Annotated in this window: 58 protein-coding genes (2 of these 58 running past the window's edge); 48 read left to right on the plus strand and 10 right to left on the minus strand. The window is 72.1% G+C overall.

Features of this window, described 5'->3' with window-relative positions; translation table 11 throughout:
* Both M1D56_RS00260 and M1D56_RS00265 read left to right on the plus strand, forming a co-directional pair.
* Window positions 1-1434 carry the final stretch of an FtsK/SpoIIIE domain-containing protein gene (locus tag M1D56_RS00260; RefSeq protein ID WP_456284279.1) on the plus strand. The gene continues 2871 nt to the left of window position 1, outside the view, so only the last 1434 of its 4305 coding nucleotides appear in the window; its start codon lies off the left edge, out of view; the stop codon is at window positions 1432-1434.
* A gap of 9 nt (window positions 1435-1443) precedes the next feature.
* Complete coding sequence (locus M1D56_RS00265; protein ID WP_456284280.1) at window positions 1444-2052, plus strand: hypothetical protein; 609 nt, start codon at window positions 1444-1446, stop codon at window positions 2050-2052.
* Window positions 2053-2423: 371 nt separating this feature from the next.
* Here the strand turns inward: M1D56_RS00265 and M1D56_RS00270 are convergent, their stop codons facing one another.
* Window positions 2424-3404: a hypothetical protein gene (locus tag M1D56_RS00270; protein WP_456284282.1), complete on the minus strand. Its 981-nt coding sequence runs from the start codon at window positions 3402-3404 to the stop codon at window positions 2424-2426.
* Between the two features lie 436 nt (window positions 3405-3840).
* Here M1D56_RS00270 and M1D56_RS00275 point away from each other — a divergent pair, with 436 nt between their 5' ends.
* From M1D56_RS00275 to M1D56_RS00305, 7 genes are read left to right on the plus strand one after another with little or no spacing between them, the layout of a single operon-like run.
* Window positions 3841-4134, plus strand: coding sequence for a WXG100 family type VII secretion target (locus M1D56_RS00275; RefSeq protein ID WP_271172613.1), 294 nt, complete (start codon window positions 3841-3843; stop codon window positions 4132-4134).
* 54 nt (window positions 4135-4188) lie between these two features.
* On the plus strand, window positions 4189-5220 hold the full coding sequence (locus tag M1D56_RS00280; protein ID WP_456284283.1) for a WXG100 family type VII secretion target: 1032 nt from the start codon (window positions 4189-4191) through the stop codon (window positions 5218-5220).
* Window positions 5217-5525, plus strand: a complete 309-nt coding sequence (locus tag M1D56_RS00285; protein WP_456284284.1) for a hypothetical protein — start codon at window positions 5217-5219, stop codon at window positions 5523-5525. The genes M1D56_RS00280 and M1D56_RS00285 overlap by 4 nt, the downstream gene beginning before the upstream one ends.
* A gap of 5 nt (window positions 5526-5530) precedes the next feature.
* Complete coding sequence (locus tag M1D56_RS00290) at window positions 5531-10402, plus strand: DNA/RNA non-specific endonuclease (protein ID WP_456284285.1); 4872 nt, start codon at window positions 5531-5533, stop codon at window positions 10400-10402.
* Window positions 10389-10841, plus strand: coding sequence for a hypothetical protein (locus M1D56_RS00295; protein WP_456284286.1), 453 nt, complete (start codon window positions 10389-10391; stop codon window positions 10839-10841). Before M1D56_RS00290 ends, M1D56_RS00295 begins: the two co-directional genes overlap by 14 nt.
* A complete protein-coding gene (locus M1D56_RS00300; protein WP_271172618.1) occupies window positions 10838-11128 on the plus strand; it encodes a hypothetical protein in 291 nt (96 codons plus the stop codon). The genes M1D56_RS00295 and M1D56_RS00300 overlap by 4 nt, the downstream gene beginning before the upstream one ends.
* On the plus strand, window positions 11125-11748 hold the full coding sequence (locus M1D56_RS00305; RefSeq protein ID WP_456284287.1) for a hypothetical protein: 624 nt from the start codon (window positions 11125-11127) through the stop codon (window positions 11746-11748). Before M1D56_RS00300 ends, M1D56_RS00305 begins: the two co-directional genes overlap by 4 nt.
* Before the next feature lie 7 nt (window positions 11749-11755).
* Here the strand turns inward: M1D56_RS00305 and M1D56_RS00310 are convergent, their stop codons facing one another.
* Window positions 11756-12385 carry a TNT domain-containing protein gene (locus M1D56_RS00310; RefSeq protein WP_456284288.1) on the minus strand — a complete coding sequence of 210 codons (630 nt, stop codon included), beginning with the start codon at window positions 12383-12385 and terminating at the stop codon, window positions 11756-11758.
* Between the two features lie 162 nt (window positions 12386-12547).
* On the opposite strand from M1D56_RS00310, the gene M1D56_RS00315 reads away from it, so the two are divergent.
* The 5 genes from M1D56_RS00315 to M1D56_RS00335 are packed head-to-tail and all read left to right on the plus strand — an operon-like array spanning window position 12548 to window position 16188.
* Window positions 12548-12940 carry a hypothetical protein gene (locus M1D56_RS00315; protein ID WP_324013188.1) on the plus strand — a complete coding sequence of 131 codons (393 nt, stop codon included), beginning with the start codon at window positions 12548-12550 and terminating at the stop codon, window positions 12938-12940.
* A gap of 2 nt (window positions 12941-12942) precedes the next feature.
* On the plus strand, window positions 12943-13533 hold the full coding sequence (locus M1D56_RS00320) for a hypothetical protein (protein ID WP_456284289.1): 591 nt from the start codon (window positions 12943-12945) through the stop codon (window positions 13531-13533).
* Between the two features lies 1 nt (window position 13534).
* Window positions 13535-14536 (plus strand): RDD family protein, encoded by a 1002-nt coding sequence (locus M1D56_RS00325; RefSeq protein WP_456284290.1) that lies wholly within the window; start codon window positions 13535-13537, stop codon window positions 14534-14536.
* A gap of 7 nt (window positions 14537-14543) precedes the next feature.
* Entirely contained in the window at window positions 14544-15305 is a 762-nt protein-coding gene (locus tag M1D56_RS00330) for an FHA domain-containing protein (RefSeq protein WP_271172683.1), read from the plus strand.
* Window positions 15306-15330: 25 nt separating this feature from the next.
* Window positions 15331-16188: a carbohydrate kinase family protein gene (locus M1D56_RS00335; RefSeq protein ID WP_456284291.1), complete on the plus strand. Its 858-nt coding sequence runs from the start codon at window positions 15331-15333 to the stop codon at window positions 16186-16188.
* 8 nt (window positions 16189-16196) lie between these two features.
* Here the strand turns inward: M1D56_RS00335 and M1D56_RS00340 are convergent, their stop codons facing one another.
* Complete coding sequence (locus M1D56_RS00340) at window positions 16197-17108, minus strand: NAD(P)/FAD-dependent oxidoreductase (RefSeq protein WP_456284292.1); 912 nt, start codon at window positions 17106-17108, stop codon at window positions 16197-16199.
* Between the two features lie 62 nt (window positions 17109-17170).
* Between M1D56_RS00340 and M1D56_RS00345 the strand changes: the two genes are divergently transcribed.
* Window positions 17171-17662: a MerR family transcriptional regulator gene (locus M1D56_RS00345; RefSeq protein WP_456284293.1), complete on the plus strand. Its 492-nt coding sequence runs from the start codon at window positions 17171-17173 to the stop codon at window positions 17660-17662.
* 51 nt (window positions 17663-17713) lie between these two features.
* Here M1D56_RS00345 and purB read toward each other — a convergent pair whose 3' ends face one another.
* Window positions 17714-19096 (minus strand): adenylosuccinate lyase, encoded by a 1383-nt coding sequence (purB, locus tag M1D56_RS00350; protein WP_271172627.1) that lies wholly within the window; start codon window positions 19094-19096, stop codon window positions 17714-17716.
* Window positions 19097-19303: 207 nt separating this feature from the next.
* Here purB and M1D56_RS00355 point away from each other — a divergent pair, with 207 nt between their 5' ends.
* Both M1D56_RS00355 and M1D56_RS00360 read left to right on the plus strand, forming a co-directional pair.
* On the plus strand, window positions 19304-19564 hold the full coding sequence (locus M1D56_RS00355; RefSeq protein WP_271172628.1) for a hypothetical protein: 261 nt from the start codon (window positions 19304-19306) through the stop codon (window positions 19562-19564).
* Window positions 19561-20886 carry a hypothetical protein gene (locus M1D56_RS00360; RefSeq protein ID WP_456284294.1) on the plus strand — a complete coding sequence of 442 codons (1326 nt, stop codon included), beginning with the start codon at window positions 19561-19563 and terminating at the stop codon, window positions 20884-20886. The genes M1D56_RS00355 and M1D56_RS00360 overlap by 4 nt, the downstream gene beginning before the upstream one ends.
* 6 nt (window positions 20887-20892) lie before the next feature.
* Here the strand turns inward: M1D56_RS00360 and M1D56_RS00365 are convergent, their stop codons facing one another.
* Complete coding sequence (locus tag M1D56_RS00365; protein ID WP_271172630.1) at window positions 20893-21291, minus strand: phage holin family protein; 399 nt, start codon at window positions 21289-21291, stop codon at window positions 20893-20895.
* Window positions 21292-21358: 67 nt separating this feature from the next.
* Here M1D56_RS00365 and M1D56_RS00370 point away from each other — a divergent pair, with 67 nt between their 5' ends.
* The 4 genes from M1D56_RS00370 to M1D56_RS00385 all read left to right on the plus strand — a co-directional run bounded on the left by M1D56_RS00370 (window position 21359) and on the right by M1D56_RS00385 (window position 25999).
* A complete protein-coding gene (locus M1D56_RS00370) occupies window positions 21359-22432 on the plus strand; it encodes a histidinol-phosphate transaminase (RefSeq protein WP_455969275.1) in 1074 nt (357 codons plus the stop codon).
* A 115-nt stretch (window positions 22433-22547) separates the two neighbouring features.
* Entirely contained in the window at window positions 22548-23687 is a 1140-nt protein-coding gene (locus M1D56_RS00375) for a thiamine pyrophosphate-dependent enzyme (RefSeq protein WP_456284295.1), read from the plus strand.
* A complete protein-coding gene (locus M1D56_RS00380; protein WP_271172633.1) occupies window positions 23684-24664 on the plus strand; it encodes an alpha-ketoacid dehydrogenase subunit beta in 981 nt (326 codons plus the stop codon). The genes M1D56_RS00375 and M1D56_RS00380 overlap by 4 nt, the downstream gene beginning before the upstream one ends.
* A gap of 12 nt (window positions 24665-24676) precedes the next feature.
* Complete coding sequence (locus tag M1D56_RS00385; RefSeq protein WP_456284296.1) at window positions 24677-25999, plus strand: dihydrolipoamide acetyltransferase family protein; 1323 nt, start codon at window positions 24677-24679, stop codon at window positions 25997-25999.
* 11 nt (window positions 26000-26010) lie between these two features.
* On the opposite strand, the gene M1D56_RS00390 is transcribed toward M1D56_RS00385, so the two are convergent.
* Window positions 26011-27030, minus strand: coding sequence for a GTP-binding protein (locus tag M1D56_RS00390; protein WP_324013170.1), 1020 nt, complete (start codon window positions 27028-27030; stop codon window positions 26011-26013).
* A 77-nt stretch (window positions 27031-27107) separates the two neighbouring features.
* Between M1D56_RS00390 and ykgO the strand changes: the two genes are divergently transcribed.
* The 12 genes from ykgO to M1D56_RS00450 all read left to right on the plus strand — a co-directional run bounded on the left by ykgO (window position 27108) and on the right by M1D56_RS00450 (window position 37593).
* Complete coding sequence (gene ykgO, locus M1D56_RS00395; protein ID WP_067949122.1) at window positions 27108-27230, plus strand: type B 50S ribosomal protein L36; 123 nt, start codon at window positions 27108-27110, stop codon at window positions 27228-27230.
* Window positions 27227-28261, plus strand: coding sequence for a FecCD family ABC transporter permease (locus M1D56_RS00400; protein ID WP_456284297.1), 1035 nt, complete (start codon window positions 27227-27229; stop codon window positions 28259-28261). Before ykgO ends, M1D56_RS00400 begins: the two co-directional genes overlap by 4 nt.
* Window positions 28258-29088, plus strand: coding sequence for an ABC transporter ATP-binding protein (locus M1D56_RS00405; protein ID WP_456284298.1), 831 nt, complete (start codon window positions 28258-28260; stop codon window positions 29086-29088). The genes M1D56_RS00400 and M1D56_RS00405 overlap by 4 nt, the downstream gene beginning before the upstream one ends.
* Window positions 29088-30077 carry an ABC transporter substrate-binding protein gene (locus M1D56_RS00410; RefSeq protein ID WP_456284299.1) on the plus strand — a complete coding sequence of 330 codons (990 nt, stop codon included), beginning with the start codon at window positions 29088-29090 and terminating at the stop codon, window positions 30075-30077. Before M1D56_RS00405 ends, M1D56_RS00410 begins: the two co-directional genes overlap by 1 nt.
* Before the next feature lie 52 nt (window positions 30078-30129).
* The gene (locus M1D56_RS00415) at window positions 30130-31140 is read left to right on the plus strand and encodes a metal ABC transporter solute-binding protein, Zn/Mn family (protein ID WP_456284300.1); all 1011 of its coding nucleotides are present in this window, start codon (window positions 30130-30132) and stop codon (window positions 31138-31140) included.
* Window positions 31141-31205: 65 nt separating this feature from the next.
* Window positions 31206-32036 carry a metal ABC transporter ATP-binding protein gene (locus M1D56_RS00420; RefSeq protein WP_456284301.1) on the plus strand — a complete coding sequence of 277 codons (831 nt, stop codon included), beginning with the start codon at window positions 31206-31208 and terminating at the stop codon, window positions 32034-32036.
* On the plus strand, window positions 32033-32941 hold the full coding sequence (locus M1D56_RS00425) for a metal ABC transporter permease (protein ID WP_456284302.1): 909 nt from the start codon (window positions 32033-32035) through the stop codon (window positions 32939-32941). Before M1D56_RS00420 ends, M1D56_RS00425 begins: the two co-directional genes overlap by 4 nt.
* 23 nt (window positions 32942-32964) lie before the next feature.
* Window positions 32965-33369 (plus strand): Fur family transcriptional regulator, encoded by a 405-nt coding sequence (locus M1D56_RS00430; protein ID WP_271172639.1) that lies wholly within the window; start codon window positions 32965-32967, stop codon window positions 33367-33369.
* Window positions 33366-34394 (plus strand): permease, encoded by a 1029-nt coding sequence (locus M1D56_RS00435; protein ID WP_456284303.1) that lies wholly within the window; start codon window positions 33366-33368, stop codon window positions 34392-34394. The genes M1D56_RS00430 and M1D56_RS00435 overlap by 4 nt, the downstream gene beginning before the upstream one ends.
* Window positions 34395-34401: 7 nt before the next feature.
* On the plus strand, window positions 34402-35352 hold the full coding sequence (locus tag M1D56_RS00440; protein WP_456284304.1) for a TIGR03943 family putative permease subunit: 951 nt from the start codon (window positions 34402-34404) through the stop codon (window positions 35350-35352).
* A complete protein-coding gene (locus M1D56_RS00445; RefSeq protein WP_456284305.1) occupies window positions 35342-36925 on the plus strand; it encodes a hypothetical protein in 1584 nt (527 codons plus the stop codon). The genes M1D56_RS00440 and M1D56_RS00445 overlap by 11 nt, the downstream gene beginning before the upstream one ends.
* On the plus strand, window positions 36922-37593 hold the full coding sequence (locus tag M1D56_RS00450; protein WP_421074758.1) for a DNA-3-methyladenine glycosylase: 672 nt from the start codon (window positions 36922-36924) through the stop codon (window positions 37591-37593). The genes M1D56_RS00445 and M1D56_RS00450 overlap by 4 nt, the downstream gene beginning before the upstream one ends.
* 42 nt (window positions 37594-37635) lie before the next feature.
* Here the strand turns inward: M1D56_RS00450 and M1D56_RS00455 are convergent, their stop codons facing one another.
* Window positions 37636-38634 carry an arabinan endo-1,5-alpha-L-arabinosidase gene (locus tag M1D56_RS00455; RefSeq protein WP_456284306.1) on the minus strand — a complete coding sequence of 333 codons (999 nt, stop codon included), beginning with the start codon at window positions 38632-38634 and terminating at the stop codon, window positions 37636-37638.
* Window positions 38635-38924: 290 nt separating this feature from the next.
* Here M1D56_RS00455 and rpmB point away from each other — a divergent pair, with 290 nt between their 5' ends.
* From rpmB to M1D56_RS00485, 6 genes are all read left to right on the plus strand, one after another.
* Window positions 38925-39161: a 50S ribosomal protein L28 gene (gene rpmB, locus M1D56_RS00460; RefSeq protein ID WP_271172651.1), complete on the plus strand. Its 237-nt coding sequence runs from the start codon at window positions 38925-38927 to the stop codon at window positions 39159-39161.
* Complete coding sequence (rpmG, locus tag M1D56_RS00465; RefSeq protein WP_155049151.1) at window positions 39161-39331, plus strand: 50S ribosomal protein L33; 171 nt, start codon at window positions 39161-39163, stop codon at window positions 39329-39331. Before rpmB ends, rpmG begins: the two co-directional genes overlap by 1 nt.
* A 2-nt stretch (window positions 39332-39333) precedes the next feature.
* Window positions 39334-39639: a 30S ribosomal protein S14 gene (gene rpsN / locus M1D56_RS00470; RefSeq protein ID WP_271172652.1), complete on the plus strand. Its 306-nt coding sequence runs from the start codon at window positions 39334-39336 to the stop codon at window positions 39637-39639.
* Window positions 39640-39893: 254 nt separating this feature from the next.
* Window positions 39894-40181 carry an HU family DNA-binding protein gene (locus tag M1D56_RS00475; protein WP_271172653.1) on the plus strand — a complete coding sequence of 96 codons (288 nt, stop codon included), beginning with the start codon at window positions 39894-39896 and terminating at the stop codon, window positions 40179-40181.
* 128 nt (window positions 40182-40309) lie between these two features.
* Window positions 40310-42280, plus strand: coding sequence for a cytochrome c oxidase assembly protein (locus tag M1D56_RS00480; protein WP_456284307.1), 1971 nt, complete (start codon window positions 40310-40312; stop codon window positions 42278-42280).
* A 115-nt stretch (window positions 42281-42395) separates the two neighbouring features.
* On the plus strand, window positions 42396-43382 hold the full coding sequence (locus M1D56_RS00485; protein WP_456284308.1) for an intradiol ring-cleavage dioxygenase: 987 nt from the start codon (window positions 42396-42398) through the stop codon (window positions 43380-43382).
* A gap of 115 nt (window positions 43383-43497) precedes the next feature.
* Here M1D56_RS00485 and M1D56_RS00490 read toward each other — a convergent pair whose 3' ends face one another.
* On the minus strand, window positions 43498-44274 hold the full coding sequence (locus M1D56_RS00490) for a DeoR/GlpR family DNA-binding transcription regulator (protein ID WP_456284309.1): 777 nt from the start codon (window positions 44272-44274) through the stop codon (window positions 43498-43500).
* 230 nt (window positions 44275-44504) lie between these two features.
* On the opposite strand from M1D56_RS00490, the gene M1D56_RS00495 reads away from it, so the two are divergent.
* The 7 genes from M1D56_RS00495 (at window position 44505) to M1D56_RS00525 (ending at window position 51615) form a co-directional block, all read left to right on the plus strand.
* Window positions 44505-45458 (plus strand): aldo/keto reductase, encoded by a 954-nt coding sequence (locus M1D56_RS00495; protein WP_456284310.1) that lies wholly within the window; start codon window positions 44505-44507, stop codon window positions 45456-45458.
* 32 nt (window positions 45459-45490) lie between these two features.
* The gene (locus M1D56_RS00500; RefSeq protein WP_456284311.1) at window positions 45491-46255 is read left to right on the plus strand and encodes an HpcH/HpaI aldolase family protein; all 765 of its coding nucleotides are present in this window, start codon (window positions 45491-45493) and stop codon (window positions 46253-46255) included.
* Window positions 46252-47526: a sialidase family protein gene (locus M1D56_RS00505; RefSeq protein ID WP_456284312.1), complete on the plus strand. Its 1275-nt coding sequence runs from the start codon at window positions 46252-46254 to the stop codon at window positions 47524-47526. Before M1D56_RS00500 ends, M1D56_RS00505 begins: the two co-directional genes overlap by 4 nt.
* On the plus strand, window positions 47523-48695 hold the full coding sequence (locus M1D56_RS00510; protein WP_456284313.1) for a four-carbon acid sugar kinase family protein: 1173 nt from the start codon (window positions 47523-47525) through the stop codon (window positions 48693-48695). The genes M1D56_RS00505 and M1D56_RS00510 overlap by 4 nt, the downstream gene beginning before the upstream one ends.
* Window positions 48692-49747, plus strand: a complete 1056-nt coding sequence (gene pdxA / locus M1D56_RS00515; protein ID WP_456284314.1) for a 4-hydroxythreonine-4-phosphate dehydrogenase PdxA — start codon at window positions 48692-48694, stop codon at window positions 49745-49747. The genes M1D56_RS00510 and pdxA overlap by 4 nt, the downstream gene beginning before the upstream one ends.
* 136 nt (window positions 49748-49883) lie before the next feature.
* Window positions 49884-51227, plus strand: a complete 1344-nt coding sequence (locus tag M1D56_RS00520; protein WP_456284315.1) for an SLC13 family permease — start codon at window positions 49884-49886, stop codon at window positions 51225-51227.
* A gap of 40 nt (window positions 51228-51267) precedes the next feature.
* Window positions 51268-51615: a hypothetical protein gene (locus M1D56_RS00525; protein WP_456284316.1), complete on the plus strand. Its 348-nt coding sequence runs from the start codon at window positions 51268-51270 to the stop codon at window positions 51613-51615.
* Window positions 51616-51648: 33 nt separating this feature from the next.
* On the opposite strand, the gene M1D56_RS00530 is transcribed toward M1D56_RS00525, so the two are convergent.
* A complete protein-coding gene (locus M1D56_RS00530; RefSeq protein ID WP_455969286.1) occupies window positions 51649-52764 on the minus strand; it encodes a hypothetical protein in 1116 nt (371 codons plus the stop codon).
* Between the two features lie 92 nt (window positions 52765-52856).
* Between M1D56_RS00530 and M1D56_RS00535 the strand changes: the two genes are divergently transcribed.
* Both M1D56_RS00535 and M1D56_RS00540 read left to right on the plus strand, forming a co-directional pair.
* Complete coding sequence (locus M1D56_RS00535; protein ID WP_282978492.1) at window positions 52857-54233, plus strand: ATP-dependent DNA helicase; 1377 nt, start codon at window positions 52857-52859, stop codon at window positions 54231-54233.
* Window positions 54234-54324: 91 nt separating this feature from the next.
* Window positions 54325-55590 carry a serine hydrolase domain-containing protein gene (locus M1D56_RS00540; protein WP_282978493.1) on the plus strand — a complete coding sequence of 422 codons (1266 nt, stop codon included), beginning with the start codon at window positions 54325-54327 and terminating at the stop codon, window positions 55588-55590.
* 12 nt (window positions 55591-55602) lie between these two features.
* Here the strand turns inward: M1D56_RS00540 and M1D56_RS00545 are convergent, their stop codons facing one another.
* Window positions 55603-55641, minus strand: partial view of an FUSC family protein gene (locus tag M1D56_RS00545; RefSeq protein ID WP_456284317.1) — the end only. Its footprint extends 1026 nt past the window's final position; only the last 39 of its 1065 coding nucleotides appear in the window; its start codon lies off the right edge, out of view — the gene reads right to left on this strand; it ends in the stop codon at window positions 55603-55605.

Consider the following 55641-nt stretch of genomic DNA (forward strand, 5'->3'; position numbering starts at 1 on the left):
GACATCGCGACCGGCTCGCACCTGCTCTTCGCGGGCGGGGCCCTGTCGGGGCGCACGACGGCGCTGCGCACCGTGCTCGCGCAGGTGGTCGAGCGGGTCGACCCGGGCGACGTGCACCTCTACATCGCCGACTTCGGCAACGGCGCCCTCCTGCCGCTCGCGGACGCCCCGCACTGCGGCGCGGTCGTCACCCAGCTCGACAGCGACCGGCTGCCGCGCCTCATGCAGCGCCTCCTCGAGGACCTCCAGCGCCGCCAGACGGTGCTCTCCAGCGCGGGCGTCGGGCACATCTCCGAGCAGCGGCGGAACGCGCCGGATGCCGCGCTGCCGTTCGCGATCGTCGCGGTCGACGGCTGGGAGCGCCTGCTCTCGTCGATGGGCCCCGACCAGCTCCTCGCCTTCCGCGAGCAGTTCATCCGACTCCTGCGCGAGGGCCCCGCCGTGGGCGTGCGCGTCGTGATGACGGGCGACCGCGGCGTGTTCGGCGACAAGGTCACGAACTTCGTCGACACGCAGTACGTGCTGCCGGTGCGCGACATCGCGGACTATCGCGCGGCGGGCATCCACGCGAAGGATGTGCCGACCGATCTCCCCCAGGGACGCGTGCTCTTCGGCGCCGAGGCGGCGGAGGCGCAGCTGGCCGTGCTCGGGCGCGACACGAGCGGCGAGGCCCAGACGACCGCGCTGCGGCGCGTCGTCGAGCGCGTGCGCGACGCGTTCGACGAGCGCGGGGGAGCGACCGGCCCCGAGCCGTTCCGCGTCGACCCGCTGCCGAAGTACATCGCGCTGTCGGCCGTGCGCGACCTCCCCGTGGCGGAGGGCGACGACCCCGACGGCATCGTCGTCGCGGTCGGGGGCGACCGGCTCGCGCGCTGCACGCTCACGTGGCCGGGCGACGGCGGCTTCGTCGTCTCGGGCACGCGGCGCTCGGGGCGCTCGTCGACGCTCGCCGTCATCCTGCGCCAGCTCGCCGAGCGCGGCGACCACGCGGTCGTCGTGGCGCCCCGGCCCTCGCCGCTCAGCGAGCTCGCGCGCGACATGGGTGTGCCGGTCATCGAGAACACGGCACTCACCCCGCTCGAGCTCGACGAGGTGCTCGCGCCCTTCCCCGGGGTCGTGACGTTCGTGGTCGACGACGTCGAGCAGCTCAAGAACGCCCCGCTCGACCACGCCCTCACGGGCGTGCGGCACCGTGCCGTCTTCATCGTGGCCGTCGACGCCGAGTCGACGTCGACCCTCTTCGGCGGTCCGTTCGTCGAGGCCAAGCGCTCGCGGCGCGCGATCGTGCTCCGCCCGGAGGCCGCGCTCTACGGCACCCAGGCCGCGGGCGCGGCCATCCCGAAGTTCATGCTCGGGCAGGTGCCGATCGGCGGCGGGGTGCTCTCCACACCCCGCGGCTGGCTGCCCGTCCGCGTTCCCGACATCCGCCAGTGAGGAGCTGACATGGCATCGGCACGCTGCGCGTACTGCGCTGCGACACTCGAACCCAGCAGCATGTACTGCCTCGCGTGCGGGCAGCTCGTCCTCACGACGCGCGCCGACCGCGCCGCCGACGACGGGTGGGAGCCGACGGAGCGCTCGGCGGCGCCGGCACCCGTGCCGTCCGCGGAGCCGGCCGCGGCTTCGAGGGCCGCCACCGCGCCATCCGCCCCCGCGTGGACGCCGCCCGACATCGCACCGCCCGCGACCCGTGCCGCGGCCCGGGCGCGCGAGGCGTGGGGCGAGCGGGTCCGACTCGTCTTCTCGACGGGGGAGGACGTCATCGTCTCGGGCAGCGCGGTCATCGGGCGGCGACCCGAGCAGACCGCGGCGACCCTCGGCGCGCAGGCCGTGGAGGTCGCCGACACGACGCGGTCGATGTCGCGCGTGCACCTGTACCTCGAACTCGAGCGGGGCGTCCTGCGGGCGGGCGACGCCGGTTCCGGAAACGGCTCATCGCTGCGCCGCGGCGACCGGACCATTCCGCTCCCCGTGGGCGAGGAGCGGGTCGAGGTGCGCCCGGGCGACGCCCTCCGCGTCGGCGACGTCGACATCGCGCTGTCGCCGGCCTGAGTCGGGGGTGGGGGTGCGGCTGTTGGGGTCGCAGTTCGCGGCCGTATTCGGCGGTTTGGGGCCGGGAAGTGCGACCGGAGTGGTGGGCGCGGTTGTTGGGGTCGCAGTTCGCGGCCGTGTTCGGCGGTTCAGGGCCGGGAAGTGCGACCCGAGTGGTGGGCGCGGCTGCCGGGGTCGCAGTTCGCGGCCGTATTCGGCGGATCAGGGCCGGGAAGTGCGACCGGAGTGGCTGTGCGGCTGCCGGGGTCGCACTTTGCGGCCGTGTTCGGCTGTTTGGGGCCGGGAAGTGCGACCGGAGTGGTGGGCGCGGCTGTCGGGGTCGCAGTTCGCGGCTGTATTCGGCTGTTTGGGGCCGGGAAGTGCGACCGGGATCAGGCGCGACGGCTGCCGAGCGCGTCACGCACGCGTCGGACGAGCTCGCGCGGATTCGCCAGCAGCGGTGCGGTGACCTCGACGACCGTCCACCCCGCTGCGCGCAGTGACGCGATGCGCTCCACGTCGCGGGCCCACGAGGCGCCGTGCAGCATCCCGAGGTACTCGATAGCCACGCGCTCGCGGCGGTAGAGCATGTCGACGCAGGCGAGGAATCGTCCGGAATCGTCGAACACGTCGCCGTTGAGCTCCGGCTCCGGCAATCCGCCGCAGACGAGCTCGAACCGGACGCGCGATTCCTTGGGCGACCAGGCGTCGGGACGGATCCATCCGACCGCCTCGCGCAGCCTGACGATTCCCTGCCACCGGCCGGTCGCGAGCGCGGCCTCGAGCTGCGCGACGGTGGCGAGGGGAGGCCGTCCGGGCGTCGGCCGGCCGACGCCTTCGCGCCAGACTCGGCAGAAGAAGTCGCCGAGAGCGATGAGATCCGGCAGTGGAAGAGTTCCGAGGCCGGCCCAGGTTGTCGCCGGCGAGGTCATGAGCAGGCCGGCGTGCTCGCGGAGCGACGTCATCTTCGCCTGCGCGCGGTGCCGGATGACGCCTCGAGCGCGAGGAAGCGCCGTCGGTCCGATCACACCCACGTGGACGCCGAGGTGCGTCTCGTCCGCGACAGCTCCGTCCGGCGTGAACACGAGGGGCAGCGGCGCGCCCCAGACCGACGCTGCCGTCTCGCGGCAGAAGAAATGCCCCGGGTGCAGGCGATGCGCGTACGCCCTGGCGAGTCGGAGCCGCTGCTGCCGCTGCCGTTCGTAAGGGTCCTCGACCTCGCACGGAGCCAGGTCGACCGTGCGGATGCCGCGAAACGGGCGCCCGAGATCGGCCGCGCGCAGGCGCTTCTCCCCGACGCCCAGCGCGCGTGCGTCGCGCACGGCGAAGGTGTCGCCGAGATCCTGCGGGAGGTTCATCCGGTGCTGGCCCATCTCCTCACCGTCGCACCAGCGCGCCGAGGCGCGTCCGCGCTCTCCACAGCCACCGCGAGCTCTGGCTGGCGGTTCACGCGCGTTCCGGTCGCAGTTCGCGGCCCCCATCGTCGATTTGGGGCCGCAAACTGCGACCTGGGCGGTGGTGGCGCTCGTGCCGGGGGCGGATCCCGGCGGATCCCGGCGGGTCCCGGCGGATCCCGGCGGATGTCGGCGCGTCGACGGCGGCGCTGTGCAGAGGGCGTCGAGAGCGTCCGGGAGACGCCCTCGGCGTCGACGCCGGCGACATCCCCTGCCGCCGGTCCGCCGGCTGCGCCTGGGCACTCCTCCCCACAGACGGATTTCGGGCCCGCGGCTAGCGTGGAGGCGACCCCGATCATCTGGGGTCAGGGGGCACGACTTCACCGCGCAGCGCGGTCACACCACGGAGGAAGAAATGGCAGAGATCAAGGTCACATCCGAGTCGCTCGCCAGCGTCGCGGGACAGCTCTCGAGCGGATCGCAGTCGATCGAGTCGCAGCTGTCGAACCTCAAGTCCCTCGTCGAGGGCCTCATCGCGGGCGACTGGAACGGCCAGGCGTCGCAGAGCTTCAACGAGCTCTACTCGCAGTGGGACCAGGCGGGCATCCAGCTCAAGGAGTCGCTGCAGGGGATCAGCGACCTCCTCAACCAGGCCGCGCTCTCGTACGAGGACAGCGAGTCGGCGATCGCCGCGACGTTCAACGGCTGATCCGTCGCGGTCGTCGGCGTCCGCGCCGACGACCGCGCTGCGTAGGGGGCTTCCATGGTGCAGTTCAGGGTGCGGGCCGAGTCGCTCGCCGAGGTCGCGGGCCTTCTCGGCTCGGTGATCGCGACGTTCGACGGCAACATCTCGTCGGTCGACTCGCAGGTCCAGAACGCGCTTCAGAACTGGAAGGGCGACGACGCCGAGTCGTTCCGGCAGAACTGGTCGCGGTTCGTCGCCCTCTCCGAGCAGGTGCGCCTGTCGCTGACCGGACTGCAGAACGGCCTCATCTCCGCCGGCGTGAGCTACGACACGACCGAGAGCGGGCTCCGCCAGGGGATGGCGCAGACGGTGCCGAGCGTGCAGGGCCTGCGCAAGCACGCCGTGCAGTTCGAGGAGGGCGTCGCCCGAGGCGAGGCCCGCGCCGAGGACATGGCCGAGTTCTTCGGCCGCGACTACGCGGGCGACGACGAGGTCGAGCGCTTCGGGGGAGGCGCTCTCGGCGGTTCGAAGGGCCGCTACACGGGCGGCGGCTCGGGCGACACCGACGGCGACGGCGACGACGACTCGATCGGCACGACGCCGTTCCTGTCGGACGGGTCGGTCGAGGAGCTGCACGGCGACGACAGCGAGCTCGAGGCGGGCTTCGTCGAGACCGAGGACGGCGTCGTGCAGAAGCCCGAGGACGCCGTCGACGCCGGCGACGACGCCTCGGACGGCGGCGCAGCAGCGGATGGCGGCGCGCCAGCGGATGGCGGTGCGGACGCGGGCGAGGACGCCGCCGGGCTCGACGCCCAGGGGCACCCGGCTCCCGCCGATCTGCCGCCGGCTGCGGACTCGTCGATCCACGGCGACGCCGTGCCCGCCGAGTTCGAGCGGCCCGCACCGGAGCAGCGCGCCGAGGCGCCATCGCTCGATGCGCCGTCCTTCGAGGCCTTCGTCGGCGAGCAGCGGGTCGAGGCCCCGTCGCTGCAGGCCGAGTCGCTCCGGGCCGAGATGGGCGCAGTGAGCTTCGAGAGCCCGTCCCTGCAGGCCGAGTCGCTGCAGGCCGACGTCGAGCTCTCGTTCGATGACACGCAGGGGGAGCGATGACCGATCAGCAGGCCGATTCCGCCGAGCTCAAGGCGCTCGAGCAGGCGATGACCGAGCTCGTGGGCTACTGCGACGCGCTCCGGAGCGGGGCGTCCGGGTTCGCGTACATGCTCCCGAACGAGTGGCAGGGGCCCGCCATGCAGGCGTTCCTCGGCGCGTTCAACTCCTGGGCGCTCGGCGCCGAGGCCATGCGCCTGAGTGCGGAGGGCCTGCAGAAGCAGGTGCACGCCTCTCAGGTCGCGTACGAGACCTCGGTCGACGCGATGGAGGACTACTGGTCGACCCTCGCGGCGGCTCTGGGATAGGCACGATGTCGAAAGAAGTGAAGATCACCGCGGCCACGATCGAGGCCGATGCCGCCACGTATCGGAACGCCGCGCAGCAGCTCGAATCGGCCGTCTCGGTCGCGAAGGGATCGCTGAGCGGCGTCGCGGGCATGGCCGGCGACGACAACGCCGCCGAGGACTTCGCCGGCGGCGGCGACGACGGCTACGACGCGACCGCCACGGCCGTTCTCCAGTCGGTCCAGAGCATCGCGAACGGCTACTGGATCATGGCCGCCGCGCTCGAGAACACCGCGCGGATGTACCGCGCCGCGCAGTCTCCCGGTGCGGGTCAGACTCCGACGATCGAGAAGGCGACGGCGACCGAGGTCAAGGACGAGAAGGGCATCGACGCCCCCTCGGCGCTCGGCCCGGGGCTCCCCGGCGTGCTCGGCGAGTTCCAGGAGATCATCGAGTGGGGCCTCCAGCAGGTCGGCGTCGTGATCCCCACGGGCGACGAGGACAAGCTCGCGCGCGGATCGACCGCGTGGATCACCCTCGCGACGACGGTGCGCACCTGCGGCACGACCGCCGACGGCGCGCTCTCGTGGATCGGCGGCATGAGCCTGCCGCAGCAGGCGATGGTCCAGACGTCGCATGACGGCCTCCGCGCCTCCACGACCGCGATCGCCGGCAACGCCGAGAGCCTCGCGACGCGCATCGACGACTTCGTCGAGCAGCTCAAGATCATGCGCGAGCAGCTGAAGGACTTCCTGCAGCAGATGGCGCTCGAGCTCGCCGTGGATCTCGCGATCACGGGCATCCTCGGCGCCCTCACCTTCGGGCTCGGCGCGATCGCGGGCTCCGCCAAGGCCGCCGCGACCGTCGTGCGCTGGGCCATCAAGATCAAGAACCTCATCGACAAGCTGAAGAACGCCCTCCGCGCGATGCGCGGGGCGCGCGGGGTGACGGCACGCGCCGCGCTCGCCGCGGGCCGTGAGGGCCTCCAGTCGGCGATCTCGAGTTCCGTCTCGACGGCGATCATGAACGCCGCGCACGACGAGAACGACCCGTCCTATCAGCAGCAGGATGTCGGCACGGCCTTCATCTCGGCGTTCGCGGGCGGCGCGGTCGCCTCCCCGGTCTCGCGCGGGCTCGGCGGATCGGGCGGCCCCGGCTTCCGGAGCGGGCTGCGCGAGGTCGGCGGCGAGACGGCGGGCGGTGCGCTCGACGGCCTCGCGAGCGGCGCGGTGGATGCCGCGATGAACGGCACCGAGTTCAACCCGCTGAGCGCGGCGGTGGGTGGCATGATCATCGGCGGCGTCATGTCCACCGGCATGCGCGGCGGCACGAGCGCGGTGAACGCGGGCCGGAACGCCCTCGGGCTCAACAACGGGCGCACGGTGACGCCGAACCCGGCGGGCGACACGAGCGGCAACGCCTCGCCGAGCCAGAACGCGAGCACGACGACGAACCTGCCCGACAGCCCGGCCACGGGCGGAAGCGTCGGCGGCGGATCGTCGAACGGCGGCGGCGGCGGGACGGGCCGCACCGACTACGACGGTCCGACCCCCGGCGGCGTGGGCAGCGGCGGCTCGACGACCGCCGGCGGCGGCGGAGCGGGCACGTCGGACTACGACGGCCCGACCCCGGGCGGCGGAGCGGATGGCGGCGGCGCGGGAGGCGACGGCGGTCACGTCGACGTGCCCACCGATGCGAGCCCCGACGCGCCGGCCGAGCTCCCCGGCGACGGCCCCTCGGCCGAGACCCCGGAGAACGGCTCTGCCCCGGAGAACGGTGCAGGCGACAGCGGCACGGATGGCACGACGCCCGACGCGACGCAGAGCACCCCGGAGACCACGTCGCCCGACGGCACCACCCCGGAGAGCACGACGCCGGATGGCACGACCCCGGAGAGCGTGACCCCGGACAGCACGACTCCCGAGGGCACCACGCCGGATGGCACGACCCCGGAGAGCGTGACCCCGGACGGCACCACGCCGGATGGCACGACTCCGGACAGCGTGACCCCGGACGGCACCACGCCGGATGGCGCGACGCCGGATGGCGCGACCCCCGAGGGCGCGACGTCGGATGGCGCGACCCCGGAGAGCGCGACGTCGGACAGCACCACGCCGGATGGCACGGCCCCGGACAGCACCGCGCCGGACAGCACGACTCCCGAGGCCACCACACCGGAGACCACGGCCCCGGACGGTACAGCCCCCGAGGCCACCTCGCCGGAGGCCACCTCCCCGGAGGCCACCTCCCCGGAGTCGGGCGCGCAGACGGATTCTCCGTCGGACGGCTCGGCGGAATCCCCTGCGGCTGACGATTCGGGCGCATCGCCCGAGAGCTCGACAGACCCCGCCTCGAACGCAGACGCGGCCTCGCCGCAGGAGAGCTCGACGAGCACCGAGTCGCCCGACTCGAGCACGGACGCCGCTGCGGACAGCGATCAGACGCCCGCTGCCGCGGCCGCCGGTCGTGCATCGACGCGCGAGACGGACGCGGCGCCGGCCGATGCGGATGCCGGGCAGAGCGCGGGCGACGGCGCCGGAACCGAGGCCGCGACCTCGGCCGAGTCTGACGCCGACGCGTCGTCCGACGCCGATGAGTCAAGCCACACCGACGACTCCGGTGACACCGAGGAGTCCCGCGACGGCGAGAGCGACCAGCAGGACGCGGACCAGCAGGACGCGGAGCAGCAGGATGCCGAGGAGGCTGCCGCGGCCGGAGCGGCTTCCGCCACCGCGGCGGCGGGCGTTCTGGCCGCCCCGCGCGCGATGCCGTTCCGTGGGGCGGGAGCCGGAACCGGCAGCGCCGCCGGCGGTCATGGCGCGGGTGCCGGCAACGGCTCTTCGTCGTCGAGCGACTCGTCGTCCAGCGACCCGATGAGCTCGCCGGATCAGTTCGGGAACGGGTGGGATCGCGCGCAGAGCCCCGTCGGGTCGAACCCGATCGATCCGGCCTACGGCGACCCGCGCGGGCCGGGCAACAGCGGGCAGCTCGATCCGCGGTACACCCACCCGGGCGCGGTCCGCCCGGACGTGCAGCACCTCGTCACGGACCCCGCTGCCCCGTACGGGCGCGACGACGCCGGCAACCCGCTCTCGCAGGCGGACTGGGAGTCGCGGTACACCGACGCGAACAACCGGCCGGTGTATCCCGGCAACGACGGCGGCGACCCGGGGTCGTATCGGCACATCACCGACCTGGACGTGTTCCACCAGAACTACGGCGGGCAGCTCGATCGCATGGGCGGTCCCCAGGGCGACTACTTCTCGCTTCCCGGGACGCCGTTCGAGGCGCGCGCCCTTCCGCCGGGCAACCTCCGCGCGGACTACACGATCCGCGATCTCGTGAGCCTCCCTCCGGGCGGGCGGATCGAGGTCTCCCGGATCGCGCCGGCCTTCGGGCAGCCGGGCGGCGGCCTGCAGGTGCGCATCCTCGACGGCAGCGGCCGGCCGATGTCGCAGGAGGCTCTCGAGCGCGGCGGCCACCTCCGCGATCCCGATGCCCCGGACGCGTCCGACGGATCGAGCACGCGGAACGGCGCCGCGACCGGACACGACGCGGACGCCTCGGATGGCCCTGCGGGCGCCCCGGATGGCGCTGCGGACGCCTCGGATGGCGGTGCGGACGCGGACGAGACGAGTGCGGCCTCCGACGACCAGCCCGCGGCCCAGGAGGGCGAGCGCGACCCGCGGTCGCCCTCGCCCGAGGACAGCCCCGAGCAGATCCGCGACAAGATCGACGAGGCGCTGGGGCAGTCGAACACGGGCTATGACCCGTACGACCTCTCGAACGGGTACGCCGAGAACTGCGGGAACGTCGCGGCGAACATGCACGACTTCCTGGGCGGCCAGCCGATCCGGGATGCCGACACCGGCACGCTCGACATCGACGAGATGGAGGCGCGCACGGGGCTGCCGCAGACCCCGATGACGCCGGATCAGATCGAGGCCACGCTGCGCGCTCAGGGACCCGGCTCCCACTGCGTCGTCGGCGTCGACCGCGGCGACGACCTCGACGGGCACTGGTTCAACGCGGTGTTCGACGGCGAGCAGGTCTGGGTCGTCGACGGCCAGGACGGCACGCGGTCGCCGTGGCCGCCGGACGAGCCCGACGCGACGAACTGGGACGCGTCGATCGACCCGTCCGACGTCGTCGACGGAGGCGACGGCGCGGATGCCGGTGCCGACGGGGACGGCTCGGACGGGGACCGGACGGGCGGGCGGCGGATGCAGCCCGTGCACACGGGACAGGACGCCGCGGGCCGGCACACGTACACGGTCGACTGGGATCGTCCGAGGACGCCGTTCGCGAAGCAGAGGGGGCTGGAGCCGAACGCCGTCTACGAGGTGAAGGGCCGGGGGACGTTCTACACCGACGCTTCCGGCACGGTGACCCGCGTTGAGACCTCGTACAGCTCGGACGGACTGAATCCGGACCTCCACAATCCGCAGCCGAGCACGACCTACGTCGTGACCACGGAGAACGGCAACAGCACCCACACGTTCGAGACGGACCATCGGGGCCGGACGATCGAAGCGCACACCGACAGCCTCGACTTCGACGACGCGCGTCGATCGGAGAGCGTGCAGAGCCGTGTCGGTCGGCAGGGCGGAGCCGACTACGACGGCGGGCACCTGTTCGGCAATCAGTTCGGCGGCGGCGGCGAGAGCGTCAACCTCGTCGCGATGCTCCGCGACGTCAACCAGAACAGCGGAGCGGACAGCTTCTACGCGCTCGAGCAGCACTGGGCCGACCTCCGCCGCGCCCACCCGCAGACGCCGATCGAGGTGCGGATCTCGCCGATCTACGATGGGAACGCCAAGACGCCGGATGTCATCCAAGTCCGCTGGACGGAGAACGGACAGGTGAAGATGAGGGAGTTCTTCAATGACGACATCTGATGACGCGGCGGTCGAACCCCCCTTCCTCGTCGAAGCGCGGGTCCGAGAGGAGATCGCGAGGACCCTGGCGAGCGCCGCACCCGACGACTGGGAGGCCATCCGCTACCGCGCCGCGACCGTCGCCGGCGTCGCGGATGTCACGATCTCCCTCGTGCGGGAGGGACGCGAGGAGCCCTTCCTCGACGCTCCGTCGGTCGCGCTGCCTCGGAGGCGACTCCGCGCGGCGATGTACCGGCCGGGCGAGGGGACCTGGTTCTCGCTCGAGCTCGAGGTGTCGCGGAGCGGATCGGTCGAAGCCCGGTACGACTACGACGGCGAGCCGGCCTTCCACGTCGCCCCGGCGGCGAGCGCATGGGCGCAGGACCAGGAGCGGTTCCCCCGCGATCCGGAGAACCAGCCGGACTGGCTGAAGCGCAAGCTCGAGGAGGCCTCGTCGTGAGCGGCGCATCACCCTCCCCGGCGCAGCAGCGTCTCATCGACGTCGGTGTGGCGTACTGGCGGCGGATGGTGTCGGAGGAGGCTCCGCTCGGCGTCGAGCTGCTGCCGGACGACGATGCGGTCGTCGTCTCGCACGCCGTGCGCGGCGGAGGGCGGATCTACGTCGCCGCCGATGAATCCGTCCTGTTCGCGGGGTCGGGGGCGCCCCCGCACGAGGCCATCGAGGTCTTCCGGTCGGGGCGGCGCACGCCGCCGGAGCAGTTCCGGCCGCGCGACGGCCGCCGGTGACGATGCGCACGAGCTTCTCGGCGCCTCCGCCCCACGGCCCGGACGCGCCCCTCGTCGACGAGGCCGAGCTCGACATCTGGGGTGCGCGTGCGGTCCGACACGCGTCCTGGGCGAGAGAGCTCCTCGGCCGGCTCGCGGCGCAGCGCGGGGAGCATCTCGATCGGGAGAGCCTCCGCTACGCGGTGACGGCGGGTCCGGAAGAGCTCGCGGTCGTGTGGGCAGCGGGGCACGCCGTCGTGTACGTCGCGCCCGACGGCTCCGTGTGGCATGCGGACGCGGAGACCGTGCGCCGAGAGGACTACGAGGACTTCGCACGGGGGGAGCGGACGCCGATCGAGCGGTTCGGCGCGCCGGCTGCCACGGGCGACCTCGCGCGGTCCGCGGTCCCGGGCCTCGCAGAGGATCTGGCCGCGCGCGCGGGACTCGACATGCTCCCTCGTCGAGCAGGGGTGCTGCTCGCGGTGGGCGACATGGAGCTGGAATGGCTCATCGCGGAGGAGGACGGCGTGCTCGTCGCCTATCGCGTCGAGCGGGGTTCCGCGCGAGAGCTCGCGCGATCGTCCGACGCGTCCGTCGCGGTGCGCGCTGTCGAGTCCTCGCTCGGTCTCCTGCGCGACTGAACGGCCGTCAGCCGTCGACGCGGATCCGCTCGAGCGCTCCGCCGACGACGAGGTCGCGGATGCCGACGAAGTCCTGAGCGAGCGTGCAGCGGAGGCCTCCGCCGCGCTGGCCGAACCAGGGCTGGGCGATCTCGACGCGCACGAGCACGTTCGACCGGGTGAGGAACGTATGCCGTTCCGAGCCCTTGGGCAGCACGCCGACCGGCGGGAGCGAGCGTGCTTCGTAGGCCGTCCCGTAGGGGAAGAGCATCGTGCCGTCGAGAGCGCCGATCCGGTCCAGCGCAACGCCCGACGGCAGCTCGATGAGGAGCGAGCCGCTCGCCGCGCGGTCCTGCAGATCGGCGAAATGCGCCGTCGCATCCTGCACGGCGCGCTCGACCTCCGCCTCCGGCAGCGTCGTCTCCTCCGGGATCGGGCGGTCCAGGTACGCGAGCAGGAGCGTGGCGGCGGCGTCCTCGTCCGGCGCCGACCCGAGCGCGAAGGCGCGCCCGTAGTCGACAGTGTCCAGCAGCCATCCGTCGGCGTCGGGGGAGAGGCGCAGTGCACCCTCCAGCGCGGGGCCGTCGTCTCCGGGCAGGATCACCGCCCGAGGGTGCAGGGATCGGCGCGCGAGTTCCTGCCGCAGCGTGTCGAACATGCCTCGAGCCTAGCCAGCGCGTCCGCCGGGCGCGGGTCTCCGACATGGGCAGGACGACCCGCTGGCGCGCACGTCCCGGGTGCCGCGCAAGCGCATGGGCTGAACTCCCCATGCCGCGGACGGGGAGCGGATGGCCCGCGCCTCTAGCATGGAGGATCGCGAATGCCGTCGCGCCCGCGCGACGGCGAGGCAGGACCCACGGAGCGGAGCAGGACTGTGTCGACGACCGCGGACACCCTCGCGCAGCGCTGCGAGCGGCTGCGCGAGCCGGTGACCCAGCTGACCGCCGTGAGCATCGGCGCCGCGGTGAGCCCGACGGGCATCGCGGAGGCGCTCGTCGCGGCGCGCGAGGTGCAGGCCATCCTCGAGGATGACAGCTCGGGCATCGAGCCCGGAGCCTTCGCCGACTGGCTCCCGACGGCCCGTTCGACCGTGCGCGGCATGGTCGAGGCGCTCGAGCGCGGCGACGCCGCGGAGTCCTACCGGCTCTTCACCGACCAGTCCACGGGCTTCTACCGTCTCGCGCTCGGCTGCGCGGGATTCCCGGGGTGGTGAGGATGGCCCTGCAGGAGATCGAGCGCGGGCTCCTCCGCGCGCAGCCCGAGCGGTTCGCGCAGGAGCGCTCGCGACAGAAGCTCGTCGGGTACGGCATCGCCGCGGGCGTGCTGCTGCTCGCCGCGATCATCGGCACGGCGAGCCTGCCCGCGTTCTGGGCGCACTTCAGCGGGATGGCGCAGGCCGGGTACGACCCCGTGCGCCCGTTCCGCGGCGCGGGGATGGGGTTCGTGGGGGTCGTGATCGCCCTCGTGTTCCTGTGGCTCTTCGGCCTCCTCTTCGCCCATGCCGCGATCTTTCGCGCACGCAACTGGGTCGAGCGCGCGTCGGGTCACCGCATCCGCACGGGCCGGACCGCCCGGTTCGGGGACGTCGGCGCGTATGACCGCTGGCTCGCGCAGATCCAGTCCGGCGGCCTCGCGTCGTTCCCCGACGCGGCCGGCGGCGCCGGCGTGGGGAAGGCCATCCTGCAGACCGTCGAGGATCGCGAGGGCGGCCGTGTCTTCGTGTGGCTCGAGGCGGCCGACGGGCGCCACGCATCGTTCGAGTTCGAAGGCGCGCCCGCCCGGGCGCTGATGACGCCCGCGGGGTGACATGAGCGGCTGGGCGATCATCGACGCACGGGAGGCGGCGCCGGAGCCGACCCCCGTGAGCGTCGACCGCGCCGCTCAGCTCGGCCTCCGGGCCGCGCCGCTCGGGCGCCGCATCGGCGCGGCGGCGATCGACGCCCTCCCGGCCGCCGTGTTCGCGGCGCCGGTCGCGCTTGCTCCCCGCGCCATCCTCACCGGCGAGCTCCTCTGGATCCTCATCGCCGCGACGGGTGCGCTCCTCCTCGTCGTCTACGGGCTCGTGCAGCTCGCCTCGCACGGTTCGCGCGGTCAGACGTTCGGCAAGCAGCTGCTGCAGCTGCGCACCGTCCGCGCCGACACGCTCCGTCCGATCGGATTCTGGCGGGCGGTCCTCAAGGCCGGCATCCCCGTCTCTGCGGGCGTCGTGCCCGTGGTGGGAACCGCCGTCGTGCTGCTGTCGCCCCTGTGGGATCGCGAGGGACGCCGCCGCGGCTGGCACGATCATGCGGCGCGCGCGTGGCTCATCGACCTGCGCGCGGTCGACCCGACCGACCCGATCGCGTTCGAGGCCGCGCGCGGCCGGGCCAGGGCGCGCGTCGACGCCGCGCCCGCGCCATCCGCTGCCGCGCCATCCGCCGCGTCGGCACCATCCGCCGCGCCCGTGCCGTCCGCGCCGGCCGAGCCCGCGCCATCCGCACCGGCACAGGCGCGCGTGCGCCTCGACACGGGCGAGGAGTACCTCGTCTCGGGGCTCTGCCTCGTCGGCCGGATGCCCGCACCCGAGCCCGACGAGCGCGTCGCCTACGCGCTGCCCGTCCGCGACGACGCCCGCTCGGTGTCCAAGACCCATTTCGCCCTCGACGTGCGGGCCGAAGGGATGGCGGTCCTCGATCGCGGTTCCGGCAATGGCACGCGCGTCATCCGAACCGGCGTCGAGTACCCTGTCGCCGTCGGTGTCCCTGTTCCGATCCGCCCAGGCGACCGCATCCGCTTCGGCGATCGCACGATGGAGGTCCTCCATGTCTGACAACCTCATGAGCGCTCCCGACAGCGCTCCCACCGACACCGTCCCGGGGGCCGAGCGCCCGCTCCGCGTCGAGTTCGCCGGCGAGTGGTTCACGGTGAGCCCGAGAGCGCGCTTCTCGATCGGCCGCGAGGGCGACCTCGAGGTCGACGACAACCAGTACCTCCACCGGCACTTCCTCGAGCTGTCGTTCAACGACGGCCTCTGGTGGCTCGCGAACGTCGGGTCGCGCCTCGCGGCGACCGTCTCGAGCGCGGGCGGAGCGGTGCAGTCGTGGCTCTCGCCCGGCGCCCGCATGCCCGTCGTCTTCGCGCAGAGCGTGATCGTCTTCACCGCCGGCCCCACGACGTACGAGATCGGGCTGCACACGGAGGAGGCCCACTACGCGGTCTCGAGTCAGGTGCAGACGTCGATGAGCGGCGAGACGACCGTGATGCCGGTGAGCTTCACGCCCCTCCAGCGCGTGCTCATCGTCGCGCTCGCCGAGCCCATGCTGCGTCGCGAGGGCGTGAGCGTGAGCGAGCTGCCGTCGTCGAGCGCCGCGGCCGCGCGGCTCGGGTGGACGATGAGCAAGTTCAACCGCAAGCTCGACAACGTCTGCGACAAGCTCGACCGGATGGGCGTGCAGGGCCTGCGCGGAGGACCCGGCAAGCTCGCGACGAACCGCCGCGCGCGCCTCGTCGAGTACGCGGTGTCGTCGCAGCTCGTGACGCGCGCCGACCTGCCGCTCCTCGACGACGAGGCGCTGCGGAACTCGACCGAGGAGGACTGACCCGCCATCCGGTTGGATGGGGGGCATGCCCTCTCCTCGCGTCGTCGTGTGCGGCCCCTCCGCCTGGAACCACCTCATCGTGCTCGACCGGCTCCCCGAGCCCGTTCCGCACATGCAGTTCGCCGAGCGCGCGTGGCACACGGCGGGCGGCACATCGGCCGGCAAGGCGCTGCACCTCGCCGACCTGGGCGTCGACGTGCGCCTGCGGACGCCCGTCGGCGACGACGCCGACGGCGCGCGTCTTCTCGCGGCGCTCGAGGCGGCAGGGGTCACGGTCGACCGGGTCGCGTCGGAGCGCACCGAGCGCCACGTCAACCTCATGACGGACGCCGGCGCGCGCGTATCGCTGTACGTCTCGACGCCCACCACGCCGCCGTCGGCGGATGTCGACGCGGCCGCGCTCGCCGTGGCGGAGGCCGACATCGCCGTCGTCGACCTGAGCGAGCTCGGGATGCTGCTCGTCGAGCGGTCGCCCGCGACCCCGCTGTGGATCGACCTGCACGACTACGACGGCTCGTCGGCCTTCCACGAGCCGTTCGTCCGCGCGGCCGACGTCGTCTTCATGAACGACGACCGCACCGACGACCCCTGGGCCCTCATGCGGTCGTGCCTCGACCGCGGCCCGCGCCTGGCCGTCTGCACGCGCGGAGCGGAGGGCGCGGTGGCCCTGTCGGCGTCGGGCGAGCGGTTCGAGGTCCCGGCCGCACCCGCGACCGTGGTCGACACGAACGGCGCGGGCGACGCCTTCATGGCGGGCTTCCTCGCGGCGACGGCGCGCGGGGCGGCGGTCGACGAGGCCCTGCGCGCCGCCGCCGAGCAGGCCCGCATCGCGATCGGATCGCGGCACCTGCACCCCGCGCTCGAGAGCGCCGTCGGCGACTGAGCCCGCCCCTACCTCCCCAGCGCCTCCGCCACGAGATCCTGCACGCACGCGGCGCCGGCGAGCTGCCCCGACGCGACGGCGGCCGCGACCGCGTGCAGCGGCATCGGCAGGCCGGGCGGCTGCGCGATGTCGCCGGCGGCGTACACGCCCGCGCGGCTCGTGCGGCCGAAGCCGTCGACGACGATCGCTCCGCCGTCGCTCATGGCGAGCCCGAGGTCCGCGGCGAACGGCGCGGCCTGCCGCCACGCGGTCGACGTGAACATCCCCGCGAAGCGCTCGCTCGAGCCATCCGAGAACCGCGCGGCGACGCCATCGCCTTCCTGCGCGATCTCGGCGATCCGGCCCGATCGGATGGCGGCGCCCAGCCGCGTGAGCACGCCGGCCACCTCCGGGGCGACGGGCTCGTCACCGGGCAGGATGACCGTCTCGGCGGCGATCGGAGCGAGCATGGCGACGAGGCGCGGCGTGTGCTCGCTGGCCCCGATGATGCCGACGCGTCCGCCCGAGAACTCGTGCCCATGGCAGAACGGGCAGTGCGCGACGGCGTCGCCGAACGCGTCGGCGAGCCCCGGGATGGCCGGCAGCGCGTCGGCCACGCCCGTCGCGAGGATCACGCGGCCGGCGTCGATGCGATCGCCGTTCTCGAGCTCGAGGGCGAACGCTCCGAGGTCGCCCGTGACCGACACGACCTTCCCCTCGACCGACGTGATCGTCGGGTAGGCGGCGATCTCCTCGCGTGCCGCAGCCCGGAACGCGGCGGGCGGGCGTCCGTCGTTCGTGACGATGTTGTGCATCGCGCTCGTGGGGGCGTTGCGGTAGATGCCCGAGTCGATGAGCGCGGCCGAGCGGTGCATCCGGCCCAGTGTGAGGGCGGCCTGGAGGCCGGCCGGGCCTCCTCCGATGATCGCGACGTCGTGCATGTGCGGCTCCTTCCGGATGGTGCGGGTTGCGGGAGGAGGCCAGTGTGTGACTTCATGTCGACATGAAGTCAAGTGCGTGGACGGTCGGCGAGCTGGCGGAGCGTTTCGGGCTGGCGACGCACGTGCTGCGCCACTGGGAGGACCGCGGGCTCCTCGCGCCCGAGCGCGACAGCGCGGGGCGGCGCCGCTACGGCGAGGCCGACGCGTATCGCGTCGCGGTCATCATCGCGAGCAAGGCCGCCGGGATGAGCCTCGATCAGATCCGCGCGCTCGTCGACACGGGCGCGGCCGGGCGGCATGAGATCCTCGAGCGCCACCTCGCCGAGATCGACGAGAGCATGGCCGCGCTCGAGCGGGCGCGCGCGATGGCGCTGCACGCGCTCGAGTGCCGCGCGCACGACATCTCGACCTGCCCGAACTTCCGCGCGAACGTGGCCGACATCGTCGCGGGCACGCGTCGCGGCATGGGGTTCCCCGGCGTGCGAGCGCAGGAGAATCCGCCGAGAGCAGGACGGCAGGGGCCGATCGGTCCTGTCGCGGCGCGATCGTCCTGATCCCGCGCGGGCGCTGCGGCCATCCGCCGACGACGGATGGCCGGACCCGGCTCAGAGGTAGGTGCGCGTGAGCTGCTCGGCCAGGCCCGAGTAGGTCGCGGGCGTGAGCGCGAGCAGGCGCTGCTTCGCCTCGTCGCCGATGTCGAGGCCCTTCACGAACTCGGCCAGCTCGGCCGCGCCGACGCGGCGACCGCGCGTGAGCTCCTTGAGGAGCGCGTAGGGGTCGCTGATCTGCGAGCGGCCCGCGACGACCTCGGCGCGCACGACGGTCTGGATGGCCTCGCCGAGAACCTCCCAGTTGACGTCGAGGTCGGCGAGGAGCACGTCGCGCGAGAGCGAGATCTCGCCGAGACCCCGGCGCAGGTTGTCGAGCGCGAGCAGCGAGTGCCCGAACGCGACGCCGATGTTGCGCTGCGTCGTGGAGTCGGTGAGGTCGCGCTGGAGGCGCGACGTGACGAGCGTCTGCGCGAGCGTCGTGAAGATGCCGCCCGCGATCTCGAGGTTCGCCTCGGCGTTCTCGAAGCGGATCGGGTTGATCTTGTGCGGCATGGTCGAAGATCCGGTCGCGCCCGCGACGGGGATCTGCGCGAAGTAGCCGAGCGAGATGTACGTCCAGATGTCGCTCGCGAGGTTGTGCAGGATGCCGCCGGCGTGCTTCGCGCGGTCGTACAGCTCGACCTGCCAGTCGTGCGACTCGATCTGCGTCGTGACCGGGTTGAACGTGAGGCCGAGCGACTCGACGAAGTCGCGCGCGAGGTTCGGCCAGGCCACCTGCGGGTCGGCCGCGAGGTGGGCCGACCACGTGCCGGTCGCACCCGAGAACTTGCCGAGGTACTCGGTGCCCTCGATCTGCCGGATGACCCGCTCGAGGCGCCACACGAAGACGCCCAGCTCCTTGCCCATGGTGGTCGGCGTCGCGGGCTGTCCGTGCGTGCGCGAGAGCATGGGCGCGTCGGCGTGCTCGTGGGCGAGCGCGCGCAGGCGCTCGACGACCGCGCGCAGGGCCGGCAGCCAGACGCCGATGACGGCGCGCTTCACCGTGAGGGCGTACGAGAGGGAGTTGATGTCCTCGCTCGTGCAGCCGAAGTGCGTGAGCTCGGCGATCGCGTCGAGGCCGAGCTCGGACAGGCGGTCGCGCACGAGGTACTCGACGGCCTTGACGTCGTGGCGCGTGACGGCCTCGCGCTCGGCGAGCCAGTCGATCTCGGCCTGGCCGAAGGTGAGGTAGAGGGCCCGCAGCCGGTCCTTGTCCTCGCCCGACAGGGGCGCGGTGCCGAAGAGGGCGTTGTCGGTGAGGGCGATGATCCACTCGACCTCGACCTCGACGCGGGCGCGGTTGAGACCCGCCTCCGACAGATAGTCGCCGAGCGGCGAGACGACACCCTGGTAGCGGCCGTCGAGCGGGCTCAGGGGCTGGGTGGGGAATGCGGTCACGATGAGCCTCCGGTGACGGGCTGGCGCGCGCTCGCGTGCGGATGGCGGAAGGGAGCGGCGGGACAGCGGCGTGGCTGGCCCTCCCGATCATACTCAGCGCGGCATCGCGGCCCCTCACCGCGTGCACAGGCGGGCGACACGCGCGCGGGCCATCCACGCGCCCGCTCCGTCGTCTTCCCGGGCCGCCGTCCGCACGATCCTGGACGCATGATGACGCAAGACGAGCTGGCCGCGATGATCGAGATCGCCCAGCGCAGGATGGACGAGATCGCCGGCGAGCTGCGCGAGGTGGCGGCGTCGGTCGAGGGCGTGTCGCTGCTCACGACGTGGCGGTCGGAGGCGGCCGACCGGTTCCGCGCGTCCGCCAGGGACCTCCTCACCGCCCTGCACAGCGCGGCGTTCCGGTGCGAGGCCGAGGCGCGGGCGCTGCCGTCCGCCGCGGCGACGGTGCTCTTCCCCGCGGCATGATCGACGTCGGCTCGGGCGGCGCCGTGGCCGTCGATCCCTCGGAGCTGCGCACCCTCGCGGCGCAGCTGGATGGCGACGCCGCTCGGCTGGGCGACCTCGCGCGCGAGATCGGCGGCGTCGCGCACCTGCTCGGCGACGTGCTCGCGGCGGTCGAGGGGCTGCACGCGTGCGCCTCGACCGTCGCGGCGGACGCGGCATCCGCCGGAGACATCGCGCGGGCGATGCGCTTCGCCGCCGACACCTACGAGATGGTCGAGCTGCAGGCGCGCGCGCTCATGGAGCAGCAGGACGCAGACGCGCGAGGCCCGCTCGCCGAGCTCCTGCGGATGCGCCAGGAGCAGCTCGAGCAGCGGAGCCCCGGTGCGGGTGAGGAGGCGGAGCGCCTGCTGAGCGCGTGGCGCGCCGAGCACGGCGGCGAGTTCCTGCGGCAGATCGACCGGGGCCCTGGCTGGCTGCTCGGGATGTTCGGCCTCTCTGCTCCGCTCATGTTCGCGCCCGTGCCGTTCATCATCCAGGGGCTGCGCCGCGCGCGCACGGGGCGGATCCCCGACGGCACCTCCCTGCGCGGGCGCGCCCCCGAGCCGGTGATGCGGCCGGGGGCACGCGGGGAGCCGGGGCGCGCTCCGCTGTCGTTCGGCGATCTCGCGTCCCGCGTGCCCGACGGCGATGACGCGACGATCCGCGTCGAGCGGTACACGCTCGCGGATGGCCGCCGCGAGTTCGCCGTGTACGTCGCGGGCACGCAGGGCGAGAGCGGCACGGTGCTCGACTGGGACTCGAACGTGCGCCTCTACAGCGGCGAGCGGTCGCAGGCGTACGAGGCCGTCGAGCGCGCCCTCGAGGAGGCGGGGGCGCGGCCGGGCGACGTGCTGCACGCGGCCGGGTTCTCGCAGGGCGGCATGATCGCGGGCTGGCTGGCGGCCGAGGGGCGCTACGACGTGCAGACGCTCGTGACCCTCGGCGCGCCCATGGAGCTCGACACCCGCTCCGACACGGTCGTGGTCACGGTGCGCCACGACGACGACCCGTTCCCGCTGCTCGTGGGCGGCGGGGCGCCGCATGCGCCCGGCTCCGACCGGAGCGTGCTCATCGAGCGCACGCTCGACCCGGCGAGCACGCCGTTCGACGTCGCGATCCCCGCGCATCGCCTCGAGGCGTACATCGAGACGATGCGCTCGTTCGACGCCTCGGGGGATCCGAGGGTCGCCGCGCTCGGCGAGCGCCTCGCGCACCTGCAGGAGGCGCCGACCGTCGAGGTGTTCGACTTCCGGCCCGAGAAGTCGCCCGAGCGGTCGGCGCGGGAGGGAGGCGGTGCGTTCTGACCCGCGTCAGCGGGCGCGCTTCTGCTGCGGGCGCAGGATGACGCCGAACAGCCAGTTGATGATGCTGATGAGGATGCCGGCGAGCACGGCTGGCCAGAACCCGTCGAGGCCGAGACCCCATCCCCACGACGACATCACCCAGGCCGTGACCCACAGCAGCACGCCGTTGAGCAGGAGGGAGATGAGGCCTAGCGTCAGGATGAACAGCGGGAAGGCGACGATCTTGATCGCCGTGCCCACGATCGTGTTCACGATCGCGAAGACCGCCGCGATCGCGAGCAGCGTGAGCACGAGCTGCAGGTCGCCGCCCGGCGCGAACGGCGTCACGGTGACATGCAGGAACGGGATGAGGCTCACGATCCAGATCGCGAACGCGTTGACGACGACGCGGATGACGAAGCGCATGCCCGCAGTCTTCCACCGCCGTCTGCATCCGCGCTGGCCATCCGGCGGCGGTCCCTAGAATCGACCCGTGACCACGCCAGAGCCCGTCCTCCCGCGCATCCGTCCCGAGATCGCGGCCCTCCCGCCGTATCGCCAGGGCAAGGCCGCGGGCGTCGGCGGGTTCAAGGTCTCGAGCAACGAGAATCCGTTCGACCCGCTTCCGAGCGTCGTCGAGGCCGTCCGCGGGGCGTCGGCGCTGAACCGCTACCCTGACGCCACGGCCGCCCGCCTGCGCGAGAAGCTCGCCGAGCGCTGCGGCGTCACGGCCGACGGCGTCATCGTCGGGGCGGGCAGCGTGTCGCTGCTCGCCGCGTTCATCCAGGCCGCCGCGGGGGCGGGCGACGAGGTCGTCTACGCGTGGCGATCGTTCGAGGCGTACCCGAGCCTCGTCCTCGTCGCGGGCGCGACGGGCGTGCAGGTGCCGCTGCTGCCCGACGGGCGCCACGATCTCGACGCGATGGCGGCCGCCGTCACCGATCGCACGCGCGTCATCCTGCTCTGCACGCCGAACAACCCCACCGGGCCGATCATCACGGCGGCCGAGTTCGCGGCGTTTATCGCGCGGGTCCCCGCCGACGTCCTCGTGCTCCTCGACGAGGCCTACGCCGAGTTCGTGACCGACGCGGCGCGCGTCGACGGGCTCGCCGAGCGCGTCTTCGAAGCGCACCCGAACGTCGTCGTCCTCCGCACCTTCTCGAAGGCCTACGGGCTCGCGGCGCTCCGCGTCGGCTACGCGATCGGGCACCCGCGCGTGCTCGACGCGGCCCGCAGCACGGCCATCCCGCTGTCGGTGACCGCGCACGCCGAGGAGGCGGCGCTCGCGAGCCTCGACGCGGCCGACGAGCTCGAGGCGCGCGTCGCCGAGATCGTCGCCCGGCGCGACGATCTCGCCGCGCGACTGCGCGAGCTCGGATGGCGCGTGCCGGCCGCCGAGGGGAACTTCGTGTGGCTGGACGGAGCGGATCAGGCGATCGCAGACGCGTTCGAGGAGGCCGGCATCATCGTGCGGCCGTTCCCCGAGGGCATCCGGATCTCGGTCGGCGAGCCCGAGGCCGTCGAGCGCATCCTCGAGGTCGCCGCGGCCGTCGCGCCGGGTCTCTGATCCTCCGCGCATCCGCCGCGGCGCATACGACTGTGGGGTGCGGACCACGAAATCGGCGATCCGTTGTCCGCCGTGTTCCCCCGCCCGACCGCCGCAGGGCGATTAGCGTGGAGAAGTGACTTCGTCAGACTTCCTGACCGACCCGGAGACGGTTCGCGTCCTGGCCCCGGACGGGACCTTCGCGCCGTCCCCCGCGGCGGAGCGGTACCTGCCCGTGATCGAAGCGCTCGGCGACGCCGATCTCGAGCAGCTCTACCGAGACATGGCCGTCATCCGCGCGTTCGACCAGCAGGCGACGCTCCTGCAGCGGCAGGGGCAGCTCGCCCTGTGGCCGCCGTCGTTCGGGCAGGAGGCCGCGCAGGTCGGGTCCGCGCGCGCGACGCGCCCCCACGACCACGTCTTCCCGTCGTATCGCGAGCACGTTGTCGCGCGCATCCGCGGCGTCGACCCGATCGACATCATCAAGCTCATGCGCGGCCTCACGCACGGCGGGTGGAACCCGTGGGAGGAGCGCAACGGCAACACGCACATCTACACGCTCGTGCTCGGCTCGCAGACGCTGCACGCGACCGGCTTCGGGATGGGCCTGAACTTCGACGGCAAGACCGGATCGGGCGACCCCGAAAAGGACGAGGCCGTGATCGTCTACTACGGCGACGGCGCATCGAGCGAGGGCGACGTGCACGAGGCGATGGTGTTCGCCGCCTCGTACAAGAGCCCGACCGTCTTCTTCCTGCAGAACAACCAGTGGGCGATCTCGGTTCCGGTCGCGACCCAGGCCAGCGCGCCGTTCGCCGCGCGCGCGGCCGGCTACGGCATCGGCTCGGTCCGGATCGACGGCAACGACGTGCTCGCGAGCTACGCCGCGACGCGTGTGGCGCTCGACGAGGCGCGCTCGACGCCCGGACCGCGTGCGATCGAGGCGGTCACCTACCGCCGCGGCGCGCACACGACGAGCGACGACCCCACGAAGTACCGCACGGAGGACGAGGAGGCCGCCTGGGCGCAGCGCGACCCGATCGCCCGCATGCGCGCGTACCTCCTCGCGCGCGGGGCATCCGAGGCCTTCTTCGCCGAGGTCGATGCCGAGGGCGCCGACCTCGCCGCCGACGTGCGCAAGCGCACGGTCGAGCTGCCGGCGCCCGTGCCCGCCGACATGTTCGCGCACGTCTACGCCGATCCGCACCCCCTCATGGACGAGCAGAGCCGCTGGCTCGCCGACTACGAGGCCTCGTTCGAGGAGGGACGCGCATGACCCTCGAGACCCTGACCTTCGCGAAGGCACTCAACGCCGGCCTGCGCCAGGCGATGGCCGACGACCCGCGCGTGCTCATGATGGGCGAGGACATCGGCCGCCTCGGCGGCGTGTTCCGCATCACCGAGGGCCTGCTCGCGGAGTTCGGCGAGCAGCGCGTCCTCGACACCCCGCTCGCCGAGTCGGGCATCGTCGGCACCGCGATCGGCCTCGCGATGAACGGCTTCCGCCCCGTCGTCGAGATCCAGTTCGACGGCTTCGTGTTCCCGGCGTTCGACCAGATCACGACGCAGCTCGCGAAGCTCACGAACCGGCACGAGGGCGCCCTGTCGCTGCCCGTCGTCATCCGCATCCCGTACGGCGGTCACATCGGCGCGATCGAGCACCACCAGGAGAGCCCCGAGGCGTACTTCACGCACACCCCGGGTCTGCGGGTCGTGAGCCCCTCGACGCCGAACGATGCCTACTGGATGATCCAGGACGCCATCCGCTCGAACGACCCCGTGATCTTCATGGAGCCGAAGAGCCGCTATTGGCCCAAGGGCGAGGTCGACCGCAGCGAGCGGCCCGCGCCCCTGCACGCGAGCCGGATCGTGCGGCGCGGCACCGACGTGACGCTGGTCGGCCACGGTGCGATGGTCACGACGCTCCTGCAGGCCGCCGCGCTCGCCGAGGCGGAGGGCACGAGCTGCGAGGTCGTCGACCTGCGCTCGCTCTCGCCCGTCGACTACGGGCCGATCATCGACTCCGTGAGCGCGACCGGCCGCATGGTCTACGCGCAGGAGGCGCCGCAGTTCACGAGCCTCGGCAGCGAGATCGCGGCGACCGTCGCGGAGCGCGCCTTCTACTCGCTCGAGGCGCCCGTGCTGCGCGTCTCGGGATTCGACGTCCCCTTCCCGCCCGCCAAGCTCGAGGGCGCCTTCCTGCCCGACGCCGACCGCGTGCTCGAAGCCGTGGACCGCGCGCTCGCGTACTGAGAGGATCGACGGATGCAGACCTTCCACCTCCCCGACGTCGGCGAGGGCCTGACCGAGGCCGAGCTCGTCGCGTGGCGCGTCAAGCCCGGCGACGCGCTCCAGGTCAACGACGTCGTCGCCGACATCGAGACGGCGAAGTCGGTCGTCGAGCTGCCCTCGCCCTACGCGGGGGTCGTCGGCGAGCTCCTCGTGTCGGAGGGCGAGACGGTCGACGTCGGAACCGCCATCATCACGATCGCGGAGGCCGACGCGGCCCCCGAGGAGCCCCGAGGAGCTGCGGATGGCGCTGCCGCGAAGGAGGGCGGCGGCTCGGTCCTCGTCGGGTACGGATCGGGGGGCGAGGCGTCGACGCGCCGACGCCGCAAGCGCCCCGAGACACCGCCCGCGAAGCCCGCCGGCGTGCTCGCGAAGCCGCCCGTGCGCAAGCTCGCACGCGACCTCGGCGTCGACCTGTCGGAGGTGCGCGCCACGGGCCAGTCCGGCGAGGTGACGCGCGACGACGTCGTGCGCCACGCCGAGCAGGCGTCGGTGTTCCGCAACATCTCCACGCCCGAGTGGTCGCCCGTCCGCGAGGAGAAGATCCCCGTGGCCGAGCCCGCGGCCCCCGAGGCCCAGCCCTGGACATCCGATCCCTCCCGCGTCGAGTCGATCCCGGTCAAGGGCGTCCGCAAGGCGACCGCGAACGCCATGGTCGGATCCGCGTACTCGGCGCCGCACGTGTCGGTGTGGACCGACGTCGACGCGAGCCGGACGATGGAGTACGTCAAGCGGCTGAAGGCGTCGCCCGACTTCGCCGACGTCAAGGTCTCCCCGCTGCTCATCATGGCGCGCGCCGTCATCTGGGCGGTGCGCCGCACGCCGATGATCAACGCGGCGTGGGTCGAGGAGGAGGACGGCGCGAAGATCCACGTGCGCCACTACGTCAACCTCGGCATCGCGGCGGCGACCCCGCGCGGCCTGCTCGTACCGAACATCAAGGACGCGCAGAGCATGTCGATGCGCGACCTCGCGAAGGCGCTCGAGCGGCTCACCGTCACGGCGCGCGAGGGCAAGACGACGCCCGAGGACCAGCGCGACGGCACGATCACGATCACGAACATCGGGGTGTTCGGGATGGACGCCGGCACGCCGATCATCAACCCGGGCGAGGCCGGCATCATCGCGATGGGGGCCATCCGCCAGAAGCCGTGGGTCGTCGACGGCGAGGTGCGTCCGCGCTGGGTGACGACCGTGTCGGGGTCGTTCGACCACCGCATCATCGACGGCGACAAGATCAGCCGGTTCATCGCCGACATCGCGTCGGTGCTCGAGGAGCCGGCGCTCCTGCTCGACTGACCGCGCCGGGCTCAGTCCGCGCCGGCACCCTCCCACGCGGGGAACGGGTCGGGCAGGCCGGCCCACGCCTCGGGCCCGGCGGCGAACTCGTCGTCCGTGAGGCACGCCGCGTCGAGGGCGGCCACGAGGCCGGCGCGATCGAGGTCGAGGCCGATGAACGCGAGGTCCTGCCCGGCGGCGAGCAGCTCGTCATCGACGCCCAGGTCGTCGTCGGTCGCGAGGGGCTGGAACGACAGCATCCGCCCGACGTGCTCCCAGTGCGCCGTGACGTGCGGCCGCGTCGCGAGGCGGCAGAAGCCGGCCGAGCGGAGCACCGTCCCGAAGGCGCCCGCTTCGACGGGGCCGTCGAGCAGGGCCGCGAGACGACCGGGGTGGAACGGGCGCAGCGCCTCGTAGCGCAGCGCGCTCACGCGCGCGTCGGTCATGTGCGGTGCATGGTCGTCGTTGAGCACGGCGATCCACCCCGGGCGCTCCTGCACGGCGGCGTACTCGGTGCGGAGCTCGGGCGCGGACGACGGCGCCGGATGGAGGCGCAGGCGGCAGCGAGGGCTCAGTGCGCTCACGATCGCGAGCGCGAGCGACAGGTCGGGCGTCGAGAGGCGCTCCCAGCCCACGAGGACGACGGTCGAGGCGTACTCGATCTGCGTCACGGCCGCGAGCGCGGCGGCCCGCAGCGTCCTGCCCCCGTCGGGCGCTCGATAGGCCAGGTAGTCGTCGCGCCCGAGATCGTCGAGCAGGTGCGGCGCATCGACGACGCACGTGACGCCGACGAGGCGGGCGGGCGACGACGGATGCGCGAACTCGCCGATGATCTCGGTCGTCGGCGTGCCCGTGGGGAATTCGATCACGGCGCCCGCACGGGTCTCCACCCACGGCGCAAGGGCGATCGCCTCGTCGACGGGGTCGAGCGAGACGGCCAGGCGCGACGCGGGGATGACCGTGCGCGCCGTGTGCTCGGCCGTCTCGACCGCGTATCGGAGGCGCTCCGGCGGGCACGTGCCGACCACGGCGACGACGTCGATCTGCGGCATGAGGTGGTCCTTCCGTTGGGCAGGCGGGTCTGCACACGCTACCTTAGTGAGAACCATTCTCACTAACGGAGGTCGCCATGAAGGTCCGCGCATCCCTCAAGTCGCTCAAGAATCAGCCGGGGGCGCAGGTCGTGCGCCGTCGGGGCCGCGTCTACGTCATCAACAAGCTCAACCCGCGCTTCAAAGGCCGACAGGGTTGACGGGACCCGTTGCGGCGCGGCGCACGCTCCGCACCGGCGGCGTCGCCCTCGGCGTGACTGCATCCGTCCTCGCCGTCCTCCTCGTGGCCGCCGGGCTCGGGCCCATCCCGACCGCTCCCGTCGACGTGCTCGGCGCCCTCTCGCGCGCAACGCAGGGTGCGCCCGCCTCGGGCGTCGAGGCGCTCATCCTCAGCGTGCGTCTGCCGCGCGTCGTCGTGGCGGCCCTCGTCGGCGCCGCGCTCGCGGTGAGCGGCGTCGTCATGCAGGCGGTCTTCCGCAACCCGCTCGCCGAGCCCGGCATCGTGGGCGTGTCGAGCGGAGCGGCCGTCGGCGCCGTGGTCGCGGTCGTCGCCGGGGGAGCCGCGGCCGCGTGGTGGGCGCTGCCGCTGAGCGCCTTCGTCGGCGCCCTCGCGGCGACGCTCGCCGTGCAGGGTGTGGCGGGACTCGCGGGTGGGGCGCCGACGACGCTCGTCCTCGTCGGCATCGCGTTCAATGCGCTCCTCGGCGCGGTCGTCGCGGCCCTTCTCGCGAACGCGTCGGACACCTCCGCGGTGCAGCGCGCCCTGTTCTGGCTCAACGGCGATCTGACGGCGCGGACGTGGGGCGACGCAGGGGTCGCCGCCGCGCCCATCCTCGTCTGCACGGCCGTGCTCTGCCGCGCGGGGGCCGTGCTCGACCTGCTCTCCCTCTCGGAGGAGCAGGCGGCTGCGACCGGTGTGCCGGCGGTGGCGGCCCGCCAGGCGCTGCTCGCGACGGCCGCACTCGCGACGGCCGCCGCGGTCGCGGTGACCGGGGTCATCTCGTTCGTCGGACTCGTCGTCCCGCACCTCGTCCGCCTCGTGGTCGGCGGACCGCATCGGCGCCTCCTGCCGCTGTCGGCCGCCGCGGGTGCGGTTTTCCTCGTCGTGGCCGACTCCGCAGCGCGCCTGCTCTTTGACCCTGTCGTGCTCCAGACGGGCACGGTCACGGCTCTGGTCGGCGCGCCCGTGCTGCTGCTTCTCGTCGTCCGACGCCGCCGAGGCGCCGCGTGAGCGCGCTGCGTGCGGAATCCGTCGGCGTCCGGCGCGACGGGCGAAGACTCCTCGACAATGTGCGCATCGCGATCGCTCCGGGCGAGGTCCACGGCATCATCGGCCCGAACGGCGCGGGCAAGTCGACGCTGCTGCGCGCCCTCGCCGGGACGATCGCGGTGACGGATGGCGCGGTGCGCGCCGACGAGGAGGATCTCGCGTGGATGTCGGCGCGCCGACGCGCCCGATTCCGAGCTCTCCTGCCGCAGGACACCGGATCCGGAGACGACCTCACCGTGCGCGACCTCGTGCAGATGGGCCGCTACGCGCACCGCGCGCCGTGGGGCGCGGCACACCCCGAAGATCATCGTGCGACGGAGGCCGCGCTCGAGCGCACCGGCATCGCGGAGCTCGCCTCCCGCCCGGTCGCGACCCTCTCGGGAGGGCAGCGCCGCCTCGCCTTCCTCGCGAAGGCGCTCGCACAGGACCCCCGTGTGCTGCTCCTCGACGAGCCGCTCGCCGGGCTGGACCCGCGCCACCAGCTCGACGCGCTCGCCGTCGTGCGCGCGCTCGCGGACGACGGCGTCGGCGTGGGCCTCGTCCTGCACGATCTCGAGCTCGCTTCGCGCGTGTGCACCCGCCTCACCCTGGTCGCCGACGGGTGCGTCGTCGCGACCGGCGCCCCCGCCGAGGTGCTCGCGCCCGATCTGATCGCCGACGTGTACGGCGTGCGCGCCGACGTCTCCCCCGACCCCGCGACCGGCGGGCTCCGCATCGCCATGATCGCGAGTCTGCCGTCCGCACCGCGGCCGTCCGCGGCCATCCCGACACCCTCCAGGAGCTCCTGATGAAGAACGTCCTCTCCCGTGCCGCCGCCGCGCTCGCCTGCGGTCTCGCCATCGCGGCGATCGCCGGATGCGCTCCGTCTGCGCTCGCCGAATCCGCGGAGACGACCGTGCCGGCGAGGCCCGCCGCCGACTGGCCGCGCACCGTCGAGGTAGGCGGAGCCGCGGTCGAGATCGCGGCGTCGCCCGAGCGCATCGTCGCCCTCTCCACCGAGACGGGCGACCTCGCCCTCCAGCTCGTGGGCCCCGAGCGCGTGGCGGCCGTCGCGAGCGGGAGCGTGACCGAGGGAACCGGCAATGCGATCGAGGAGGCGCGCGAGGTCGAGACCGTGCTCGCGCCCGGCACGGCGCCCGATCCCGAGCAGATCCTCTCTCTCGACCCCGACCTCGTCATCCTGACCGGACGACACGAGGGGGAGGCCGCTGCGGCCGAACTCCTTCAGGCCTCCGGCGTGCCGTCCCTTGCGTTCGCCGCCGCCGACTTCCAGACCTTCGACGCCGTCCTCGACAGCATCTCGGTGCTCGGGGACGCGCTCGGCGCCGAGGACGAGGCCGCGCGGATCACCGACCGGATGGCCGCGGAGCGCGACGAGATCGCATCGGCGGTCGCCTCAGCCGACCGTGCGCCGGAGGTTCTGCTCCTCATGGCGCGCGGGGGCCAGCTCATGATCCAGCCCGCGTCGACGCTCATGGCCGATCTCGTCCGCACGGCGGGCGGCGAGCCCGTCGGCGCAGGCGACAGCGCGCGACCGGCCGACCCCGAGCAGGTGGCCGTGCTCGACCCCGAGGTGATCATCGTCGAGGACTTCCGCGGCGCCGGTCTCGAACCGTTCCGTCCGCTGCTCGACTCCCCGGCCGTCGCCGAGGTCACCGCCATCCGCGAGAGCGAGGTGCACGCGGTCAGCGGTGCGATTGCGACCGGCGCGGCGGGCTCCCGCGCGGCCGAGGGACTCGCCGAGATCGCGCGCATCCTCCACCCCGGCGCCTTCTGACGATCGCGCCACCCGATTCGAGAACGATTCTCATTTCGTTTAGTCTGGAGTCATGATCGATCGCCGCCTCGCCCTGCCCGCCGTCATCGCCCTCCCCGCGCTCGCCCTCGCCGGCTGCGCGACGGCGTCGAGCGGTGAGACGGGCGACGGCGGCGACGCCTTCCGGATCGTCGCCTCGACGAGCGTCTACGCCTCGCTCGCCGAGCAGCTCGTGGGCGACGCTGCCGAGGTGACCGCGATCATCGACTCGCCCACGCAGGATCCGCACTCGTACGAGGCCACTGCGCGCGATCAGCTCGCGGTCGACGGCGCCGACATCGCCATCCTCAACGGCGGCGGGTACGACCACTTCATGGAGGAGCTCGTCGAGGCCGCGGGGACCGAGCACGTGCTCACCGCCGTCGAGTTCTCGCACGCCTACCCCGGCAACGAGGGACATGAGGAGGGCGACGGCCACGACCACTCCGCGGAGGCGGAGGAGGAGCACGACCACGCCGAGGAGGAAGGCGCCTCTCACGAGGGCCACGACCACATCGAGGGCTTCAACGAGCACGTCTGGTACGACCCGCACACGATCGCGCACGTCGTCGAGGATCTCGCGGGCGAGCTCGAGGAGCTCCTCCCCGACGCCGCATCCGACATCGCTGCGGCCGAGGAGGCGCTCGTCGCCGACATCGACGGGCTCGAGGCGTCGCTGGATGAGATCTCCACCGCGCATGCGGGCTCGCACGTCTTCTTCACCGAGCCCATCGGCGGCTACCTCGCCGAGGCGGCCGGTCTCGAGGACGTCACGACCGACGGCTTCGCGGAGGCGGTCGAGGAGGGGCAGGATGTCGCGCCCGCGACGCTCCTCGCTGCGACTGAGGCGATCGAGGGCGGCGAGGTCGACGTGGTCGTCGCGAACGCGCAGACCGGCGGTGCCGAGACGTCGCGGATCATCGAGACGGCCGAGACCGCGGGGGTCCCGGTGGTCGAGTACGCCGAGACGCTCCCGGAGGGGCAGACGTACGTCGAGTGGATGGCCGACAACATCGCCGCCCTGAGCGACGCTCTCGAGGGCTGATGCGCGGCGGGGGAGTTCCCGCTCTCACGGAGAACGATTATCAATCCGGGACTAGGCTGACGGTCATGCCCGAACCCGTCCTCGAGATCTCCGGAGCCGCCCTGCGCCTGCGCGGACGCGAGCTGTGGTCGGGGCTCGACCTCGCCATCCGTCCCGGCGAGTTCGTCGCCGTGCTCGGGCCGAGCGGGTCCGGCAAGACCACGCTCCTGCGCGCGATCCTCGGTCTCCGGCAGCTCAGCGCCGGCTCGATCCGCGTCGAGGGCAAGCCCGTCCGCAAGGGCAACCGCCGCATCGGGTACATCCCGCAGCAGCGGCCGTTCACCCCGGGAACGAGCCTGCGCGCCCGCGACCTCGTCGCGCTCGGCGTCAGCGGCTCACGTTTCGGCCTGCCGATCCCGCGGCGCGGCGACCGCGCGCGCGTGGATGCGCTGCTCGACGCGGTCGGCGCGACGCGGTACGCGGATGACCCGGTCGGGTCGCTCTCGGGCGGCGAGCAGCAGAGGCTACGGGTGGGGCAGGCGCTCGCCGACGCGCCGGGTCTGCTCCTGTGCGACGAGCCGCTCTCGAGCCTCGACCTCGCGAACCAGCGCGCGGTGACGGCGATCATCGACCGCGAGCGCGCCGAGCACGGCGCCGCGGTGCTGTTCGTGACGCACGACGTGAACCCGATCCTCGACTCGGTCGACCGCATCCTCTACATCGCGGGCGGCCGCTTCACGTTCGGCGCTCCCGACGAGGTGCTCCGCACCGAGGTGCTGAGCGACCTCTACGGCGCTCCCGTGCAGGTGCTGCGCGCGGGCGGCCGCCTCGTGGTCGTGGGGATCCCGGACGCCGAGCCGCACCATCCGCACGAGCACCACGATCACGCCCACCATGACGCGGAGGCGCACGCATGAATCCGCGCATCCTGCCCGGCGTCGAGTGGAGCGACGTCTTCTCGTTCGACGACTACGGCGCTCTGCTGCAGCTCGTGTCGAACTCGATCATCGCCGCGGCGGCCCTCGGCATCGTGGGCGGGCTGATCGGCGTCTTCATCATGCAGCGCGACATGGCGTTCGCCGTGCACGGCGTGAGCGAGCTGTCGTTCGCGGGCGCCGCCGCCGCGCTCCTCTTCGGCGGCAGCGTCGTGATGGGGTCGCTGCTCGGCGCCGTCGCGGCCGCGCTCATCATCGGCGCCCTCGGTGCGAGGGCGCGCGACCGCAACTCCGTCGTCGGCGTGCTCATGCCCTTCGGGCTCGGCATCGGCATCCTCTTCCTCTCGCTCTACGAGGGCCGCAGCGCGAGTCGCTTCAGCCTGCTCACGGGCCAGATCGTCTCGGTCTCGAGCCCCGACCTCGGCTGGCTCATCCTCATCAGCGCGATCGTCTTCGCGGGCCTGCTGCTCATCTGGAATCCGCTGCGCTTCGACTCCCTCGATCCGCAGTCCGCCGAGGCGCGCGGCGTGCCGACCCGGCGCGTGAGCATCCTGTTCATGCTGCTGCTGGGTCTCATCGTCGCGGTCGCCGTGCACATCATCGGCGCCCTGCTCGTCATGGCGCTGCTCGTGACGCCCGCGGCGGCGGCGATGCGGGTGAGTCACGGTCCGCTCGCCGTGCCGCTCCTGTCCGCGCTGTTCGGATTCGTCTCGGCCGTCGGCGGCATCCTTCTCGCGATCGCGGGAACCCTCCCGGTGAGCCCGTACATCACGACGATCTCGTTCGCGATCTGGGGCGTGTGCCGCCTCATCTCGTGGCGTCGCGATCGGGCCCTGCGCACCGGCGATGCCCAGGCGGCGCCCAGCGCCGCCCCGAGCATCGCATAGGCGTCCGGCCTAGAATCTCTCGTATGGCCCAGCGGAACACGTGGCAGCGCGAGCGCGTGCGCGACGCCCTCAGCGACGCCGAGGGATTCGTCAGCGCGCAGGCGCTGCACGCGGCCCTGCGCGACGAGAACACGGGCATCGGGCTCGCGACGGTGTACCGTGCGCTCGCCGGGCTCACGGCCACGGGCGAGGCCGACACGCTGCAGAGCCCGGACGGCGAGGCGCTCTACCGCGCATGCTCGCAGGGGCATCATCACCACCTGATCTGCCGCCGCTGCGGAAAGGCCGTCGAGATCGAGGCCCCGCCGGTCGAACGGTGGGCACAGGAGACCGCCGCGAAGCACGGCTTCCGCGAGGCCGAGCACATGATCGACATCTTCGGGATCTGCGCCGAGTGCGCGGCCGAGAAGGACGCCGCCTCGGCGTGACGTCCGTCACGACGAGCGAGCGCCCCGCGCAGCCGCCGACATCCCGGAGCCGTCTCGCGATCGGGCTGGGAGCCGGGCTCGCGGTCGTCGCGGCGCTGTTCCTCATCGACGCGCTCGCGCCCGCGCTCTTCCCGCAGCCGCTGCCCACGCGCGCGCAGGACGGCCTCACGCTCTCGCTGAGCGTGCTCATCGAGTCGCTCCCGTTCGTCGTGCTCGGCGTGCTCCTGTCGATCGTCGTGCAGGTGTGGGTGCCTGCGCACGTGATCGAGCGCGCGCTCCCGCGGCAGGGCTGGGCGCGGCGGGCGGTGCTGTCGCTCCTCGGCATGCTCATCCCGGTATGCGAATGCGGGAATGTGCCGTTCGCGCGGGGGCTCCTCATGCGCGGGCTCACCCCGGCCGACGCCCTGACCTTCCTCGTGGCGGCGCCGATCGTCAACCCGATCGTGATCCTGACGACGCATCAGGCGTTCGGGTGGGACGGCGGCATCCTCGTGGCGAGGCTCGTCGGCGGCTTCCTCATCGCGAACCTCATCGGATGGCTGTACAGCCGCCATCCCGACCCGGAGCGCATCCTCACCGATCGCTTCCGCGACACGTGCGAGGTGGTCGCGGGCGAGCAGGGCGACCGCGCGCGGCGCAGCCTCGCCCAGTTCGTCGTCGAGCTGCGCGCGGTCATGCCGGCGCTCGTCATCGGGTCGGCGATCGCGGGAGCCGTGCAGGTGCTCATCCCCCGCAGCGTGCTCATCGCGATCGGCTCGAACCCCGTGCTGTCGATCGTGGCGATGATCCTCCTCGCGATGACCGTCGCGATCTGCTCGAACGTCGACTCGTTCTTCGCGCTCTCGTTCGCCTCGACGTTCTCGTCGGGCTCGCTCGTCGCCTTCCTGCTCGTCGGGCCGATCGTCGACGTGAAGATGCTCGCGCTCATGCGCACGACCTTCACGGCGCGCGTCCTCGCGGGCATCGTGGCGGTCGTGCTGCTGTCGGCCTTCGTCATCGGGATCGGGGTGAACCTCGTTGCGTGACGATCGGATGGCCGCCGTGCGGAAGGCGGGCGCACGCTGGCTCGGCGTGGGCCTCGCGTCCGTGCTCGCCGTCGTGACGATCGGGCTCGCCGTCACCGGCCGGCTGCAGCTCTACATCAACCCCGCGCAGACGTGGTTCGCGGTCGGGATGGCCGTGCTCGCGCTCGCGGGCACGGTGTGGTCGTTCGCGCTCCCGCTCGGCGCCGAGGCCGACCACGGCCACGACCACGGCCCCAGTGGCGCCCACGATCACGGTGGCGCCCACGCCCACGCCCACCACGCCCGCGTTCACGGCCCGGCCGACGGGCACCACCCCGATCAGCATGTCTCGATCGCCGCGGGAAACCGACCGCCATACCCGCCGGGAGTGAGACATGCAGAGGGGCGGCACAGCGCAGGGGTACGTGGGGTCGCAGGGGTGCGGCGAGTCACCGGGATGCGGCGCGTCGCAGGGGCGGCGGCGGTCGTGGTCGGCGGTGTGGCGGCATCGGCCGTCGCGGTCGCGGCGCTCGTCCTCCCGCCCGCGTCGCTGTCGGTCGAGCTCGCGATGGACCGCGACACGGGCACGCCGCCGCTCTTCGCCGGAGCCGACACCGTCACCCTGGCCGCGAGCGGCGACACGAGCGGGTTCGGCATCGGGGAGTGGTCGACCGTCTTCGCGACGGCGACGAACCCCGACGCCTATGCGGGCAAGGAGGTGACCCTCACGGGCTTCGTCACGCCCGACGAGGAGAGCCCCGACGGCGTCCGCCTCGGGCGCCTCGTCATCACGCACTGCGTGATCGACGCGCAGCCCGCCTCCGTTCCGGTGTCGGTGCCCGAGGGCACGGCCAGCCTCGCCGTCGGCGAGTGGATCGAGGTCACCGGCACGATCGCCGCCGACGCGTCGGGCGCGCTCTCCATCGAGCCCGAGACCATCACGGCCGTCGACCCACCGGAAGATCCGTATGAGTACTGACGGCAGGCGTCCTCTCAGCCGCCGGGAGCTGCGCGAGCGGACCGAGGCCGCGCGAGCCCCCGAGGCCGCGCGAGCCCCCGAGGCCGCGCGAGCCCCCGAGCCGCCCCAGCCCGAGCCATCCGAGCCCGAACCACCTCAGCCCGCACCATCCCGCCCCGCGGAGGCCGCGCCATCCGCGCGGCCTCGCCGCTTCGTCGGGGCGATGCTCGCGGTGCTCGGCGTGCTCGCGGCGCTGGCCGGCGGCGGCGCGGCCGTGAGTCTCACGCAGGGGCCGCGCGTGAGCACGGTCGAGGTCGACGCCGAGGCGGCCACGCAGGCCTCGGGGAGCCGCGTCGTCCTCACCGCGAACCAGGCCCTCGCCGACATCGACGCGTCCCAGGTGGCCGTCTCTCCTGAGACCCCGTTCACGGTCGACGCGGCCGGGCGCATGGTGGGCGTGCGGTTCACCGTGCCTCTCGACGACGACACCGAGTACACGGTCACGATCGACGGCGCGGAGAGCGTGGGCGGCGGGCCGGCGGCGACGCTCGAGACGACGTTCACCACGCCGCCTGCGGAGATCTTCCTCCTGCAGCGCGACGCCGACGGCGACGACACGATCTTCCGCAGCGACATCTCGGGCGACGCGGCGGTCCCCGTCTACACGGCGGCGTCGATCGACGACTTCCGGGTCACGGGCGAGCATCTCGTCGTCTCGGTGCGCGAGGACGACGCCTCGGCGCTCTACGTCGCCGACCGCGACGGCTCGGATGCCGAGAGGATGCCGCTGCCGGGCGAGGGCACGATCACCGGCCTCCAGGTCTCCAGCCGCGGCGAGCTCGTCGGATACACCTACACCGACCTGCAGCTGAGCGAGACCGAGGGCCGGGCGAGCGTGCTCTTCACGGCAGACCTCCGCGAGCCCGATGCGGAGCCCGAGCCGATGATCGTCGGCGACGAGGAGCCGAGCATCGCGAGCTGGCGCTTCGTGCCCGACTCCTCCGCGCTGCTGTTCGTGAACTTCGCGGGCGACCTCATCGTCTACGACCCGGCAGCCGAGAATCCCTCGCCGACCGCTCTCGGCACGGCGTTCGCGATCGACGCCGTCACGCGCGGCACGTACACCGCCTTCATCGAGCGCCTGGATGTCGCGGGCGGCGTGCAGCTCGACCTCACCACCGGCGACGAGACCGACCTCGTCGAGCCGTCAGACGACCTCGGGCAGCCGGGTCGTGTGCTGCCCGTGCCCGGCGGAGGGACTGTCCGGGAATTCGTCCGGCTCGGGGCGGATGGCACGCCCGAGGCCCAGCTGGTCGCGTACGTCGACGACGAGGGCGCGTCGCGGACGCTGCTCGAGGCGACGGGCGCGGATGGCCTGCTCCAGACCTGCGTGTCGCCGAGCGGCCGGTACGCGGCGGCTCTCGTCGCTCCCGATCTCACGACGAACCGCTACGACTACGACGCCCTGCAGCCGCTGCCGACGACGCTCGAGACCCACATCATCGAGATCGAGACCGGTGAGGAGGTCTCGAACCTGTCGGGCTTCGGCATCAGCTGGTGCGACGTCGGCCCGTGGGACTCGGTGACCGGATGACCGACGGTCTCCACGCGGCGACGCGCGAAGAGCTGCGCGGTCTCCCCGTCGAGGTCGCGCCCCGGCTTCTCGGCGGGCTCCTCACGACGACGATCGACGGCGACGAGGTCGTCGTGCGGCTGACGGAGGTCGAGGCGTATCACGGGCTCGGCACGGGCGACGTCCATGATGCCGGCTCGCACGCCCGCATGGGGCGCACCGCCCGCAATGCGACGATGTGGGGCGAGCCCGGCCATCTCTACGTCTACCTCAGTCACGGCATCCACTCGTGCGTCAACGTCGTCTGCGGCCCCGAGGGAGAGGCCGGCGGAGTCCTCCTGCGCGCGGGGGAGATCGTGCGGGGTGCGGATGTCGCACGCCGGCGGCGCGAGGAACGCGGCGTCGCGCGCACGGATCGGGATCTCGCCCGCGGCCCCGGTCGCCTGGGCGACGCCGTCGGGCTGCGCTACCCCGTGCACGACGGGATCGATGCCGTGACCGGCGAGCTGCAGGCCGGCGCGACCGCCCGCCTGCAGCTGCGGGACCATCCGATCGGGTTCGTCTCGGGGCCGCGCGTTGGGGTCGCGGGCCTCGCGGGCACGAGCGCGTTCCCCTGGCGCTTCTGGATCCCGGGAGACCCGACGGTGTCGGCGTTCCGCCCGGGCCGCGGAGCCGTCGAGCCGCGCTGAGGCGCGTGCGCTGCCCGTGGACGGCGCACGCGCCTCAGCGGATCAGTACACGTAGGGCCATCCGCCCGAGTAGCCGAGCAGATTGATGCCGAGGCGCGAGGCGCCCGCGTCGTCGTAGTAGTGGTAGAAGAGCACGTCGGCGTCCGCGTCCGCCAGCACGGCCTGGTGCCCGGGACCGTGGATCGATCCGTGGCTCGCGAGGATCTCCGTTCCGCCGCCCGCGGTCATGGCGACGCCGTTGCGGTCGAGATAGGGCCCCGTGATCGACGTCGCGCGGCCGACCATGACGCGGTACGTGCTCGCGGCGCCCTGGCAGCAGCGGTCGAACGACACGAAGAGGTAGTAGTACCCGTCGCGGTAGTGGATGGTCGGCGCCTCGATCGCGCCGCCGCCGCGCCCCGCGATGCTCGCGAACGTGCTGTCGAGCCGGAGGCCGGAGACGTTGCTGAGGCGGATCATCTTGATGCCCGACCAGAAGGATCCGAACGACAGCCACCACCGTCCCGTGTGGTCGATCACGAGGTTCGGGTCGATCGCGTTCCAGTCGTTCGACGTCGTCGACGAGATGATCGCGCCCTGGTTGGTCCAGGTGCCCGGAGCGCCGCTCGTGCTCGTCGCGAGGAAGATCGCGGAGTTGTTGGAGCCGAAGGTCGACGCCGAGTAGTAGAGGTAGTACTTGCCGTTGGCATAGGTGATGTCGGGCGCCCACACCGTGTTCGTCCCGTTCGTGTAGCCGTGCACCCACGGCATGCCGCCGGGGAAGGCGACGCCCGCGTCGGCCCACGCGGTCCGGTCGCGCGAGGTCTTCAGGGGGATGTTGTCGCCGGTCTGCGCCAGCAGGTAGGTGCCGTCGGGCTTCTTCACGACCTCGGGGTCGTGCGTGTAGGTCGAGCCGGTGACGTATCCGGGATTCGGATACGTCGCCGCGGCGGTCGGCTCGGCGCCGCCGGGGGCGACCAGCGGCGCGAGAGCGACCGCGAAGGCGAGCGCGAGGGCGATGCCGGCGCGTCGTCTGCGGTGCGGGCGGGGGAATGCGGCCATGAGACCTCCTCGTCGAGGTGATGGATGCGCTCGGCTCCGAGCGCGTCGCCAGTATTCCAACGTTGGAAATGCTGCGTCAAGGGGAGCCGGGGGAGCGGCCGGGGGTCGTTGCTCTCCGATTCGGGCGACACGCCCGACTGTGCTAGGATCGACGTTTGTCTGCGTGCACTCCTGCGCGCAGTTCGTGCGGCCCCACCTGTACACAGCCCGGTCTCCGGGTGGGTGACGGCTGCGCAGACAAGAGATCTTGGGTGGAGCCGTCCGGCTCCACGGTAGTGAAGGAGTGAACCATGGCTGCTGTGTGCCAGGTGACCGGTGCCGTACCCGGCTTCGGTCACAATGTCTCGCACTCGCACCGACGGACGAAGCGCCGCTTCGACCCGAACGTGCAGAAGAAGACGTACTACGTTCCGTCGCTCGGCCGTAAGGTCACGCTGAACGTCTCCGCCAAGGGCATCAAGGTGATCGACGTCCGCGGCATCGAATCGGTCGTGAAGGACCTGCTCGCGAAGGGTGTGAAGCTCTAATGGCGAAGAAGGCTCAGGACGTCCGTCCCATCATCAAGCTGCGTTCGACCGCGGGCACGGGCTACACGTACGTGACCAAGAAGAACCGCCGCAACAACCCCGACCGCCTCGTGCTGAAGAAGTACGACCCGGTCGTGCGCAAGCACGTCGACTTCCGCGAGGAGCGTTAATCATGGCGAAGAAGAGCAAGATCGCTCGCAACGAGCAGCGCAAGGCCGTCGTCGACCGCTACGCGGCGAAGCGCCTCGAGCTGAAGAAGCAGCTCGTCGACCCGAACGCGACGGACGAGCAGCGCGAGGCCGCTCGCGTGGGCCTGCAGAAGCTGCCCCGCAACGCGTCGCCCGTGCGTCTCCGCTCGCGCGATGTCATCGACGGCCGCCCCCGTGGCGTGCTGACGAAGTTCGGCATCTCGCGTGTCCGCTTCCGCGACATGGCGCACCGTGGCGAGCTGCCCGGCGTGACCAAGTCGAGCTGGTAAGCACCCGCTTCGGCAAGAGGGCGGGACTCCTTCGGGAGTCCCGCCTTCTTCCTTTTCCCGCCTCGCGAACCGTCACTTCCGTCACATCCGTCACATCCGAGGGGCGACACGCCGGGCGAATCGCGCGGAAAGCCGCGAGAATCCGCGGAATTCCGGGGCGCGTTGGTACATTCATCACGGTCGCAAGACCACCGGAGGCAAACGCCTGCGGTCCGTTGAAACGTCGCGGCGTCCTCACGCCGCTGGAGGATGACATGGCCGACAAGACCATCACCAAGACCGAGCTCGTCGCGAGCATCGCCAGCGCCACCGGTCAGAGCCAGGCCGCCGTCTCGGGCGTCCTCGACGCTCTGTTCACCTCGGTCTCCGAGTCCGTCGCCAAGGGCGCGAAGGTCTCGATCCCCGGCTGGATCGCGTTCGAGCAGGTCGACACCGCTGCCCGCACCGGCCGCAACCCGCAGACCGGCGAGGAGATCGCCATCCCCGCGGGCAAGCGCGTCAAGGTGACCGCAGGCTCGAAGCTCAAGGCCGCCGTCAAGTAAGACGTCTGCCGCGTCGAAAGGGCGCCGTCCTCCGGGACGGCGCCCTTTCGCATGCCCCGCGGAAGGGTGAACGATCGGGACATGCCCCGCGCGGCGTCCGCCCAGGGGCGCGCGCATAGGGTTGAGGGGTGAACCCGCGCGCGCTGCGGGCCGCTGGGCCCCTCATCCTCGTCGTCGCGGCGATCGCAGCCGTCATCGCGGGTCTCGTGATCGGCGGCGGTGCCGCCGAGCGGTTCAGCGCCGACCCCGGCGCCTTCGTCCGCTGGGGTCTCCCGATCGCGAAGCTCGTCGTCAACCTGGCGGCGGCGACGATGCTCGGCGCGCTGGTGCTCGCGCTCTTCGGGCTGCGCGCGCAGGAGCGCGAGTTCGACGTCGCGCTCGACACGGCGTCGATCGGCGCGGCCGTCCTCACCCTCTCGAGCGGCGCGGTCGGGTTCCTGACGTTCCTGTCGTCGTTCAACCCGCAGCTCAGTCTCGGCGCGGAGTTCGGCGCTCAGCTCGGCCGCTTCCTCACCCAGACCGAGCTCGGCAGCGCCTGGCTCCTGACGACCGTCCTCGCGGCCGTCGTCACGATCCTCGCGTTCGCCATCCGCTCGTGGACCCCGACGCTCCTCACCGCCGTCCTCGCGGCCATCACGCTCGTCCCGATGGCCACCCAGGGCCACTCGGGCGACCTCGCGGGCCACGACGCGACCGTGACCGCGTTGACCCTGCACATCGTCGCCGCGGCGGTCTGGCTCGGCGGCCTGCTCCTGCTCGTCATCCTGCGCCCCGCCATGGAGGAGGGGCGCCTGGGCCCGCTTCTCGCGCGCTACTCGTCGCTGGCGCTCGCCGCGTTCGTCGTCGTCGCGGTGTCGGGCTACGCGCGAACCCTCACCTCCATCGCTCAGTGGGACCAGCTGCTCACCCCGTACGGGGCCATCCTCATCGCGAAGATCGTCGCGCTGCTCGCGATGGGCCTCCTCGGCGCGCTCTACCGCCGTCGGCTGCTCGCGCGGGCGGCGGATGGCGCGGGCGCGTTCTGGGGTCTCGTCGCGGTCGAGCTCGCGTTCATGGGCATCGCGAGCGGAGCGGCCGCCGCGCTCGCGCGCACGTCGCCGCCGGTCGGGGAGGTCTCGGCGCCGCAGTCGACGCCCGCGGAGATCCTCACCGAGGCGCCGCTGCCTCCCGAGCTGACGCCTGCGCGTTGGCTCACCGCGTGGGACGTCGACCTGCTGTGGGTGTTCGTCGCGGGCTTCGGGCTCTTCTTCTACTACGCGGGGGTGCGGCGCCTGAGGGCGCGCGGCGACGCGTGGCCCGTGCACCGCACCGTGCTGTGGACGATCGGCATGGTCCTGCTCGTCTGGGTGACGTGCGGCCCGCTCACGGCGTACGGCGACTACCTCTTCAGCATGCACATGCTCGGGCACATGCTGCTGAGCATGGCCATCCCGCTGCTCCTCGTGCCCGGCGCACCGGTCACGCTCGCGGCTCGCGCCATCCGCAAGCGCGAGGATGGCACGCGCGGCGGCCGCGAGTGGATCCTGTGGGCTGTGCACAGCCCGTTCGCCCGCGTCATCACGCACCCGCTCGTCGCGGCCGGGATCTTCATCGGGTCGCTCTGGGCGTTCTACTACACCGATCTGTTCCGGTGGTCGCTGTACGACCACTTGGGCCACGAGTGGATGATCGTCCACTTCCTGCTGTCGGGCTACCTGTTCGTCATGTCGCTCGTGGGCATCGACCCCGTGCCGTACCGCCTGCCGTACGCGGGGCGTCTCGTCACCCTCATCGTCACCATGGCGATGCACGCGTTCTTCGGCATCTCGATCATGAGCCACTCGGGTCTCATGGTCGCGGAGTGGTTCGGCGCGATGGGCCGCACGTGGGGCGCCACCCCGCTCGAGGACCAGTACACGGGCGGCGGCGTCGCGTGGTCGATCGGCGAGATCCCGACGCTCATCACGGCCGTCATCGTCGCGATCCAGTGGAGCCGCAGCGACGAGCGGACGCAGAAGCGCGCCGATCGCCATGCCGACCGCACGGGCGACGCCGAGCTCGAGGAGTACAACGCCCGCCTCGCCCGTCTGGCCGAGCGCGACCGCCGTCGCGGACTCTGACCCTCAGCGCTCATAGGCCGTTCACAGACCGGTGAACGGCGGCGCATAGCGCCGTTCTCCAGCATGGACGCATCACCGCCCCCGAGCGGGCGGCCGCGAGACAAGGAGACGGATCATGGCGCGCATTCCCGAGCCCGAGCAGACCCCTGACGGGCCGGCCTACGAGGGCCGGCTCCTCGCCCGACCGGACGAGGAGGTCGTGGACCAGGGTGCCGGCTTCGATCTCAGAACGCTCGTCAGCCGGCGAGGCATCCTCGGCCTCGTCGGAGTCGGCGTGGGCGCCGCGACCCTCGCGGCCTGCGCGCCCGCCGCGACGAGCTCGACGAGCACCTCGACCCCGAGCGGGACATCGGACACCTCCACGAGCACGTCCACCCCGACGCCGACGGCAACGGCCGACTCGACGGAGGCTGCGCTCCCCGACGGCGAGATCCCCGACGAGACGGCGGGGCCCTATCCGGGGGACGGGTCGAACGGGCCCGATGCGCTCGCGGACTCGGGCATCATCCGCAGCGACATCACGTCATCGATCGACGGGTCGGCCACCGCCGAGGGCGTCCCCCTGACCTTCACCCTGCGGCTGACCGACATGGCGAACGGCGACGCGCCGTTCGAGGGCGTGGCCGTGTACGCCTGGCATTGCGACGCGCAGGGCCGCTACTCCATGTACTCGTCCGGCGTCGAGGACGTCACCTACCTCCGAGGCGTCCAGATCGCCGACGCGAACGGGCAGGTGACCTTCACGTCGATCTTCCCCGCGTGCTACTCAGGGCGCTGGCCCCACATCCACTTCGAGGTGTACCCCGACGCGGCGTCGATCTCCGACTCCGCGAACGCGATCGCGACCTCGCAGCTCGCGCTTCCGCAGGCCGCGTGCGAGACCGTGTACGCGCTCGCCGCGTACGAGGGATCGACCGCGAACCTCGCCCAGGTGACGCTCGCGAGCGACAACGTGTTCGGCGACGACGGCGGCGCACTGCAGGTCGCGACGCTCACGGGCGATGCGACGGGCGGGTACGCGGCATCTCTCGTCGTCCGCGTCGACACCGCGACCACGCCGACGGCCGGTGCGGCACCCGGCGGCGGCGCTCCCGTCGGCTAGACGTCCGGCGACCCAGACAGTCTTGCGATGTCTCGTCCCAGCGGTGCGGCGTCGAAGACGACGATGGCCGGGACGCACGAGGCTGCCGGGTTCGATAGCGCCCGTGTCCTCGGCGTCATCCCTCGCCGTGTGGATTCACGCGGGCGACGGTGACGCCTTCCGCGACGAAGGGCGCGGTCAGCTGCTCATCCGCGTCGGTCACCAGCGTCCACGGCAGAGGGAGTGCCGCCCAGGAGTGGTACGGGCGGCGTCCGAGCTTGCTCGCATGGGCCAACACGTACACGGAGGTGGAGCGCGCCGCGAGCCGCAGCTTGAGCGTGGTCTGCTGGGCATCGGCTTCGCAGATGCCCAGGGTGGCGTCGACGCTGTCCGCACCGAGGAACGCGCGGTCGAACGTGAGGGTCTCGACGGCCATCTGGGTGAGCGGGCCGACGAAGCCGTGGCTCACGGGGCGGAAGGATCCGCCGAGGGCGGTGATCGCGAGATTCTCCGAGCGAGAGAGCTCCTGCAGCACGGAGAGGCTCGTCGTGGTCACGGCGATGTTCGAGCGGTTCCGGAGACGATGCGCCAGTGCCATCACGGTGGAGCCCGCGTCGAGCGCGATCGAATCACCCGGTGCGATCTGATCGGCGGCCCAGCTGCCGATCGCGAGCTTCGCCACGTGCGCTTCGCCGAGCCGCTGGCTCAGACCTGGCTCGGAAGGGGAGCCCGTGGCGACGGCGCCTCCGTACGTCCGGGTGATCTGGCCTTCTGACTCGAGATGCGCGAGATCGCGGCGGATTGTCGACGGGGAGACCTCGAATCGCTCGGACAGCGCGGCGACATGAAGTGACGCGCCGGCCGTCGAGAGACGGACGATCTCGGCGCGACGACGGCGTGTGTTCAGAACCATGGCGGCGCTCCGGGCTTGTGGAATCGCGTGAAGTGAGCAGGAAGTGCCTCACATTAGCAGGCCGATGCGCGCACAACATGCAATTGATGAGCAATCTCGGGCGTGGGTTTGAGTGGACCGCGCACGGCTGGCATGGTGAAGAAGTTCCTTCACGGCAGCGTCGTCGTCAGCGCGGCACGCGCCACATCACATCGCATCGTGCTTCGCATCCCAGAACGGACGACCTGAATATGACGGTTCCCTCGGCCCAGCTCGTGCTGGGCACAATGACCTTCGGAGACACGGTCGGCAAGGACGACGCGGCACGCATGATCGACGTGGCCCTCGGCGCCGGCATCGAGTGGATCGATACGGCCAATGCGTACGTCGGCGGCGAGACGGAGACGATCCTCGGCGAACTGGGCGTCGCGCGCCGTGACGGCGTGCGAATCGCGACGAAGGCGGGTATGCCGCACGCCGACGCCGGAGACCAGCCGCCGCTGTCGGCAGCGGCGATCCGAGCGAGCGTGGAGGGCAGTCTCTGCCGCCTGCGCGCCGACCGTGTCGACCTCTTCTACCTGCACCAGCCCGATCGGCGGACGCCTGTCGAGGAGACGATGAGCGCGATCGCCGACCTCGTAGGCGAGGGCGTGATCGGAGAGCTCGGCGTCTCGAACTACGCCGCATGGCAGATCGCCGAGCTCGGTCACGTCGCGGAGCGGGTCGGGGCGCCGCGCCCCGTCGTCGCCCAGCAGCTGTACAACCTCGTGGCCCGGCGCATCGAGGAGGAGTACCTGGAATTCGCTGCGACGACCGGCCTGGCGACCATGGTCTACAACCCCCTGGGCGGCGGCCTCCTCAGTGGCAAGCACCGCTTCGAGCAGCGGCCGGCCGAGGGGCGCTTCGGCGATTCGCGCTTGGCCGGCATGTACACCCAGCGCTACTGGAACGCCGACCTGTTCGCGGCGATCGGCGAGCTCTCCGAGATCGCCGACGGCGTGGGGGTCCCGCTCAGCGAGTTCGCCCTCCGGTGGCTCATCGGACGGCCCGGGGTCGACTCGCTGCTGCTGGGCGGCTCCAAGCTCTCTCATCTCGAGGCGAACATCGCCGCGGCGGCCCGCGGGCCGCTGCCGGAAGATGCGCTGGCCGCGGCCGACGCCGTCGGCGTGCGCCTGCGCGGCCCGATGCCCGCCTACAACCGCTGATACCCGCACTTCGACAAGGAGCACCTGCACCCATGAGCGCACAAGATCTCGCGAGCCGCGTCCGCAGCGGCGAGCCCGTCGTCGGCTACTGGATCGTCACCGACAATCCCTTCGGCACCGAGAGGATCGCCCGTGCCGGATACGACTACGTCGCCTTCGACCTGCAGCACGGCCTGCTCGATCACGCCGGGCTTCTCCGCGGTGTGCTTGCCACCGACGCGGTCGGCTCGGCAGGGGCCGTGCGCGTCGGCGCGAACACGCCTGCGGACATCGGGCGTGCCCTCGACGCCGGAGCGGTCGCGGTGATCGTGCCTCTCGTCAACACGGCCGAGGAGGCGGCAGCGGCGGTCGCCGCCGCGCACTATCCGCCGCGCGGGGTGCGATCGTACGGGCCGATGCGCTCCGGCCTGCGCGTGGGGCCGGTCCCCGCCGAAGCGGATCGGTCTGTCCTCGTCTTCGCGATGATCGAGACGCCCGAGGCGTTGGAGAACCTGGACGCGATCGCCGCCACCCCTGGCCTCGACGGCCTCTACATCGGGCCATCCGATCTCACCATCGCGCTCGGCGGGAAGACCTCCACCGACTCCGCCGTCGAGCGGGAGTTCGATGCCGCTATCGAGCGGATCCGCCTTGCAGCGGAGGCCAACGGCATTGTGCCGGGGATCCACTCGCCCTCGGGCGCCGTCGCCCGCCTGCGGCTGGCGCAGGGCTTCCGATTCGTGTCCGTGGCGTCCGACCTCACGCATCTCGAGGCAGCGGCGGCGAGTCACCTGAGCGATGCGCGGGCCGACCGATGACCTCCCGTTACGCGGCCCAGGCCGACCTGACGCCGACGGTGGACCGCGCTCTGTTCGACGGCGTGCTGCGACCACACTCGACACAGCCGGGACGGACGGACGCGTACATCGCGCCCGCGACTGCGCAGAGCCATGCGTCGTTTCTGCACCGGCTCGCCGACGGCGGGCTCGGCATGGTGTGGTTCGGAGGCACGCAAGAGGGCGTGGGCGACATCTCCATCCACTTCTCCCGCCTGGCCACGGGTGCGGACGGCTGGAGCGCCCCTGTCCGTCTGACGGATGACGCGACGCGCTCCGAGCAGAACCCCGTGCTCTTCACCACTCCCGCGGGAGAACTGTGGCTCCTGTACACCGCGCAGCATGCAGGCAACCAGGACACCGCCGAGGTGCGGCGCCGCGTGTCGCTCGACGACGGCCGCTCGTGGGGTCCCGTGGAGACGATCCTCCCGGCGACCGAGCAGGGCGGCGTCTTCATCCGCCAGCCGCTCGTCGTCACGCGCACCGGCCGGTGGCTGCTCCCGATCTTCTCGTGCGTGCGCGTCGATGGGCGCAAGTGGAGCGGCGATCGCGACACGAGCTCCGTCATGATCTCCGACGACTCCGGCGTCACCTGGCGCGAGGTTCCGGTGCCCGACAGTACAGGGGCAGTTCACATGAACATCCTCGAGCAGTCGGATGGCACGCTCGTCGCCCTGTATCGCAGCCGCTGGGCGGACGCGATCCACAGGTCGGAGTCGACGGACGACGGCGAGAACTGGACGGCGCCGACGCCCATCGACCTGCCCAACAACAATTCCTCGATTCAGGCGGCTCTCCTTCGGGACGACCGCATCGCCATCGTCTACAACCACGCGAGTCGTCTCGACGCCACCGGGCGCCGCGAGAACCTGTACGACGAGATCGATGACGACGGATTGATCGAACCCGAGAACAGGCACGCCGCCGCGGTCTCCGAGGCGGCGCCCCACTCCGAGACGCCGCATGCCGCCGACGAGCGCACCGCGTTCTGGGGAGCGCCGCGCGCGCCGCTCTCCCTCGCCGTCTCCTCTGACGGAGGGCGATCTTTCCAGGTCCTCGCAGACCTCGATCAAGGTGACGGATTCTGCCTGACGAACAACTCGCGGGACGGGCTGAACAGGGAGTTCTCCTACCCGTCGCTCAGCCTGGCTCCCGACGGCTCGCTCGACATCGCCTACTCGTACTTCCGGCAGACCATCAAGCACGTCCGGCTCGCGCCGGGTTGGGATCGAGACGGCGGAGCGTCACGGTGACCTGTGCGCCGCAGGTCGTCGGCATCGTGGCCGACGACGCCACAGGCGCTGCCGACGCGGCGGCCGTGTTCGCCCTTCACGGCTGGCGGGTCCTGCTCGTCGTCGAGCCGGACGGTGTGCCGATGCTCGGCGACGGTGGCGTCGATGCGCCGACCGTCATCGCCATCGCCACGGGAGCACGCCCGCAGGACGACGCGGACGCCCGCCGGATGACGGTGGCGGCGGTGCGTCGGCTCGCCGACGCTGGCGTCGATCGGCTCGTCCTGAAGATCGACTCGACCATCCGCGGCAGCCTGCGCGCGCAGGTCGAAGGGGGAGTGGAGGCGTGGCGCGAGCGGCGGGCGGATGCCCGTGCCCTTGTCGCTCCCGCATTTCCGGCGCAGGGCCGCACCGTCGCAGGCGGCATCGTGTACGTCGACGGTGTGCCCGTCGCCGACACCGCGTCCGGGAGGGATCCGCTCACACCCGTGTCGTCGAGTGACCTTGCGCATCTGCTCCCGGGGTATCGGCGTCTCGAGTGCTTCGAGCCGTTCGAGCTCGCCGCGGACGTGGCGGGCGTCTACGCCGACGCGACGACCGATGAGGATCTCGACCGAGTGGCCGCGCTCGCCGACACCGATGCCGCGATCGTGGCCGCGGGCTCTGCGGGTCTGGCGTCGGCGCTGGCGCGACGCTGGGCACACGTCCGGCGAGCTGACCCGGCGGGTTCTCCTGCCCGCGACCTGCTCGTCGCCGTCAGCTCCCGGCACCCCGCGTCTGCTGCTCAGCTCGCCGCGCTCCGCGACGCCGCCGTCGGAGATGTCGAGATCCTGATGACCGCCGAGGAGGACCAGGCGAGCCCGGCGATCGCCGCCGAGGCGCTCGCGGCCGGCGTCCTCGATGCCGTGCGCCGCGGTCCTGTCGACGCCGTCATCTCGGTCGGCGGCGACGGCACAGCGGCGATCCTCTCGGCCCTCGGTGCCGCTGCCGTCGAGTTCGACGGCGTGCTCATTGTCGGCTGCCCTACCGGGACGGTCATCGGCGGCGCCGCCGCCGGGCTGCGCCTGGTCACGAAGTCGGGGGGGTTCGGCCAGCCGGACACCCTCCTCGAACTGGTGGGGGCGCTCCGAGCAGGGTCGAGACCCGCCGAAGAACTCATCCGCCACACCACCCGAAGGATCCTTCCATGACTGATCAGCCCATCCTTCCCACGCTTGCGCTCACCCTCGGCGACGTCGCGGGAGTCGGCCCTGAGATCGCAGCCAAGACGCTCCTGCTGCACCCCGAGCTGCGCGAGATCGCGGTGCCGGTGGTCATCGGCGATGCCGATGCGCTCCGCCGGGGCGCGCGATTCGCCGGACTCGACCCGGATGCGGTGCGCGTGATCGCCGATCCTCGGGACGCGACGAACGATCCCGCGATCATCGAGGTCGTGCAGGTCGGCCCGTCTCTCGCGGACGTCTCCGTCGGCGAGCTCAGCGCTGCTGCGGGCGACGGCGCGTACCGATTCGTGGCGGAGGCCTGCCGACTCGCTCGAGAGGGTGTCGTCGATGCGATCGTCACCGCGCCGCTGAACAAGGCCGCGATGCACGCGGGCGGGCACAAGTGGCCGGGACACACCGAGCTGCTCGCGCACGAGTTCGGAGTGAAGAACTACAGCCTCGTGCTCTCCGCCGGCGACCTCTACGTCTTCCACCTCACTGCGCACATGTCCCTCGCGCACGCCATCGAGCACACCACGCCGGAGCGGGCAGACGACGTGCTCTCGCTCGCGGGCGCCTTCGTGAGCGCACTCGGACGCCCGGACGAGCCGATCGGCCTGTGCGGACTCAATCCGCACGCTGGCGAGAACCGCATCTTCGGCGACCAGGACGCGGACGTGCTCGCGCCGGCCGTGGAGCGCGCACGCGAGCGCGGGATCAACGCGCATGGCCCGCTCCCCGCCGATGCCCTGATCCCCTCAGCGGTCAAGGGCAAGTGGAACGTCGTGATCGCGTGCTACCACGACCAGGGACATGCGCCGTTCAAGGCGGTCTACGGCGACGACGGCGTGAACATCACGGTCGGCCTGCCTGTCGTCCGCGTCTCCGTCGACCATGGGACGGCCTTCGACATCGCCGGGAAGGGCATCGCGCGCGAGGCGAGCCTCGTGCTGTCGGTCCGTCGCGCTGCCGAGCTCTCCCACGGCTGGGACACGGTATGGGAGGCCGCGCGCGTCGCAACCGCGCCCAGTGGAAGCTGACGCGATCGCGTCAGCGAGCGAAGGCGCCGTCACGCGCCCCGCCCTTCTCGATGAGCCGCGAGAACCTCAACCGCGAGCCATCCTCTTCCTCCGTGCTCCCCGCTGAGCCGGACCTCTCTGCAAAGGAGCAGCGATCTTGACTCTGCCCATGATCTTCGCCCTCGCGATCACCGTCCTCATGATCATCCTGATCATGATCGATCGCCTTCCCTTCGGCGTCCCGCCGCTGATCGCCTGCCTCTTGCTGGTGGTGTTCAACGTCGTGCCGATCAACGTGGCGTTCAGCGGGTTCGCGAACGCCACCATCGTGATGCTCGCCGCATTCATGGCGGTCATCGCCGCGCTGCAGAAAACGGATCTCGTCACCGGTTTCAAACAGATGATCTCCCGGCTTGCGACGAAGGGCGGGTTCAAGGCGTATGCCCTGATCATCGTGTTCGTCATGGTCGGCTGCAGCATCTTCGGCACGGGATCGACGGCGTACTACGTTCTCGTCATCGGCCTGCTGTCGACGCTCGCCTACAACAAGAAGCTGCCGCCGTCGAAGGTCCTCATGCCGGCTGGCTTCGCCGCGAACCACCCGATGCTGCCGTTCAACGTCGCGCTGCAGTACGGCATCGTCGTCGCCGTGCTCGAGGCGACGGGGGTCGATGAGCGCGTCGATCTCGTGAGGTTCTCGCTCGTCAACCTCGTCCTGAGTCTCGGATTCCTCATCTGGTGCCTGGTCGCATACCGCATGCTTCCCGACCATCCCATCGCGGGCGACGAGTCCGAGGAGCGCGACGGTGGGGTGGAAGGCCGAGCCCCCGCGCGCGGGGGCGGCATCGCCGAGGCCGCCGCCACCGCGACCGCAACCGTGATCGCGCCGGTCGCGACCCGCCGCGACCAGATGGTGACGTACATCTGCTTCGCGATCGCCGTCGCAGGGATGATCGCGTACAGCTACATCGGCGACGCGGGCTACGCGATCACGGGCCTTGCCGTCGTTGTCCTCCTGGTGACCCGGGTGCTGACCTTCGCGGAGATCCGCGACGCGATCAGCCAGCCGATCATCATCATGTCGGCCGGCGTCATCGGGATCGCCGAGGCTCTCGGCGCCACGGGGCTCACACAGCTCGTCGGCGAGACCGTAGCCGGATTCCTCGGCGGGAATGTCAGCCCGTTCCTCCTCGTGTTCGCGTTCTGCATCCTGACGAGTCTTCTCGCGACTCTCACGGGGTCGACCATCGGAACGGTGTACGTCTTCGCGCCGCTGGCAATCGCGACCTGCGTCGGCCTGGGGCTCGACCCGACAGCCGCCGCGATCGCCATCGTGATCTCGGGGTGGAACGGCCACTTCCTTCCGATCGACGGTCTGCCTGCGATGGTCATGGGCGTGGGGAAGTACTCGCTCGTGCAGTTCTGGAAGTTCACGGTGCCCATGTACTTCATCCGCCTGCTGGCGCTGTCCGCCGGCGCGATCATCCTCTTCCCGATGTGACCGGGAACGCCGTACACCCACCCTCGGAGAGGACACCGCCATGAGCAACACGTTCGAGCTCGCGCACGTGGGCATCAACAACCCGGACGGAGAGGCCGCGGAGGCGCTCTGCGCTCTGCTGTGCCTGATGTTCAACCTCGATTCCCGGCAGGGGAAGAAGTCCGAGTTCGCGGGCACCTTCTTCGAGTGCGTGCGTTCGCCGTACCTCGGGACGAACGGCCATATCGGGATGGCGACCGCCGATCTCGCCTCGGCCGTTGAAGAGCTGACTGAGAAGGGTTTCCGCTTCAATCACGCGACAGCCGCGCACTTCGATGACGGGCGTCTTCAGAACATCTACCTGGACGGGGAGTTCGGCGGGTTCGCCATCCACGTGATGCAGAAGTAGCCGGCATCGCCCTGAGGGCGTTGTCAGACGCGGCTAGACGTCCGGCGACCCGATGCTGATCGCGGCGGAGCCGTCGGGCAGGATGTCGATGGCCCCGTCGATCGTGAAGGTCACGTCCTGGCTCACGTGGAAGATCGAGCCGTCGTAGATCGACTGCACGTCCATCTCGATGTGGGCGATCGCGCCGGCGGGCGCGATCGCCCAGTACGCGCCGTCCGGCACGACGGCGACGTTCGGCTGCGCGGCGATCGACCAGGTCGGCGGCGTGATCACGCGCTCGTAGGTCTCGTAGCCGAAAGGGCAGCCGGTCGGCTGAAGCACCCGCTGCGTCGTGCACTGCTCGAGGAAGTCGTGCACCTGACCCGTGATGATGTCGTTGAACTCGTCGGTCGGGCGCGCCTGCACGTCGACGGGGACCGCCGCGAGGGACTGCTGCGCGAGAGCGCGGACCGGCGCGGCCTCCGCGGCCGACGTGTCGACCGAGACGGCGTACGCGCCCGGCGCGAACACGAGCATCGAGACCGGATCGAGGGGCGCGGCATCCGCCCCGTCGGGTGAGACCTGCCGCTTGTCGAGCTCGAACCCGTTGACCGTGAAGCGCATCGAGCCCCGCACCGTCACGTCGAGCACGGCGAGGGGCGTCGTCTCGAAGCGCCAGGCCGGGACGAGGCCCGACCATCCGTCCTGCTCGACGCGGAACGTGGAGCGCCCTTCCTGGCCCGCCGCGGAGAACGAGAGGGTCACCTCGACGACGCCCTCCGACATCCGCGACGCGATCACCGTCACGTCGCCGAGGTCGTCGGACAGCGCCGATCCGCGCAGCAGCGCGTCGCTCACGGTCGTCGGGATCCCGGCGGCCTCGAGATCCGCCGAGTCGACGGCGACGCCGGGGATCGTGAGCGCGTCGGCCGCGCGCCCGTCGGCGAGCATCCCGACGTACCGCTCCACGAAGGCCTCCGGGCCCCAGAACACGCGATACAGGGCTGCGAAGCCCGCGGCGATCGCCGCGACGAGGAGCAGCCCGACGACGACGAAGCCCGCCACCTCGGCGGTGCGCCCCCGCTCGCGCCGGCGGATGGCCGTGGCCGGGGAGGGCGCGTCGGCCGACCCTCCGCGCGAGGGCGCGGCGTCGGTCACGGCCTGCTCCATGCGGCCAGTCTAGGAACGACACGCCGGGCGGAGCCTGCGAACGGCTGTGGAGTGCCGGAACCGGGCCGCGTTCACCTCTCTACGATGGAAGGGTGACCGCACCTGCTCTGTCGGCGGAGCAGGAAGCCCTGTTCCGCCTCATCGAGGACACGCGCGAGCATGTCTTCATCACGGGGCGCGCGGGCACGGGCAAGTCGACCCTGCTGCGCCACCTGACGTGGCACACGAGCAAGCAGATCGCGATCTGCGCGCCCACAGGCGTCGCGGCGCTCAACGTCGAGGGCCAGACCATCCACTCGCTCTTCAAGCTCCCGATCGGGCTCATCGCCGACCAGGATCTCGAGCAGAGCGACGCGACCCGCAAGCTGCTCAACGCGATCGACACGCTCGTGATCGACGAGATCTCGATGGTCAACGCCGACCTCATGGACGCCATCGACCGGTCGCTCCGCCAGGCGCGCGGCCGACGCCGCGAGCCGTTCGGCGGCGTGCAGGTGGTCATGTTCGGCGACCCCTACCAGCTCGCCCCCGTCCCGCCCCGCGGCGACGAGGCGCGCTACATCGCCGACCACTACCGCTCGTTCTGGTTCTTCGACGCCCACGTGTGGGCCGGTGCCGAGCCGGGCGGCGACGGGCTCATCGACCTGGGGCGCCACGGCGCGGATCTGCACATCCGCGAGCTCACCCACATCCACCGTCAGTCCGACGACGGGTTCAAGGCGATGCTGAACGCGGTCCGGTACGGGCGCGTCACCGCCGACATCGCCGAGAAGCTCAACCGCGCGGGCGCGCGCACTCCGCCCGCCGACCCCTCCGATCCCGTGATCACGCTCGCGACGCGCAACGACCGCGTGAACGCGATCAACGCGAAGCACCTCGCCGCCCTGGCCGGGAGAGAGCAGACCGCGGTCGCCGAGATCAGCGGCGACTTCGGCCGCGGCGACGTGTACCCGGCCGACGAGCAGCTCAAGCTCAAGGTCGGCGCGCAGGTGATGTTCCTCCGCAACGACGTGTCGGGCCCCGACGGGCCGCGCTGGGTGAACGGCACGATCGGCATCGTCACCCGCATCATGGGCGACTCCGTGCGCGTCGAGGTCGACGGCGAGGAGTTCGACGTCGAGCCGACCGTGTGGGAGAAGCACCGCTACTCGTACGACGCGGCGTCGAAGAAGCTCAGCCGCGACGTGGTCGCCGAGTTCACGCAGTTCCCGCTCCGCCTCGCGTGGGCCGTCACGATCCACAAGTCGCAGGGCAAGACCTACGACCGCGCGATCGTCGATCTCGGCTCGGGCGCCTTCGCCCCCGGGCAGACGTACGTCGCCCTCTCGCGCCTCACGTCGCTCGACGGCCTGTACCTCACCCGTCCGCTGCGGCCATCCGACATCCGCGTCGACGAGGACGTCCGCCGGTTCATGCGGGCCGCGTGGGAGCGCGACGCGGCGGGCATGCGCTCGGCGGCGACGGGCTGAGCGCCGCGGAACGTCACGGTTCTGCATCCTCGCCGGGATCCCGGGCAAGGGTCGCCTAAACTCGACCTCGGAGCAACTGGGGGGTTGTGGAATGCGGAAATCCACTGTGCGCGCGCGGATGGCGCGCGCCTCGGCGGTCCTCGCGGGACTCGCGGCGATCGCGCTCGCGGCGTCCGGCTGCACGGCGAGCGCTGCGGCTGCCGGATCGGAGGTGCCGATCGCCTCGTCGGAGCTTCCGAAGAAGACCGTCGAGCAGCTCGAGGCGGCGGTGGACCACGCGATGCAGGGTGCCGGAGCATCGGGCGCCCTCGTCTCGGTCTGGATCCCCTGGGCCGGGGCCTGGGTCGAGGGCATCGGCACGACCGGCCCCGACTCGGACGAGCCCGTCACGACCGACATGCGCTTCCGCGTCGGCGAGGTCACCCGGGCGATGACGTGCGACGTGCTCTACCGGGTCGCCGACGAGGGCGTCGTCGCCCTCGACGACCCCGTGAGCGAGTGGGTGTCGAGCGTCCCCAATCTCTCCGACATCACCCTCCAGCAGCTCTGCGACGGCACGTCGGGCCTGGGCGACGGCCGCGACCGCCTCTCCCCGCAGTTCACGGCCACGCCGAAGCGCGAGTGGAACCCGCGTGAGCTCGCCGCGACCGGCATCGCCGAGCGCGGGCGCGTGGGCGCTGAGGTCCGCGACTCGGACGCCGGGTACATCCTCCTCGGCATGGCGCTCGAGCACGCGACCCGCGAGAGCATGCACACGCTGTTCGAGGAGTACCTCGCCGAGCCGCTCGACCTGACCGCGACCGAGCTCCCCAAAGACACGGCCGCCGAGCCGGGGGAGCCCGCGCTGCGCGGCTGGATCTCGGACGGCGCGGATCGCGAGGCCGGCTGCGTCGCGCCGACGGAGTACACGACGAGCTCGTCGAGCATCGGCTTCACCGACTCGGGCGCGACGAGCACGATCGGCGATCTCGCCCGCTTCGGGCAGTCGCTCGCGCTCGCGTCGGTCGACGATGAGGGCGAGCGCACGGAGCGCTGGTCGAAGGCGCTGCCCTACGAGGGCGACGACTACGTCAGCGGCGCGTACATCGCGGGCAGCCTCGTCGGCCAGAAGGGCGCGGCGCTCGGGTACCTGACGAGCGTGTACGCCGACCCGCAGACGGGCATGACCGTCGCCGTCGCGCTCAACAACTCGGCCGCCGGCGCGGATCTCGTGGGCGCGCTCGCGAAGGAGCTCGCGGCGATCGCGTCGAAGGCGCCGGCCGCGGACGGCCAGGAGCAGCCCGAGTTCGGCCTCCCGTGGACCGCGGAGGACTTCCACGCCGTCGTCGCCGAGAAGGCGGTCTGCCCGATCGACTGACGTCGACGGCGCCTACTCCGCGTCGCCGCGCTGACGGCGCTCGCGGGTGAT

This window comes from Microbacterium sp. JZ101 (genome assembly GCF_053903175.1).

Coding starts and splice junctions, on each gene's coding strand:
- M1D56_RS00265 (WP_456284280.1), top strand. CDS start 1,444: ATGGCATCGGCACGCTGCGCGTACTGCGCTGCGACACTCGAACCCAGC.
- M1D56_RS00270 (WP_456284282.1), bottom strand. CDS start 3,404: ATGGGCCAGCACCGGATGAACCTCCCGCAGGATCTCGGCGACACCTTC.
- M1D56_RS00275 (WP_271172613.1), top strand. CDS start 3,841: ATGGCAGAGATCAAGGTCACATCCGAGTCGCTCGCCAGCGTCGCGGGA.
- M1D56_RS00280 (WP_456284283.1), top strand. CDS start 4,189: ATGGTGCAGTTCAGGGTGCGGGCCGAGTCGCTCGCCGAGGTCGCGGGC.
- M1D56_RS00285 (WP_456284284.1), top strand. CDS start 5,217: ATGACCGATCAGCAGGCCGATTCCGCCGAGCTCAAGGCGCTCGAGCAG.
- M1D56_RS00290 (WP_456284285.1), top strand. CDS start 5,531: ATGTCGAAAGAAGTGAAGATCACCGCGGCCACGATCGAGGCCGATGCC.
- M1D56_RS00295 (WP_456284286.1), top strand. CDS start 10,389: ATGACGACATCTGATGACGCGGCGGTCGAACCCCCCTTCCTCGTCGAA.
- M1D56_RS00310 (WP_456284288.1), bottom strand. CDS start 12,385: ATGTTCGACACGCTGCGGCAGGAACTCGCGCGCCGATCCCTGCACCCT.
- M1D56_RS00315 (WP_324013188.1), top strand. CDS start 12,548: ATGCCGTCGCGCCCGCGCGACGGCGAGGCAGGACCCACGGAGCGGAGC.
- M1D56_RS00320 (WP_456284289.1), top strand. CDS start 12,943: ATGGCCCTGCAGGAGATCGAGCGCGGGCTCCTCCGCGCGCAGCCCGAG.
- M1D56_RS00325 (WP_456284290.1), top strand. CDS start 13,535: ATGAGCGGCTGGGCGATCATCGACGCACGGGAGGCGGCGCCGGAGCCG.
- M1D56_RS00330 (WP_271172683.1), top strand. CDS start 14,544: ATGAGCGCTCCCGACAGCGCTCCCACCGACACCGTCCCGGGGGCCGAG.
- M1D56_RS00335 (WP_456284291.1), top strand. CDS start 15,331: ATGCCCTCTCCTCGCGTCGTCGTGTGCGGCCCCTCCGCCTGGAACCAC.
- M1D56_RS00340 (WP_456284292.1), bottom strand. CDS start 17,108: ATGCACGACGTCGCGATCATCGGAGGAGGCCCGGCCGGCCTCCAGGCC.
- M1D56_RS00345 (WP_456284293.1), top strand. CDS start 17,171: ATGAAGTCAAGTGCGTGGACGGTCGGCGAGCTGGCGGAGCGTTTCGGG.
- M1D56_RS00355 (WP_271172628.1), top strand. CDS start 19,304: ATGATGACGCAAGACGAGCTGGCCGCGATGATCGAGATCGCCCAGCGC.
- M1D56_RS00360 (WP_456284294.1), top strand. CDS start 19,561: ATGATCGACGTCGGCTCGGGCGGCGCCGTGGCCGTCGATCCCTCGGAG.
- M1D56_RS00365 (WP_271172630.1), bottom strand. CDS start 21,291: ATGCGCTTCGTCATCCGCGTCGTCGTCAACGCGTTCGCGATCTGGATC.
- M1D56_RS00380 (WP_271172633.1), top strand. CDS start 23,684: ATGACCCTCGAGACCCTGACCTTCGCGAAGGCACTCAACGCCGGCCTG.
- M1D56_RS00385 (WP_456284296.1), top strand. CDS start 24,677: ATGCAGACCTTCCACCTCCCCGACGTCGGCGAGGGCCTGACCGAGGCC.
- M1D56_RS00390 (WP_324013170.1), bottom strand. CDS start 27,030: ATGCCGCAGATCGACGTCGTCGCCGTGGTCGGCACGTGCCCGCCGGAG.
- ykgO (WP_067949122.1), top strand. CDS start 27,108: ATGAAGGTCCGCGCATCCCTCAAGTCGCTCAAGAATCAGCCGGGGGCG.
- M1D56_RS00410 (WP_456284299.1), top strand. CDS start 29,088: ATGAAGAACGTCCTCTCCCGTGCCGCCGCCGCGCTCGCCTGCGGTCTC.
- M1D56_RS00415 (WP_456284300.1), top strand. CDS start 30,130: ATGATCGATCGCCGCCTCGCCCTGCCCGCCGTCATCGCCCTCCCCGCG.
- M1D56_RS00420 (WP_456284301.1), top strand. CDS start 31,206: ATGCCCGAACCCGTCCTCGAGATCTCCGGAGCCGCCCTGCGCCTGCGC.
- M1D56_RS00425 (WP_456284302.1), top strand. CDS start 32,033: ATGAATCCGCGCATCCTGCCCGGCGTCGAGTGGAGCGACGTCTTCTCG.
- M1D56_RS00430 (WP_271172639.1), top strand. CDS start 32,965: ATGGCCCAGCGGAACACGTGGCAGCGCGAGCGCGTGCGCGACGCCCTC.
- M1D56_RS00440 (WP_456284304.1), top strand. CDS start 34,402: ATGGCCGCCGTGCGGAAGGCGGGCGCACGCTGGCTCGGCGTGGGCCTC.
- M1D56_RS00445 (WP_456284305.1), top strand. CDS start 35,342: ATGAGTACTGACGGCAGGCGTCCTCTCAGCCGCCGGGAGCTGCGCGAG.
- M1D56_RS00450 (WP_421074758.1), top strand. CDS start 36,922: ATGACCGACGGTCTCCACGCGGCGACGCGCGAAGAGCTGCGCGGTCTC.
- M1D56_RS00455 (WP_456284306.1), bottom strand. CDS start 38,634: ATGGCCGCATTCCCCCGCCCGCACCGCAGACGACGCGCCGGCATCGCC.
- rpmB (WP_271172651.1), top strand. CDS start 38,925: ATGGCTGCTGTGTGCCAGGTGACCGGTGCCGTACCCGGCTTCGGTCAC.
- rpmG (WP_155049151.1), top strand. CDS start 39,161: ATGGCGAAGAAGGCTCAGGACGTCCGTCCCATCATCAAGCTGCGTTCG.
- rpsN (WP_271172652.1), top strand. CDS start 39,334: ATGGCGAAGAAGAGCAAGATCGCTCGCAACGAGCAGCGCAAGGCCGTC.
- M1D56_RS00475 (WP_271172653.1), top strand. CDS start 39,894: ATGGCCGACAAGACCATCACCAAGACCGAGCTCGTCGCGAGCATCGCC.
- M1D56_RS00485 (WP_456284308.1), top strand. CDS start 42,396: ATGGCGCGCATTCCCGAGCCCGAGCAGACCCCTGACGGGCCGGCCTAC.
- M1D56_RS00490 (WP_456284309.1), bottom strand. CDS start 44,274: ATGGTTCTGAACACACGCCGTCGTCGCGCCGAGATCGTCCGTCTCTCG.
- M1D56_RS00495 (WP_456284310.1), top strand. CDS start 44,505: ATGACGGTTCCCTCGGCCCAGCTCGTGCTGGGCACAATGACCTTCGGA.
- M1D56_RS00500 (WP_456284311.1), top strand. CDS start 45,491: ATGAGCGCACAAGATCTCGCGAGCCGCGTCCGCAGCGGCGAGCCCGTC.
- M1D56_RS00505 (WP_456284312.1), top strand. CDS start 46,252: ATGACCTCCCGTTACGCGGCCCAGGCCGACCTGACGCCGACGGTGGAC.
- pdxA (WP_456284314.1), top strand. CDS start 48,692: ATGACTGATCAGCCCATCCTTCCCACGCTTGCGCTCACCCTCGGCGAC.
- M1D56_RS00525 (WP_456284316.1), top strand. CDS start 51,268: ATGAGCAACACGTTCGAGCTCGCGCACGTGGGCATCAACAACCCGGAC.
- M1D56_RS00530 (WP_455969286.1), bottom strand. CDS start 52,764: ATGGAGCAGGCCGTGACCGACGCCGCGCCCTCGCGCGGAGGGTCGGCC.
- M1D56_RS00540 (WP_282978493.1), top strand. CDS start 54,325: ATGCGGAAATCCACTGTGCGCGCGCGGATGGCGCGCGCCTCGGCGGTC.